Annotated in this window: 59 protein-coding genes and 2 tRNA genes (2 of these 61 running past the window's edge); 25 read left to right on the top strand and 36 right to left on the bottom strand. The window is 65.1% G+C overall.

The window, feature by feature from the left end:
* A protein-coding gene (gene argS / locus ACIBJI_RS19630; RefSeq protein ID WP_364355056.1) for an arginine--tRNA ligase crosses the window boundary here: on the bottom strand, positions 1-1,023 show its 5' portion. It extends 636 nt beyond the left edge of the window; only the first 1,023 of its 1,659 coding nucleotides appear in the window; the start codon lies at positions 1,021-1,023; its stop codon lies off the left edge, out of view.
* Between the two features lie 112 nt (positions 1,024-1,135).
* Between argS and ACIBJI_RS19625 the strand changes: the two genes are divergently transcribed.
* From ACIBJI_RS19625 to ACIBJI_RS19615, 3 genes are all read left to right on the top strand, one after another.
* A complete protein-coding gene (locus ACIBJI_RS19625; RefSeq protein WP_364355059.1) occupies positions 1,136-2,044 on the top strand; it encodes a DUF3105 domain-containing protein in 909 nt (302 codons plus the stop codon).
* Positions 2,044-2,769, top strand: coding sequence for a DUF305 domain-containing protein (locus ACIBJI_RS19620; RefSeq protein WP_364355062.1), 726 nt, complete (start codon positions 2,044-2,046; stop codon positions 2,767-2,769). The genes ACIBJI_RS19625 and ACIBJI_RS19620 overlap by 1 nt, the downstream gene beginning before the upstream one ends.
* Positions 2,770-2,897: 128 nt before the next feature.
* Positions 2,898-2,970, top strand: a tRNA-Arg gene (locus ACIBJI_RS19615).
* Positions 2,971-3,428: 458 nt separating this feature from the next.
* Here the strand turns inward: ACIBJI_RS19615 and ACIBJI_RS19610 are convergent.
* Complete coding sequence (locus ACIBJI_RS19610; protein WP_364355065.1) at positions 3,429-3,956, bottom strand: hypothetical protein; 528 nt, start codon at positions 3,954-3,956, stop codon at positions 3,429-3,431.
* A 254-nt stretch (positions 3,957-4,210) separates the two neighbouring features.
* On the bottom strand, positions 4,211-4,486 hold the full coding sequence (locus tag ACIBJI_RS19605; RefSeq protein ID WP_397085121.1) for a transposase: 276 nt from the start codon (positions 4,484-4,486) through the stop codon (positions 4,211-4,213).
* Between the two features lie 247 nt (positions 4,487-4,733).
* Here ACIBJI_RS19605 and ACIBJI_RS19600 point away from each other — a divergent pair, with 247 nt between their 5' ends.
* The 6 genes from ACIBJI_RS19600 (at position 4,734) to ACIBJI_RS19575 (ending at position 10,878) form a co-directional block, all read left to right on the top strand.
* The gene (locus ACIBJI_RS19600; RefSeq protein WP_397085119.1) at positions 4,734-5,036 is read left to right on the top strand and encodes an SDR family NAD(P)-dependent oxidoreductase; all 303 of its coding nucleotides are present in this window, start codon (positions 4,734-4,736) and stop codon (positions 5,034-5,036) included.
* A complete protein-coding gene (locus ACIBJI_RS19595) occupies positions 5,033-5,728 on the top strand; it encodes a hypothetical protein (RefSeq protein ID WP_364355071.1) in 696 nt (231 codons plus the stop codon). The genes ACIBJI_RS19600 and ACIBJI_RS19595 overlap by 4 nt, the downstream gene beginning before the upstream one ends.
* Before the next feature lie 14 nt (positions 5,729-5,742).
* On the top strand, positions 5,743-7,143 hold the full coding sequence (locus ACIBJI_RS19590; protein WP_397085117.1) for a metallophosphoesterase: 1,401 nt from the start codon (positions 5,743-5,745) through the stop codon (positions 7,141-7,143).
* Positions 7,144-7,256: 113 nt separating this feature from the next.
* Positions 7,257-8,276: an iron ABC transporter substrate-binding protein gene (locus tag ACIBJI_RS19585; RefSeq protein ID WP_397085115.1), complete on the top strand. Its 1,020-nt coding sequence runs from the start codon at positions 7,257-7,259 to the stop codon at positions 8,274-8,276.
* A 2-nt stretch (positions 8,277-8,278) separates the two neighbouring features.
* A complete protein-coding gene (locus ACIBJI_RS19580; protein ID WP_364355080.1) occupies positions 8,279-9,832 on the top strand; it encodes an iron ABC transporter permease in 1,554 nt (517 codons plus the stop codon).
* On the top strand, positions 9,829-10,878 hold the full coding sequence (locus ACIBJI_RS19575) for an ABC transporter ATP-binding protein (protein ID WP_364355083.1): 1,050 nt from the start codon (positions 9,829-9,831) through the stop codon (positions 10,876-10,878). Before ACIBJI_RS19580 ends, ACIBJI_RS19575 begins: the two co-directional genes overlap by 4 nt.
* Before the next feature lie 102 nt (positions 10,879-10,980).
* Here ACIBJI_RS19575 and ACIBJI_RS19570 read toward each other — a convergent pair.
* Positions 10,981-11,055 (bottom strand) — tRNA-Cys (locus ACIBJI_RS19570).
* Between the two features lie 168 nt (positions 11,056-11,223).
* On the opposite strand from ACIBJI_RS19570, the gene ACIBJI_RS19565 reads away from it, so the two are divergent.
* Positions 11,224-11,772 (top strand): MarR family transcriptional regulator, encoded by a 549-nt coding sequence (locus ACIBJI_RS19565; protein WP_364355086.1) that lies wholly within the window; start codon positions 11,224-11,226, stop codon positions 11,770-11,772.
* A gap of 119 nt (positions 11,773-11,891) precedes the next feature.
* Positions 11,892-12,959, top strand: a complete 1,068-nt coding sequence (locus ACIBJI_RS19560) for an Hsp70 family protein (RefSeq protein ID WP_396957581.1) — start codon at positions 11,892-11,894, stop codon at positions 12,957-12,959.
* Between the two features lie 136 nt (positions 12,960-13,095).
* Here the strand turns inward: ACIBJI_RS19560 and ACIBJI_RS19555 are convergent, their stop codons facing one another.
* The 5 genes from ACIBJI_RS19555 to ACIBJI_RS19535 are packed head-to-tail and all read right to left on the bottom strand — an operon-like array spanning position 13,096 to position 18,559.
* Positions 13,096-13,923 carry an enoyl-CoA hydratase gene (locus ACIBJI_RS19555; protein ID WP_364355092.1) on the bottom strand — a complete coding sequence of 276 codons (828 nt, stop codon included), beginning with the start codon at positions 13,921-13,923 and terminating at the stop codon, positions 13,096-13,098.
* 2 nt (positions 13,924-13,925) lie between these two features.
* A complete protein-coding gene (gene mmsB / locus ACIBJI_RS19550; protein ID WP_397085112.1) occupies positions 13,926-14,822 on the bottom strand; it encodes a 3-hydroxyisobutyrate dehydrogenase in 897 nt (298 codons plus the stop codon).
* On the bottom strand, positions 14,819-15,895 hold the full coding sequence (locus tag ACIBJI_RS19545) for an enoyl-CoA hydratase/isomerase family protein (RefSeq protein WP_397085110.1): 1,077 nt from the start codon (positions 15,893-15,895) through the stop codon (positions 14,819-14,821). The genes mmsB and ACIBJI_RS19545 overlap by 4 nt, the downstream gene beginning before the upstream one ends.
* The gene (locus ACIBJI_RS19540; protein ID WP_397085108.1) at positions 15,892-17,031 is read right to left on the bottom strand and encodes an acyl-CoA dehydrogenase family protein; all 1,140 of its coding nucleotides are present in this window, start codon (positions 17,029-17,031) and stop codon (positions 15,892-15,894) included. The genes ACIBJI_RS19545 and ACIBJI_RS19540 overlap by 4 nt, the downstream gene beginning before the upstream one ends.
* Before the next feature lie 28 nt (positions 17,032-17,059).
* Positions 17,060-18,559, bottom strand: coding sequence for a CoA-acylating methylmalonate-semialdehyde dehydrogenase (locus ACIBJI_RS19535; protein WP_364355104.1), 1,500 nt, complete (start codon positions 18,557-18,559; stop codon positions 17,060-17,062).
* A 246-nt stretch (positions 18,560-18,805) separates the two neighbouring features.
* Here ACIBJI_RS19535 and icmF point away from each other — a divergent pair, with 246 nt between their 5' ends.
* A complete protein-coding gene (icmF, locus tag ACIBJI_RS19530; RefSeq protein WP_397085105.1) occupies positions 18,806-22,024 on the top strand; it encodes a fused isobutyryl-CoA mutase/GTPase IcmF in 3,219 nt (1,072 codons plus the stop codon).
* A gap of 14 nt (positions 22,025-22,038) precedes the next feature.
* On the opposite strand, the gene ACIBJI_RS19525 is transcribed toward icmF, so the two are convergent.
* Complete coding sequence (locus ACIBJI_RS19525) at positions 22,039-22,440, bottom strand: Dabb family protein (RefSeq protein ID WP_364355110.1); 402 nt, start codon at positions 22,438-22,440, stop codon at positions 22,039-22,041.
* 101 nt (positions 22,441-22,541) lie between these two features.
* On the opposite strand from ACIBJI_RS19525, the gene ACIBJI_RS19520 reads away from it, so the two are divergent.
* On the top strand, positions 22,542-23,171 hold the full coding sequence (locus ACIBJI_RS19520) for a TetR/AcrR family transcriptional regulator (RefSeq protein WP_397085103.1): 630 nt from the start codon (positions 22,542-22,544) through the stop codon (positions 23,169-23,171).
* Positions 23,172-23,243: 72 nt separating this feature from the next.
* The gene (locus ACIBJI_RS19515; RefSeq protein WP_364355116.1) at positions 23,244-24,317 is read left to right on the top strand and encodes an amidohydrolase family protein; all 1,074 of its coding nucleotides are present in this window, start codon (positions 23,244-23,246) and stop codon (positions 24,315-24,317) included.
* A 122-nt stretch (positions 24,318-24,439) separates the two neighbouring features.
* Here ACIBJI_RS19515 and ACIBJI_RS19510 read toward each other — a convergent pair whose 3' ends face one another.
* Genes ACIBJI_RS19510 through ACIBJI_RS19490 form a run of 5 tightly spaced genes read right to left on the bottom strand, consistent with a single transcriptional unit; the run spans position 24,440 to position 30,531 of the window.
* The gene (locus ACIBJI_RS19510) at positions 24,440-25,201 is read right to left on the bottom strand and encodes a helical backbone metal receptor (protein ID WP_364355119.1); all 762 of its coding nucleotides are present in this window, start codon (positions 25,199-25,201) and stop codon (positions 24,440-24,442) included.
* Between the two features lie 42 nt (positions 25,202-25,243).
* On the bottom strand, positions 25,244-26,011 hold the full coding sequence (locus tag ACIBJI_RS19505; RefSeq protein WP_396957567.1) for an SWIM zinc finger family protein: 768 nt from the start codon (positions 26,009-26,011) through the stop codon (positions 25,244-25,246).
* Positions 26,008-28,815, bottom strand: coding sequence for a DEAD/DEAH box helicase (locus ACIBJI_RS19500; protein WP_364355125.1), 2,808 nt, complete (start codon positions 28,813-28,815; stop codon positions 26,008-26,010). The genes ACIBJI_RS19505 and ACIBJI_RS19500 overlap by 4 nt, the downstream gene beginning before the upstream one ends.
* Positions 28,816-28,871: 56 nt before the next feature.
* Positions 28,872-29,279 carry a DUF3224 domain-containing protein gene (locus tag ACIBJI_RS19495; RefSeq protein WP_364355128.1) on the bottom strand — a complete coding sequence of 136 codons (408 nt, stop codon included), beginning with the start codon at positions 29,277-29,279 and terminating at the stop codon, positions 28,872-28,874.
* A 34-nt stretch (positions 29,280-29,313) separates the two neighbouring features.
* The gene (locus tag ACIBJI_RS19490; protein ID WP_397085100.1) at positions 29,314-30,531 is read right to left on the bottom strand and encodes a benzoate/H(+) symporter BenE family transporter; all 1,218 of its coding nucleotides are present in this window, start codon (positions 30,529-30,531) and stop codon (positions 29,314-29,316) included.
* Between the two features lie 248 nt (positions 30,532-30,779).
* Here ACIBJI_RS19490 and ACIBJI_RS19485 point away from each other — a divergent pair, with 248 nt between their 5' ends.
* Complete coding sequence (locus ACIBJI_RS19485) at positions 30,780-31,598, top strand: sulfurtransferase (RefSeq protein ID WP_397085099.1); 819 nt, start codon at positions 30,780-30,782, stop codon at positions 31,596-31,598.
* 6 nt (positions 31,599-31,604) lie between these two features.
* Here the strand turns inward: ACIBJI_RS19485 and ACIBJI_RS19480 are convergent, their stop codons facing one another.
* Together ACIBJI_RS19480 and ACIBJI_RS19475 are read right to left on the bottom strand one after the other, a co-directional pair.
* Positions 31,605-32,354, bottom strand: a complete 750-nt coding sequence (locus ACIBJI_RS19480) for an HNH endonuclease family protein (protein WP_397085097.1) — start codon at positions 32,352-32,354, stop codon at positions 31,605-31,607.
* A 40-nt stretch (positions 32,355-32,394) separates the two neighbouring features.
* Positions 32,395-32,757: a hypothetical protein gene (locus tag ACIBJI_RS19475; RefSeq protein WP_062982690.1), complete on the bottom strand. Its 363-nt coding sequence runs from the start codon at positions 32,755-32,757 to the stop codon at positions 32,395-32,397.
* A gap of 272 nt (positions 32,758-33,029) precedes the next feature.
* Between ACIBJI_RS19475 and ACIBJI_RS19470 the strand changes: the two genes are divergently transcribed.
* Positions 33,030-33,713 carry a DUF899 family protein gene (locus ACIBJI_RS19470; RefSeq protein WP_364355139.1) on the top strand — a complete coding sequence of 228 codons (684 nt, stop codon included), beginning with the start codon at positions 33,030-33,032 and terminating at the stop codon, positions 33,711-33,713.
* Here the strand turns inward: ACIBJI_RS19470 and ACIBJI_RS19465 are convergent, their stop codons facing one another.
* Genes ACIBJI_RS19465 through pdhA form a run of 3 tightly spaced genes read right to left on the bottom strand, consistent with a single transcriptional unit; the run spans position 33,714 to position 37,151 of the window.
* Positions 33,714-35,051, bottom strand: a complete 1,338-nt coding sequence (locus tag ACIBJI_RS19465) for a dihydrolipoamide acetyltransferase family protein (RefSeq protein WP_364355142.1) — start codon at positions 35,049-35,051, stop codon at positions 33,714-33,716.
* Positions 35,052-35,070: 19 nt separating this feature from the next.
* Positions 35,071-36,042: an alpha-ketoacid dehydrogenase subunit beta gene (locus ACIBJI_RS19460; protein ID WP_364355145.1), complete on the bottom strand. Its 972-nt coding sequence runs from the start codon at positions 36,040-36,042 to the stop codon at positions 35,071-35,073.
* Entirely contained in the window at positions 36,039-37,151 is a 1,113-nt protein-coding gene (gene pdhA, locus ACIBJI_RS19455) for a pyruvate dehydrogenase (acetyl-transferring) E1 component subunit alpha (RefSeq protein WP_364355148.1), read from the bottom strand. Before pdhA ends, ACIBJI_RS19460 begins: the two co-directional genes overlap by 4 nt.
* A 146-nt stretch (positions 37,152-37,297) precedes the next feature.
* On the opposite strand from pdhA, the gene ACIBJI_RS19450 reads away from it, so the two are divergent.
* Positions 37,298-37,810, top strand: coding sequence for an Lrp/AsnC family transcriptional regulator (locus ACIBJI_RS19450; protein ID WP_364355151.1), 513 nt, complete (start codon positions 37,298-37,300; stop codon positions 37,808-37,810).
* Between the two features lie 42 nt (positions 37,811-37,852).
* Here the strand turns inward: ACIBJI_RS19450 and ACIBJI_RS19445 are convergent, their stop codons facing one another.
* The 4 genes from ACIBJI_RS19445 to ACIBJI_RS19430 all read right to left on the bottom strand — a co-directional run bounded on the left by ACIBJI_RS19445 (position 37,853) and on the right by ACIBJI_RS19430 (position 39,186).
* Positions 37,853-38,035: a type II toxin-antitoxin system HicA family toxin gene (locus tag ACIBJI_RS19445; protein WP_364355154.1), complete on the bottom strand. Its 183-nt coding sequence runs from the start codon at positions 38,033-38,035 to the stop codon at positions 37,853-37,855.
* Positions 38,036-38,069: 34 nt separating this feature from the next.
* Complete coding sequence (locus tag ACIBJI_RS19440) at positions 38,070-38,291, bottom strand: type II toxin-antitoxin system HicB family antitoxin (protein ID WP_364355157.1); 222 nt, start codon at positions 38,289-38,291, stop codon at positions 38,070-38,072.
* Between the two features lie 100 nt (positions 38,292-38,391).
* Positions 38,392-38,628, bottom strand: coding sequence for a ribosomal protein L7/L12 (locus ACIBJI_RS19435; RefSeq protein ID WP_364355160.1), 237 nt, complete (start codon positions 38,626-38,628; stop codon positions 38,392-38,394).
* An 18-nt stretch (positions 38,629-38,646) separates the two neighbouring features.
* Positions 38,647-39,186: a TetR/AcrR family transcriptional regulator gene (locus tag ACIBJI_RS19430; RefSeq protein ID WP_364355163.1), complete on the bottom strand. Its 540-nt coding sequence runs from the start codon at positions 39,184-39,186 to the stop codon at positions 38,647-38,649.
* A gap of 86 nt (positions 39,187-39,272) precedes the next feature.
* On the opposite strand from ACIBJI_RS19430, the gene ACIBJI_RS19425 reads away from it, so the two are divergent.
* Positions 39,273-40,208 carry a TIGR03620 family F420-dependent LLM class oxidoreductase gene (locus tag ACIBJI_RS19425; RefSeq protein WP_364355166.1) on the top strand — a complete coding sequence of 312 codons (936 nt, stop codon included), beginning with the start codon at positions 39,273-39,275 and terminating at the stop codon, positions 40,206-40,208.
* Here ACIBJI_RS19425 and ACIBJI_RS19420 read toward each other — a convergent pair.
* Both ACIBJI_RS19420 and ACIBJI_RS19415 read right to left on the bottom strand, forming a co-directional pair.
* A complete protein-coding gene (locus ACIBJI_RS19420; protein WP_364355169.1) occupies positions 40,198-41,481 on the bottom strand; it encodes an MFS transporter in 1,284 nt (427 codons plus the stop codon). The two genes, ACIBJI_RS19425 and ACIBJI_RS19420, sit on opposite strands and share 11 nt — an antisense overlap.
* A gap of 141 nt (positions 41,482-41,622) precedes the next feature.
* Positions 41,623-42,471 (bottom strand): NAD(P)H-binding protein, encoded by an 849-nt coding sequence (locus ACIBJI_RS19415; RefSeq protein WP_364355172.1) that lies wholly within the window; start codon positions 42,469-42,471, stop codon positions 41,623-41,625.
* An 80-nt stretch (positions 42,472-42,551) separates the two neighbouring features.
* Here ACIBJI_RS19415 and ACIBJI_RS19410 point away from each other — a divergent pair, with 80 nt between their 5' ends.
* Together ACIBJI_RS19410 and ACIBJI_RS19405 are read left to right on the top strand one after the other, a co-directional pair.
* A complete protein-coding gene (locus ACIBJI_RS19410) occupies positions 42,552-43,511 on the top strand; it encodes an AraC family transcriptional regulator (RefSeq protein ID WP_364355175.1) in 960 nt (319 codons plus the stop codon).
* A 26-nt stretch (positions 43,512-43,537) separates the two neighbouring features.
* Positions 43,538-43,930, top strand: a complete 393-nt coding sequence (locus ACIBJI_RS19405; RefSeq protein WP_364355345.1) for a thioesterase family protein — start codon at positions 43,538-43,540, stop codon at positions 43,928-43,930.
* Positions 43,931-44,077: 147 nt separating this feature from the next.
* On the opposite strand, the gene ACIBJI_RS19400 is transcribed toward ACIBJI_RS19405, so the two are convergent.
* The 4 genes from ACIBJI_RS19400 to ACIBJI_RS19385 all read right to left on the bottom strand — a co-directional run bounded on the left by ACIBJI_RS19400 (position 44,078) and on the right by ACIBJI_RS19385 (position 47,263).
* A complete protein-coding gene (locus tag ACIBJI_RS19400; protein WP_396957554.1) occupies positions 44,078-44,251 on the bottom strand; it encodes a DUF397 domain-containing protein in 174 nt (57 codons plus the stop codon).
* 92 nt (positions 44,252-44,343) lie between these two features.
* Positions 44,344-45,774, bottom strand: a complete 1,431-nt coding sequence (locus tag ACIBJI_RS19395; protein WP_364355178.1) for an NAD(P)(+) transhydrogenase (Re/Si-specific) subunit beta — start codon at positions 45,772-45,774, stop codon at positions 44,344-44,346.
* Positions 45,774-46,112, bottom strand: a complete 339-nt coding sequence (locus ACIBJI_RS19390; RefSeq protein ID WP_364355181.1) for an NAD(P) transhydrogenase subunit alpha — start codon at positions 46,110-46,112, stop codon at positions 45,774-45,776. The genes ACIBJI_RS19395 and ACIBJI_RS19390 overlap by 1 nt, the downstream gene beginning before the upstream one ends.
* The gene (locus ACIBJI_RS19385) at positions 46,112-47,263 is read right to left on the bottom strand and encodes a Re/Si-specific NAD(P)(+) transhydrogenase subunit alpha (protein WP_364355184.1); all 1,152 of its coding nucleotides are present in this window, start codon (positions 47,261-47,263) and stop codon (positions 46,112-46,114) included. Before ACIBJI_RS19385 ends, ACIBJI_RS19390 begins: the two co-directional genes overlap by 1 nt.
* Positions 47,264-47,579: 316 nt before the next feature.
* Between ACIBJI_RS19385 and ACIBJI_RS19380 the strand changes: the two genes are divergently transcribed.
* The 3 genes from ACIBJI_RS19380 to ACIBJI_RS19370 are packed head-to-tail and all read left to right on the top strand — an operon-like array spanning position 47,580 to position 49,519.
* Entirely contained in the window at positions 47,580-48,038 is a 459-nt protein-coding gene (locus tag ACIBJI_RS19380) for an HIT family protein (RefSeq protein ID WP_396957553.1), read from the top strand.
* Positions 48,035-48,874, top strand: a complete 840-nt coding sequence (locus ACIBJI_RS19375) for a maleylpyruvate isomerase family mycothiol-dependent enzyme (RefSeq protein ID WP_364355190.1) — start codon at positions 48,035-48,037, stop codon at positions 48,872-48,874. The genes ACIBJI_RS19380 and ACIBJI_RS19375 overlap by 4 nt, the downstream gene beginning before the upstream one ends.
* A gap of 6 nt (positions 48,875-48,880) precedes the next feature.
* On the top strand, positions 48,881-49,519 hold the full coding sequence (locus ACIBJI_RS19370; protein WP_364355193.1) for a Type 1 glutamine amidotransferase-like domain-containing protein: 639 nt from the start codon (positions 48,881-48,883) through the stop codon (positions 49,517-49,519).
* On the opposite strand, the gene ACIBJI_RS19365 is transcribed toward ACIBJI_RS19370, so the two are convergent.
* Both ACIBJI_RS19365 and ACIBJI_RS19360 read right to left on the bottom strand, forming a co-directional pair.
* Complete coding sequence (locus tag ACIBJI_RS19365; protein ID WP_364355196.1) at positions 49,418-49,975, bottom strand: GtrA family protein; 558 nt, start codon at positions 49,973-49,975, stop codon at positions 49,418-49,420. The two genes, ACIBJI_RS19370 and ACIBJI_RS19365, sit on opposite strands and share 102 nt — an antisense overlap.
* 74 nt (positions 49,976-50,049) lie before the next feature.
* Positions 50,050-50,361: a hypothetical protein gene (locus ACIBJI_RS19360; protein WP_396957552.1), complete on the bottom strand. Its 312-nt coding sequence runs from the start codon at positions 50,359-50,361 to the stop codon at positions 50,050-50,052.
* Positions 50,362-50,580: 219 nt separating this feature from the next.
* Here ACIBJI_RS19360 and ACIBJI_RS19355 point away from each other — a divergent pair, with 219 nt between their 5' ends.
* Both ACIBJI_RS19355 and ACIBJI_RS19350 read left to right on the top strand, forming a co-directional pair.
* Positions 50,581-51,939: an FAD-linked oxidase C-terminal domain-containing protein gene (locus ACIBJI_RS19355; RefSeq protein WP_364355202.1), complete on the top strand. Its 1,359-nt coding sequence runs from the start codon at positions 50,581-50,583 to the stop codon at positions 51,937-51,939.
* 38 nt (positions 51,940-51,977) lie between these two features.
* Complete coding sequence (locus ACIBJI_RS19350; protein ID WP_364355206.1) at positions 51,978-52,304, top strand: GNAT family N-acetyltransferase; 327 nt, start codon at positions 51,978-51,980, stop codon at positions 52,302-52,304.
* A 148-nt stretch (positions 52,305-52,452) separates the two neighbouring features.
* Here ACIBJI_RS19350 and ACIBJI_RS19345 read toward each other — a convergent pair whose 3' ends face one another.
* The 4 genes from ACIBJI_RS19345 to ACIBJI_RS19330 form a co-directional block, all read right to left on the bottom strand.
* A complete protein-coding gene (locus ACIBJI_RS19345; RefSeq protein WP_364355209.1) occupies positions 52,453-53,613 on the bottom strand; it encodes an acyl-CoA dehydrogenase in 1,161 nt (386 codons plus the stop codon).
* A 160-nt stretch (positions 53,614-53,773) separates the two neighbouring features.
* A complete protein-coding gene (locus ACIBJI_RS19340; protein ID WP_364355212.1) occupies positions 53,774-54,454 on the bottom strand; it encodes a TetR family transcriptional regulator in 681 nt (226 codons plus the stop codon).
* A gap of 87 nt (positions 54,455-54,541) precedes the next feature.
* Positions 54,542-55,051, bottom strand: a complete 510-nt coding sequence (gene purE / locus ACIBJI_RS19335) for a 5-(carboxyamino)imidazole ribonucleotide mutase (RefSeq protein WP_364355351.1) — start codon at positions 55,049-55,051, stop codon at positions 54,542-54,544.
* Positions 55,035-55,385, bottom strand: the 3' portion of a protein-coding gene (locus tag ACIBJI_RS19330) for a 5-(carboxyamino)imidazole ribonucleotide synthase (protein WP_364355353.1). It continues 825 nt past the right edge of the window; 351 of the gene's 1,176 nt are visible here — the last part of the coding sequence; the start codon falls outside the window, past its right edge; its stop codon occupies positions 55,035-55,037. Before ACIBJI_RS19330 ends, purE begins: the two co-directional genes overlap by 17 nt.

The raw sequence follows: 55,385 nt of genomic DNA, 5'->3' as shown, positions 1-55,385 counted from the left end.
CCGGCCGATATAGCCGTGATGGTCCGCGCCGAGCATGTAGATGCACAGATCGAAGCCGCGCGAGCGCTTGTTCTGGAAATAGGCGATATCACCGGCGATATAGGCGGCATTGCCGTCGCTCTTGAGAACGACGCGGTCCTGATCGTCGCCGTATTCGGAGCTGGCAATCCACCAGGCCCCGTCCTTTTCGTAGAGGTCACCGGAATCCTTGAGTTTGGTGACCGCCGCTTCGACCGCACCGGATTCGAAGAGCGAACTCTCGTTGAAATACACATCGAAATCGGTGCCGAATTCGTGCAGCGATTCCCTGATATGGGCGAACATCAATTCGACGCCCGCGGCACGGAAAAGTTCGAGTTGCTCCTTTTCCGGCAGGGTCGGTGCCTCGGGGCGCGCGGCCACGATCTTGGCGGCGATCTCGCCGATGTATTCGCCCGCGTAGCCGTTTTCCGGGGTCGGCGCGCCGGTAGCGGCTGCGGCCAGAGATTTGGCGAAGCGGTCGATCTGCGCGCCGTGGTCGTTGAAGTAGTACTCGCGGGTCACGTCGGCGCCCTGCGCGGCCAGAATGCGGCCGAGCGCATCACCGACGGAGGCCCAGCGGGTACCGCCGAGATGTACCGGACCAGTCGGATTGGCCGACACGAACTCCAGATTGATCCGGGTGCCCTTCAGGGTGTCCGAGGTGCCGTAGGCCGCGCCTGCGGTCAATACCTGTTGCAGGATCGCGCCCTGTGCGGAGGCGGCGAGCCGGATATTGAGGAAACCGGGACCGGCGACCTCGGCGGTGTCGATGGCGTCCGTGGTGGCCAGCGCCTCGGCCAACCAGGTCGCCAACGCGCGCGGATTCGTTCCGGCCTTCTTACCTACCTGCATGGCCACATTCGTGGCATAGTCGCCATGTTCCGGATTACGGGGGCGCTCCACGTTGACCTCGTCGGGCAGGACCGTTGGGTCCAGTCCACGTTCGACAAGCACCTTCGCCGCGGTCGCGCGAAGGAGATCTGCAAGGTCAGCTGGAGTCACGAGTCTCTATCCTATGGTCTGGGCAGGTGTACGCCTCGAGTGGGCACCTCGGCGGAGCCCTCCGCAACCACCCAGCACCGTGGATCAATACGTGGAAAGAGCACAGCGAGCTATGCCGAGCAGCACGAGCGCCAAATCGGCCAAGGCCGTCCGGGCCGCAGGGAAGGTCGCACCGTCGCGGAAAAAAGGCGGCGGCAAGGTTCCGATGGGCAAGGGCCCGTTGAAAAAGCGCCAGATCCCCTGGTTGGTCATCGGAGCCGCCGTGGTGATCATCGCGTTGATCGGTGCGCTCGCGTTCAGCCTGGTGCCGAAGTATCGGGACAAGGCCGAACTCGAGAAATTCACGCCGAGTGCGCAGAAGAAGGATCCGTCGGATCAGATCGCCGGGGTGACCAAGAAGGACTACCCGGCGGGACTGCACGTCGCGGGTACGCAGCGCGTCGCGTACGACCAGACCCCGCCGTTCGGCGGTCCGCACGATCAGGTCTGGGCGAACTGCATGGGCGTGGTCTATAGCAAGCCGGTCCGAGTCGAGAACGCGGTGCACTCGCTCGAGCACGGTGCGGTCTGGATCGCCTACAACCCCGACAAGGTCGACGCGGCGGGCATCGACACGCTGAAGCAGAAGGTCGAAGGCAAGCCGTTCACGTTGATGTCGCCGTTCCCCGGACTGGCCTCGGCGATATCGCTGCAGTCCTGGGGACATCAGCTGAAGCTGGACAGCGCCGACGACAAGCGGGTCAACCAGTTCATCACCGCCTTGCGCGCGAACCAATACGCCTACCCCGAGGTGGGCGCGAGCTGCTCGAACCCCGCGTTCGACGCGAACAACCCGACGCCGTACGACCCGACGCCGCCCGGACCGGATGCGGTGCCGATGGACGGTAAGGGCCTGTCCCAGGACCAGACCGAACTCGGCGGTGCCGCGGGTGGTCTGCCCGGTATGCCGAGCATTCCGGGAGTACCGAATATCCCCGGCGTGCCCAACGGAATTCCGACCCAGCCGACGGAAGGTCAGTAATGCCCGTGGATACCGAAATCGAGCCGGACGTGGCCGACGATTCCACGGGTTTGGGTGCGCAGGCGCGGCGGCAGCGCACTCCGCTACTGGTGCTCGGTGCGATCGGCATCCTGCTGATCGGCTTCGCGGTCGGCGTACTGGCCCGGCTACCGCTGGACAGTAATAGCGAACCCGATCCCGGCGCGGTCGATATCGGATTCAGCCAGGACATGTCGGCACACCACGCGCAGGCCGTCGAAATGGCGGGTATCGCGCTCATCGCTTCTACCGACAACGATGTGCGCAGGCTGGCCTACGACATTCTGACCACCCAGCAGGAACAGATCGGCCGAATGCAGGGCTGGCTGCAGATGTGGGGTAAACCGAACCAGAATGTGGACGGCTATATGGGCTGGATGACCGAACAGTCAGGCCATTCGCATTCCGGCGCTACCGCCGACCACGCAATGTCCGGCCCATCGGCTTCCATGCCGGGCATGGCGACTACCGCGGAGGTAACCGCGCTGCGCCAGGCCACCGGTACCACGCTGGACACGATGTTCCTGCAACTGATGCTGCGCCACCATCAGGGCGGACTCTCGATGACCCAATACGCCGCCCAGCACGCCGAAACCACCGCGGTGCGCACACTCGCGTCCGCCATGGCGACCACCCAGCAGGGCGAAGCACAACTCATCACCACCATGCTGACCGCCCGCAACGCGAAACCACTGCCGCAGAACTGATCCATCGTGTCGGGCCGCGGAACCGAAACTCCCCGGTCCGACATATTTTTTGGCGGACGCCCCGCAATGCGATACGCTTGGCCCCGCCCGAACGGCCGCCTCCACCGGCACTGTTCGAAACCTATCCCGCCCTCGTAGCTCAGGGGATAGAGCGTCTGCCTCCGGAGCAGAAGGCCGCAGGTTCGAATCCTGCCGAGGGCACCGACATTCGACTGCGTTTCCGCAGGCCAGGATGGTTTTAAGCGTCGCAGGTTCGATTCCTCGAGGGCACCATTTCACCGTTCAGCTGCGATTTCGCCCATGCGCGCACGTCAAGCGGATATCCGGTATCCGCGACAACGGGATTCGGGAACACCAGGAACCAAGACCACGAATCGTAGTCACGGGGGTCGAGTTCCAGCGGTGCGGGCCAGCGTCGCCATGATATCGGCGATTCGCTCGCCGCCGCAGGTCGTTCCCGATCCCATGTTCGACACGCCCGCCGAGGGCCCGTAGAACATGGAACGCCGGCAGCGATCCCACGTTCACGGCGTTGCTGTTGTGTGCGAATGATCGCAGCACGGGCGGTGCGCTGCGCGGCGGCCAGAGTCAGCAGCCAGTGGTGTGCGTATTGTGCAGCGAAACGCCAGGCTCCCAACGGTATTCAAATGCGATAGATTTCATGCTGTATCGGTGTCACGGCGCCATTGCGCGACGGCCGCGACGGCTGAAACGACCGAGATTGCCCCGGCGAGAAGCGCCTGTGTTGTGAAGTTCGCTGTGCTGTAGGAAACTGCGCGGAGCCCGGGAACTGGGTACGCGCCGTTACCCGCGGCCGCGCGGATGATCAAGCCGATCTGGGTGCCAGGATCGCGCGGCGGCCCCGCACCGGCCATGGAGCGCAGCGCTGGCCCTTGCCCGTGGAGATAGATCAGGCAGACCAGGACGAATGCTGCGGTCGCGACCGATGCGGCGACCGCGAGATATCCCAGCGCGCGGTTGCGGCGGCGGAAGTTGATTGCGATGGCAGACACGGTCACGACGGCTGCGGCGCTAGCCAGCAGGCCCCACAATCCACTGACCGACACGATGGAAGGGGGCGTCGACGACCAGAGCCCCGCCATCGAGCTAGTTGCCGAAATCCGACCGAAAGCATTGGTGCGGGTCGTACCGTCTGGGCCGTTTGCCACCAGCCACGGATCGAACAAAAGCGCCAGTGTGGCCGTACTGCCTATCGCAGCGCACAAATAGCCCGCGTTGTCGCGGCCCGAAGCTACCGAGACGCGAATACCGCGGCGGATTCGCTTGCCTGCCGCTTCCCCCCGACCGGACACGCGACCAGGCAACCGGTCCGGTATCTTCCGCGCGCTCCACGGGGTCGTCTGCACCATGCCACGGACATTAGAGCGCCTGGACCGATTCACCGCGCGGCGACAGGTTGGTTAACAACACCTCTTCGTCGTCACACCAGGCATATGCCGCGAAGTGTGGGATTTCGATCTGGCCAGAGCAAATGCCCCAGTGAAGAGGTCGACCCCTTCGTCGGACATTGACGCTGTCGAGCAACGTCGAGTTCCTCAACTTCTACCCCTTCAACGACATCGAGACCATCTCCCCATGCCCGATGCTGCGCCTCGATCGCCCGTTGATCGTTGGCGAGTTTGCCCGACCAGCACACCTTGCCGGACTCATCCATCACGCACACGTGATGAGTGGCCTTGCAGACATCGATACCCACCCAAATCCGTTGGCGCAGCGCCACTCCCACACTCCCGTTCCCGCGACCGTAGCCCGTGGACAACCCCGCCATCAGGTCCCTAACCAGCGACGAACCGCATCAGATCTCAATCAGTGGCCGGAGCGTCCAGCACGGTGGGGCGGCCATTCCTTCGGAGCCACAACAGCTGCAAGCAAACATCAGCCACACCCCACCGCCCTGGGCATCCAGGGCACCAACCCCAGACACCTACAAACTTAGGACCACGATGACAACGATCGCGATCGTCGGCGCAGGCTCGGGACTCGGCATGGCCACCGGCCGCCGATTCGGACGCGAAGGATTCTCCGTCGCGTTGATCGCCCGCTCCCAGGACAAGCTCGACCGCCTCGCCGCCGAACTGGCCGACGACCGCATCCCGGCAGTTGGTTACGCGGCAGATGTCCAGAACCGGACCGCTCCCGCCACCTCCGTCGATCGGTGTTGGGCTGTCGCGATCGGTGTCCGGTCGGGTGGGCCGAGTTGCCGTAATCTCACACACAGATGGGGTGAGTGGGAGGACGGGACATGACATATCCGCCGGGTGGGCAACCGCCGTTCGGGGAGCAGCGGGGGCAGCCGCAGCAGCCGTATGGCTATCCGCAGCAGGGTGGGCCGGGGTATCCGCAGCAAGGGGGTTATCCGCCGGGTGGTCAGGGGTATGGACCGCAGCACGGGGGTTATCCGCAGCCGGGTGGTCAAGGGTATGGACCGCAGCAGGGGTATCCGCCGCCTGGTGGTTATCAACAGCCGGGGTATCCGCCGCCGAAGAAGCGCAGGACCGGGCTGATCATCGGCCTGTTGGTGCTGGTACTCGTCATTGCGGGTGCGGTCGCCGCAGGCGTGGTGCTGACCGTGCAGGGTAAGACGCCGCTGGCTTCGGACGATAAGAAGATCCAGGTGGCCATCCACGACTTTTACGACACGCTCGAGTCGCACGGTTTCGCCGCCGCGGCGGACAAGGCATGCGCGGCCGACCGTGCCGAATTCGATACGCTGACCGATGAGCAGAAGAAGGAATTCGATACTGCCAAAATCGAGGTCAACATCGACAAGATCGATGACATCGTCGTCACCGGTGACCGTGCGACGGCCCGGATCACCGGCAAACTCACGCTGACCGTCCCGGGAGAGACCCCGGATACCGATACGGGCACCACCGAGCACCTGCGCAAGGAAGACGGAAAGTGGAAGGTCTGCTCGGCGGAGTCGGGTAAGAACTGACGTAACCTCGTCGGATGAGCTGCTGCGGACCGTCGCGTCGGACCTTCCTCAGCGCCATCGGGTTGGCCGCGCTCGCGAGTCTCGCGGATCCGGGTTCGGTTCGCGCCCAAGCGGATCCGCTCTTCGCGACCGATCTGGAGGTCGTCACGGTCACCGATCGTTCGGTGATTCTCACCTGGACGACGGTGACCCCGGATCCGAGCGGTCGATTGCTGCCGGTCGACACGGACGCCGAAGTGCGGCTCGGTCCGGCCGATTCAGCGCTGGCCATTGTCCATGCCGATGACGAGCGCACCCCGTTCCACTATGCGGAGATCGATGGTCTCGAACCGGGCTGTGCCTACCGATTCGAGGCATGGTCGAACGGTGCCCGAGCCGTGCCCGCACTATCACTGACCACCCGATCCCCCGGAAGTCCGGAATCCACCGGCGAATTCACCACCCTGACACCGCCGCCCGGCCGCCCGTTTCGCACCCTCGCCCTCGCCAATGACGTGCACTACGGCGAAGAGGTCAGCGGCCTCGTCGTCGCCAACATGCCGCCGGGTTTCCGGCAGGAGCCGGGTCTGCCGTCCTATCCGGAGGTGATGCTGGCGGCCCTGCTCGATGATCTGCGCCGCCCCGACCGCGAGGCCGACATCCTGCTCATCGCGGGTGATCTGACCGCCGAGGCGAAGCCGGAGCAGACGCGCTCGGTTCGCAGACGCCTGGACTCCTGGGGCGCGCAGGGCAGCGACTACCTCGCTGTGCGCGGCAACCACGACCGTCCGCATGTCGGCTCGGAATACCAGGGCTGCATTCCGGCACCCGCGGATCATTACGATTGCTGGGCCGAGGAATTCGATCCGCGCCAGCAGTTGATCGAGCACGAGTTGGGCGGCCTGCGGCTGCTCGGCCTGGATACCAGTGAACTCGACGGTTCGGGCGGCAGCATCGAACGCCCGCAATTCGACCGGCTCGGTGAACTGCTTCGCGAAGATCCGGATCGTCCGACGCTGGTCTTCGGACATCACCCGGTGACGGTCGAAGCCGGACTGACCAATACCGCTGGACCAGGTTTCGTCCTCAATCGCCCCGACAGCATCGAACTCCAGACGCTCTACGAGCGCGCACCCGGGGTATTCCTGCAGCACAGCGGCCATACCCACCGCAACCGCCGCACCCGTCCCGACACCGGTGCCGCGGTGGAATTCCTGGAAGTTGCGGCGGTCAAGGAGTATCCGGGCGGCTACAGCCTGCTGCGCCTATACGAGGGCGGGTACATGATCAACTTCTACAAGACCCGCACCGCGGCCGCGCGTCGCTGGAGTGCGACCACCCGAGGCGAATACTTCGGCCTGCTGCCGGATTACACGCTCGGCACCTGCACCGACCGCAATCACGTTGTGCTGCGGGACTTCTCGGGCCTGTCCTGACCGGCCCGCCGTCGCAGCCGTACCGATACCATCGCCGCAGTTCGGACGCGGTATCTTGCTTAGGTAAGCCTCATCATATGAAGTGGAACCTTGCACGTCGGAAGGACTCGAACATGTCGATCAGATGGAAAGCGATTTCCGCAGCGCTGGCCGTCGCTGTCGCGGCGCTCGGCGTGACCGCCTGTTCCAATTCCTCGGACGACAAGAACGAGATCACCGTCTACAACGCCCAGCACGAATCCCTGACCAAGGAATGGGTGGACGCGTTCACCAAAGAGACCGGCGTCAAGGTCACCCTGCGCCAGGGCGGTGACACCGCTCTGGGCAATCAGCTGGTCGCCGAGGGCGCGGCCTCCCCCGCGGATGTCTTCCTCACCGAGAACTCCCCCGCCATGGCGCTTGTCGAGAACGCCGGACTCTTCGCCGATGTCGATAAGGCGACGCTGGACCAGGTACCCGCGCAATTCCGTCCCTCCACCGGCAAGTGGACCGGAATCGCCGCCCGCTCAACGGTTTTCGTCTACAACAAGGACAAGATCGCGGCCGATCAGCTGCCCGCATCACTGCTCGATCTGGCGCAGCCGCAGTGGAAGGGACGCTGGGGCGCGGGCGTTTCCGGGGCGGACTTCCAGGCCATCGTGGCGGCCCTGCTGACGCTCGAGGGCGAGGACGCCACGAAGGCGTGGCTCAAGGGCATGAAGGACAACGCCACCGCATTCCCGAACAATGTCGCCACCATGAAGGCGGTCGACTCCGGTCAGCCCGACGGCGGGGTGATCTACCACTACTACTGGTACCGCGATCAGGCCAATACCAAGGAGAGCAGCAGCCACACCGGGCTGCACTACTTCAAGAAGCAGGATCCGGGCGCTTTCGTCTCGGTGTCCGGTGGCGGTGTGCTGAAGTCGAGCAAGAAGCAGGAGTCGGCGCAGAAGTTCCTGGCGTTCATCACCTCCAAGGCCGGGCAGGAGATCCTGCGCGACGGCACCTCGTTGGAGTACCCGGTCGCCAGTGATGTCGCGGCCAATCCGGCGCTGCCGTCGCTGGCCTCACTGCAGGCGCCGGCCGTCGACCCGAGCAAGCTCGATGCCAAGAAGGTGACGGCGCTGATGACCGAGGCGGGTCTGCTCTAGTCATGGCCCTCCGGACCGCTGTCGCCGCACCCCGGGTTGGAAGACCCGGGCTACTCGTCACGACCGTCGCGCTGCTATTGGTGGCTGCGACGTTCGTGCCGCTCGGCTACATCGTGTCCACGGTCTTCTCCACCGGCCTGCACGAGGCTGCCGAACTGGTGTTCCGGCCGAGAGTCGGTGACCTGCTGCGCAATACGGTCGGCCTGGTGATCGTCACCGTCCCGATCTGCGTGGTGCTCGGGGTCGGACTGGCCTGGGTGGTGGAGCGTACGAATGTGCCGGGCGCGGCGTGGTGGGGGCCGGTATTCGCGGCGCCACTCGCGGTGCCGGCGTTCGTGAACAGCTACGGCTGGGTCAGCGTTTTCCCGACCATGCACGGGCTGTGGGCGGGAGTGGTGATCTCCACAATGTCGTATTTCCCGCTGGTGTATCTGCCGGCGTCGGCCACACTGCGCCGCCTCGATCCGGCAGTGGAGGAATCGGCGCGGGCGCTGGGTTCCGGTCCGGTCGCGGTATTCACCCGAATCGTCTTGCCGCAGTTGCGATTGGCGATTCTCGGCGGCGGACTGCTCATTTCGCTGCATCTGCTCGCCGAATACGGCGCGTTCGTGATGATCCGGTTCGATACGTTCACGACCGCGATCTTCGAGCAGTACCAATCCAGCTTCGCCGGTCCGGCGGGCAGCATGTTGGCCGGTGTGCTGGTGCTGTGCTGTCTGGTGTTGCTCGCGGCCGAGGCGGGGGCGCGCGGTAAGGGGCGTTACGCCAGGATCGGCAGCGGTGCACCTCGGGCCGCTGCCCGGGTTGCGTTGGGGCCCAGCACGGTTCCGGTTCTGCTCGCATTGACCGCGGTGGTCGTGGGCTCGATCGGAGTGCCGCTGTGGACCATCGTGCGCTGGCTGCGCATCGGCGGTGCGCAGGTCTGGGATTTCACCGAAATCGGTACGGCCCTCGGGCAGACCATCGCGCTTGCGGCGATGGCCGCACTGCTCACCACGCTGTGCGCGTTCCCGGTGGCTTGGATCGCGGTGCGCTCGACCTCGGCATTCGCCCGAATGGTGGAGGGCGCCAACTACATTACGAGTTCCCTGCCCGGCATTGTGATCGCGCTGGCCATGGTGACGGTCACGATTCGGTGGGCGCCACCGCTGTATCAGACGGTGACCATGGTCGTGGCCGCATATGTGTTGATGTTTCTGCCGCGGGCGCTGGTCAGCGTGCGGGCCGGGCTGGCGCAGGTGCCGGTCGGACTGGAGGAGGTATCGCGCTCGCTCGGTCAGTCGGGGCCGGTCACCTTTCTGCGCGTCACGCTGCGGTTGACCGCCCCCGCCGCGGCCTCCGCCGGTGCACTGGTATTCGTTGCGGTCGCGACCGAATTGACCGCGACATTGCTGTTGGCGCCCAGCGGAACTCGCACACTGGCAATGCGATTCTGGTCGCTGTCGGGCGAACTGGACTATGCGGCGGCGGCACCCTATGCACTCATCATGATCGTCGCGGCGGTGCCGGTGACGTATCTGCTGTTCACCCAATCCAGGAAGGCGGCCGGGTTATGAGTCGGCTTGTCGTGGCGGATGTTTCGAAGACGTTCGGCTACCACCGGGTACTCGGCGGGATCAATCTCGAAGTGCCGAACGGCAGTTCGACCGCAGTGGTCGGCTCATCCGGATGCGGAAAGACCACACTATTGCGGGTGATCGCCGGCTTCGAGGCTCCGGACACGGGTTCGGTCGCCATCGGCACGGAAACCGTGACCCGCGACCGGTTTTCGGTGCCGCCGCAGCGGCGCAATGTCGGTTACGTCGCACAGGACGGTGCGCTGTTCCCACATTTGACCGTCGGCCAGAACATCGCCTACGGCCTGCGCAGCGGATTCTGCGGGCTACGACGCGGTCGGAATCGGGTGAACGAACTGCTGGAGATGGTCTCGCTCGATCCGTCCTACGCCGACCGCCGCCCCCATCAGCTCTCCGGCGGCCAGCAGCAGCGCGTCGCGCTCGCACGCGCGCTCGCCCGCAAACCCAATGTGATGCTGCTGGACGAGCCGTTCAGCGCACTCGATGCCGGGTTGCGGGCCACCACCAGGCAGGCCGTTGCCGAGACGCTGCGTGCGGCGGGCATGACGAGCATCTTGGTCACCCACGACCAGGAGGAGGCGCTCTGCTTCGCCGAACAGGTCGCGGTCATGCGCGAGGGGGTATTCACCCAGGTCGGCGCGCCGGAAGAGGTCTACGCCGCGCCCACTGATCTGTTCACCGCCAAATTCCTCGGTGATTGTGTGCTACTCGATGCGGTGGTCGACGGCAATGTGGCCAAATGTGCGCTCGGCCGGGTACCGGTGCAGAAGTCCGCGCCGACCGGGTCGGCGACCATTATGTTCCGTCCGGAACAGCTTGTGGCGCAGGTGGTTTCGGGCAACGAACCGAGTAGCGGAATGGTGCGGGATGTCGAGTTCCGCGGGGCCGATGTGATGCTGACGATCGCGCTGGACGGCGATATCGATCCGGTGCGGGTGCGCCGTGCCAGCGTTGCGGCGCCGACCGCGGGCGAGCGTGTCCGCCTTGAAGTGCTCGGAAACGCCGTGGCCTTCGAAGCGGCCTGAACCACGGACACCCGGCCCGGCGGTGGCGTGTCACCGGGCCGGGCACCCATGGCTGGCCATTCGAGCGACCTGCGAGCAGTCGCCGGCGAAGGCACCCTCATTTGGAGCGAGCGGCGGGAATTGAACCCGCGTAAACGGCTTTGCAGACCGTTGCCTCAACCACTCAGCCACGCCCGCCTCGCCATGAATATTGCCGGGGCCGCATCGAAATGCCCACGGTTGCACTCAGTGTGATCCGAACCGATGATGCCCGAATCTCGACCACCCGTCCGGATGCGACCACTGCCGCGCTCACCGGCCGGGAGAAGATCCGCAGCGGCGGCCGAACGTGGAATGATCAAGACCATGTCGCGGCCACGTCCACTTCCGATTGATCCGATCGAGGAGGCCCATCGTCAATGGGTCGGCCACGGCTGGGGCGATTTCGCCGACGGAATGGCGACGGTGACCTCGCTGGTTCGCGCCCAGCAAATCATGATGGCTCGGGTGGACGAGGCTTTGAAACCGACCGGTCTGACGTTCTCTCGATATGAACTTCTCATGCTGCTTGCTTTCAGTAAGACGGGTGCACTGCCCATGGCGAAGGCCAGTGCGCGGCTCCAGGTGCACCCGACCAGCGTGACGAATACCGTCGATCGACTCGAGGCCGCCGAGCTGGTCGAGCGGGTTCCGCACCCCAGCGATCGGCGGGCTACCCTGATCGAAATCACCCCTGCCGGAAGGGAATTGGTTGCTGAGGCAACCGAGGAACTCAACGCGAAAGTCTTCGCGATTCCCGGTCTTCCGCCGGATCGGCTGCATACTCTGCTGCAGTTGCTCGCGGAATTTCGCCATGCCGCAGGCGACTTCGCCACCGGCGAAGAACCGGCCCGATGGTCGGCACACGAGCAGTAACCAAACACCCGAACCGGTCGGTCTTTACACGGCCCGCACCACCGCGCGGTAACGGTCTGGCATCCAACTAGCGAATTCTCCGCCCCGTTGTCTTGGCAGCGGAGGCGAAAGGGTCCACCATGGATTCCATGGTGCTGGTCTTGGGGGTATCGGCGGGCGCTGGTGGCGCCCGCGCGATGCTGACGCATTCCGATCAGCCGCATCTCCCCCCGATTGATCGATGCCAGATACCGCGTCGGGCGGGTGGTGGGGTCGAGGAACCGGTCTTCGAGGCGATCTGCCAGATGCGCGCGGCCGCCGACCGGCGCGACGAGCTGATCACCGGAACCGCCGTGACCTGCCGCTGCCCGCTGCACGCCGACGCCATCCGCACAACCGCGGGCCGCACCCCGCTCGCCATCGTCGACGAACCGCTGGCTCAGCTGCGCTACCTGCGCTTCACCGGCCGTCTGCCCACCACCGGCTCGGTCATCCTCTACGACCTCGGCAGCTCGGGCCTGACCATCACCCACGCCGACTGCCGCACCGACACCATCCTGTCCAGCAAACGCAGCACCGTCCTCGGCGGCGACGGCTACGACGCACTGCTGCGCTGGCAATTGACCCGCGGCGGCGTACTCACCGACAAACTGACCAGCCGCAGGCACCGCGAAGAACTCAGCAGCGCCCGGGTAATCACCGCCATGGACGCCAACTCCGGCGGGCGTGCCGTGGTCACCCGCAGCGACCTCGCCGAACTGTGCGCCGCGGGCATCCACCACTCCGCCTCGTTCGTCCGTCAACTCATCGAGGAAACCGGCGTCCAACCGGAGGCCCTGGTCCTGCTCGGCGGCTGCACCCGCAATCCCGATATCCGCGAAGAATTGTCCGAAATGATCGAACTCCCGGTCATCTACGACGAGGAGCCCGAATACGTTTCGGCCCGCGGAGCGGTATTGCTCGCCGCGGAACGTCCCACCGGCGATGTACGCATGGCGCGATTACGCAGCGGAGCGCTCACCGCTTCATTGGTGCCGACCACCACCGGTCGCCGCAAACTCATTGCCGCCGTTGCGGTTACGCTCGCATTGGGTGCGACCATCGCAGGACTGCTCGCCATAGACCACAGTGCCGCTCAACCACCCGGTGGTGTCAACGCGCCGACCCCCATCGAAGTCGCGGGAATCCCGGCGACGTCCTTCAACTGAACCTGGTTGCGAGCGCGCTGGAGAACCGCCTCTGTCGCAATCGTTCCGGTGACGTGGCTGCCGCTGATCGAATACACCTGTGCCCGCCCGAGGTTCACTCGGCCGGGCACAGTGCTGTAGGTCAGCGCTGGCAGCGCTAGCTGTTGGTGAACTTCGCCGGACGCTTCTCGACGAAGGCGCTCATACCTTCCTTCTGATCGTCGATTGCGAAGAGCGAGTGGAAGACTCGGCGTTCGAAGCGCAGGCCCTCGGCGAGGGTGGTTTCGAAGGAGCGGTCCACGGCTTCCTTGGCGATCATGGTGACCGGCAGCGACATCGAGGCGATGGTCTCGGCGACCTCGAGTGCGGTGTCGAGCAGTTCGGCGGCGGGCACGATGCGGGACACGAGACCGGCGCGCTCGGCCTCCTCGGCATCCATATTGCGGCCGGTGAGCACCAGATCCATGGCCTTGGCCTTGCCGACGGCGCGGGTCAGGCGCTGCGAGCCGCCGATGCCCGGAATGACGCCGAGCTTGATCTCCGGCTGACCGAATTTCGCGTTATCGGCGGCGAGCAGGATGTCGCAGATCATCGCCAGCTCACAACCACCCCCCAGGGCGTAACCGGCGACGGCGGCAATGGTGGGCTTGCGGAACTGCGCCAGCCGGTCCCAGCGGGCGAAGTAGTCGTTCATGAACATGTCCATGTACGACTTGGGCTGCATCTCCTTGATATCGGCGCCGGCCGCGAAGGCCCGCTCCGAACCGGTGATGACAATGGCGCCGATCGCGTCATCGTGCTCGAGTTCGCCGAGCGCGGCAATAACATCGTCGAGGACCTGCGCGTTCAGCGCGTTCAGCGCCTTCGGACGGTTCAGCGTGATCCATCCGACCCGGCCCTTGCGCTCCAGCAGAATCGTCTCGAAGTCGGGCCCTCCCGTAGCCCGACCACCACCCCCCACGGAATCGCTGCGCGATGCATCCATCCTTAGGCACCTTCTCGATCGGAACGGTTACGGATATCGGTGACGATAGCGGAGAAGTCCTTCCCCGCCTGCGACTGGTTGAACCGGGTGTAGATCTCGGCGGCGAGCAGGCCGAGTTTGCCGTCGACGTCGTTATCGCGCAGGGCGTTCGCGGCCAGGCCGAGGTCCTTGGTCATCAATGCCGTGGCGAAACCGGGCTGGTAGTCGTTGTTGGCCGGACTGGTCGGGACCGGACCGGGGACCGGACAGTAGCTGGTCAGCGCCCAACTCTGGCCGGATGCGGTGGACACCACATCGAAGAACGATTGGTGGCTCAAACCCAGTTTCTCGCCGAGCACCAGCGCCTCGGACAGGCCGATCATCGAAATGCCGAGCAGCATGTTGTTGCAGATCTTCGCGGCTTGACCGACGCCGGAGCCGCCGCAGTGCACAACCTTGCCGCCCATTACCTGGAGCACGTCGAGCGCATCGGCGAAGTCGGCCTCGGTGCCGCCGACCATGAAGGTCAGCGTGCCCGCGGCGGCACCCGCGACACCACCGGAGACCGGAGCGTCCAATGCCCGATGGCCCGCGTCGACGGCACGAACCGCGGCCGCCTTGGCGTCGGCGACATCGATGGTGGAGCAGTCGATGAACAGGGTGCCCGGATTCGCGGCGGGAAGCAGGTCGGCGTAGACGTCGAGGACGAGCTTGCCATTGGGCAGCATGGTGATCACGACATCGCGATCCGCTGCGGCCGCAGCAGCCGAATCCACAACGGTGGCACCGTCTTTGCGTGCCTGCTCCTGTGCGGCGGGGACCGGATCGAAGGCGAGCACGTCATATCCGGCCGCGACCAGATTCGCGGCCATCGGCCCGCCCATATGGCCGAGGCCGAGGAAACCGATCTTCTTCGTCACTTGCCTACCTCCAAACCCAGTTCCTTATCGCCCAATTCGACGAAGTACGCCTCGACCTGTTCGGCGGTGACATCGGCGAGCGTCGCCGGTGACCATCGCGGGTTACGGTCCTTATCGATCACCTGCGCACGGATGCCTTCGACCAGATCGCGCGAGGCCAACGCGGCGATGGACACCCGGTACTCCTCGTTCAGCACCGCCTCTAGGCTCTTCGCGGCACTGGCCGCGCGCAGCGAACGCAACGTCACCTTCAGTGCCACAGGTGATTTCGCGAGCAGTTCGGTCGCGGCCTTGGCGGCCTCCGGCGAGCCGTGCGTCCGCAGCCGATCGACGACCTCTTCGACGGTGTCGGCGCTGTAGCAGGCATCGATCCAGTCCTGCTGGGCCGCCAGGTCGGATTCCGGTGCGTCCGTCGCGAATTTGGCGATGGCGATCTCGGCGGTCTCGGTCCGCAGCGTTTCCAGCAGTGCCGGAATATGTTCCGAGGCCACGTAGTAATCGGCGAAACCCGCGGCGATGGCGTCACCGGCGCTCATCCGCGCGGTGGTCAGTGCGACGTGCGTGCCGATTTCACCCGGCGTGCGGGCGAGCAGGTAGGTGCCACCGACATCCGGAATGAAGCCGATGCCGACCTCCGGCATACCGATCTTGGAGCGCTCGGTGACGATCCGGTGGCTGCCGTGGCCGGAAAGACCGACGCCGCCGCCCATCACGATGCCGTCCATGACCACCACATACGGCTTCGGGTAGCGGCCGATCAGGGCGTTGAGGATGTACTCGTCGCGCCAGAAGAGGCCGGTGGCCGAATCCGCGTTGGCGGCACCGGCAGAGTGCTCATCCAATGCGGCTGCGTCACGGTGGATGGCGACAATATCGCCGCCCGCGCAGAGCCCGCGCTCCCCCGCGCCGGTGACGACGACGGTGCGCACCTCGTCGTCGCCAGCCCACACCTGCAGTGCGGCGGAAATGGCGAGGGCCATCGGATGATTCAGGGCATTGATGGCCTTGGGCCGGTTCAGCGTGATCAGACCGAGTCCGTCGCGCTTATCGATGAGAACTTCGGATTCGGTCATGCTGCTCCTACCACCGAGCGGGCGACGACCACCCGCATGATTTCGTTGGTGCCCTCCAGGATCTGGTGCACCCGCAGGTCGCGGACGATCTTTTCCACGCCGTATTCGGCCAGGTATCCATAACCGCCATGCATCTGCAGCGCCGTATTCGCGACCTCGAATCCGGCGTCGGTCGTGAAGCGCTTTGCCATGGCGCACAATTCGACCTTGTCATCGGCATCCGCATCCAGTGCCGCCGCGGCCCGCCACAGCAGGGTCCGCGCCGCCTCCAGTGCGGTACGCATATCCGCGAGCTGAAATTGCAATGCCGGGTTGTCCAGCAGTCGGGTGTTGAATGCCTTGCGCTGGGCCAGGTACGCGACGGATTTTTCGAGCGCCGCCTGGCCGCCGCCCAGTGAGCAGGCGGCGATATTGAGTCGACCGCCGTTGAGTCCGTTCATGGCAATGCGGAAGCCGTTGCCCTCGAAGCCGAGCATATCGGCGGCGGGAACCCTGGCGTTGTCGAGAATCACCTGACGAGTGGGCTGGGCATTCCAACCCATCTTCTTCTCGTTGGCGCCGAAGGAAATTCCCGGGGTATCGGCCGGAACGATGAACGCCGAAATCCCACGAGCACCCGCATCGCCGGTGCGCGCCATGATGACGTACACATCGGTGCTACCCGCACCCGAGATGAATTGCTTCACACCGGTGAGCAAGTAGTCGTCACCGTCGCGAACGGCCTTGGTGCTCAAGGCCGCAGCATCCGATCCGACACCCGGTTCGGTGAGCGCGTAGCTGCCGAGCCATTCCATCGAGGTCAGCCGGGGCAGCCAGCGGTTGCGCTGCTCGGCATTGCCGTAGTTGTCGATCATCCACGAAACCATGTTGTGGATGGAGATATACGCCGCGATGGCCGGGCACCCGGTGGCCAGTTGTTCGAAGATGCGCACGGCATCGAGCCTGCGCAGTCCGGAGCCCCCGACATCCTCGCCTATATAGATGCCACCCATGCCGAGCGAACCCGCCTTGCGCAGCACATCCACTGGAAAGTGCTTCTGCTCATCCCATTCCAGGGCGTTCGGGGCGAGGTATTCGTCGGCGAAGTCGCGCGCCATTTCGGTAATGGCGCGCTCGTCGTCATTCAGTGCGAACACGATCGTCGACCTCCCGTCCGTGGGCTGTTCAGTCCATCGTCGGAATGACGAAGTGGTTGCTGTCCTTCAGCCCGGATGGCCAGCGCTGGGTAACGGTCTTGGTCTTGGTGTAGAAGCGAATCGAATCCGGACCGTGCTGGTTCAGATCGCCGAATCCGGAGCGCTTCCAACCGCCGAAGGTGTGGTAGGCGATCGGCACCGGAATCGGCACATTGATGCCGACCATGCCGACCTGTACGCGGGCGGCGAAATCCCGTGCGGTATCGCCGTCGCGGGTGAAGATCGCGACACCGTTGCCGTACTCGTGCTCGTTGGGCAGGGCCAGCGCTTCGTCGTAATCCTTGGCCCGCACGATCGCAAGCACCGGGCCGAAGATCTCTTCCTTGTAGATCCGCATTTCCGGCGTGACATTGTCGAAAAGCGTTGCACCGGTGAAGTACCCGCCTTCGCCGCCATCGACCGCGAGCCCACGGCCGTCGATAACCAGCTCGGCCCCCTCATCGACGCCGATCTGGACGTAATTCTCGACCCGACCGAGTGCGTCCTTGGTCACCAGCGGGCCGAAATCGGCACCGGCATCGTCGGAGCGTCCGACATTCAGCTTGGCAATCCGCTCGATCAGCTTCTCGCGCAGGCGATCCGCGGTTTCCTGACCGACCGGCACGGCGACCGAGATGGCCATACAGCGTTCACCCGCCGAGCCGTAGCCCGCGCCGATGAGCTGGTCGGCGACATCGTCGAGGTCGGCGTCCGGCATCACGATCGCGTGGTTCTTGGCGCCGCCGAAGCACTGTGCACGTTTGCCATTCGCGGTCGCGGTCTCGTAGATGTACTGCGCGATAGGGGTGGAACCGACGAAACCGACAGCCTTGACGGTCGGCGAATGCAGGATCGCGTCGACCGCTTCCTTATCACCATTGACCACATTGAATACGCCCGCGGGCAGACCCGCCTCCAGGAACAACTCCGCCAGGCGCAGCGGCACCGAAGGATCGCGTTCGGATGGCTTGAGTACGAAGGCATTTCCGCACGCCAGCGCCGGTCCGGCCTTCCACAGCGGGATCATGGCCGGGAAGTTGAAGGGGGTAATGCCTGCGACCACACCGAGCGGCTGACGCATGGAGTAGACGTCGATGCCGGTGCCCGCACTCTCGGTGTACTCGCCCTTGAGCAGATGGGGAATGCCCGCCGCGAATTCGATGACCTCGATACCGCGCTGGATATCACCCTTGGCATCGGGGATCGTCTTGCCGTGTTCGGCAGACAGCAGCGCCGCAAGGGAATCCATCTCGTCCTGCACGAGCGTCAGGAACTTCATCAGCACCCGCGCGCGCTTCTGCGGGTTGAACGCGGCCCACACCTGCTGCGCCTCTGCCGCATTCGCGATAACGGCATCGACCTCGGCCTTACTCGCGAGCGGCACCCGCGCCTGCACCTGGCCGGTATTCGGATCGAAGACATCGGCGAAGTTGCCCGAGGTCCCGGCGACATGCTGTCCGCCGATGTAATGAGTGAGTTCGCGAACCATGCCAGTCCTGTTCTCGTGGGTGGACGCCGCGCATCGCGCGATTTACGGTCATCCTATAGTTGGATGTCCAACTAAATATAGACCTGCAAGCAGACTGTGACCCATCCCACTGGCAACTGCCGAGCAACCCGGACCCGCGCTGGCCACCGAAACCGGTTTCACCTAGCGCTGTGACTGTCGCCACCGTAGGATTAGTTTGACGTCCTAGTATCGGGCGCCAAAATAGGATCTCCCTCGGAGGACCCCGTGGCCGACAGCACCGCGCTCCACACGCCCACCCATCCCGTCCGATTCGTGACTTCGGCCGCGCTATTCGACGGGCACGATGCGGCGATCAACATCATGCGGCGGATCCTGCAGGCGCAGGGCGCCGAGGTCATTCACCTCGGGCACAATCGCGCGGTCAGCGAGGTCGTGGACGCGGTGCTCACCGAGGATGCCCAGGGCGTCGCGGTGAGTTCGTATCAGGGTGGACATGTCGAGTACTTCGAATATCTCGCCGACGCGCTGAAGAAGGCCGGGGCCGACCATGTTCGGATCTTCGGCGGTGGCGGCGGGGTGATCGTCGACGAGGAGATCGCGCGGCTGGCCGAATCCGGGGTGACCATCTTCTCCCCAGAGGACGGTCAGCGGCTCGGCCTGCCCGGCATGATCAATCAGCTGATCCGCGCCTGCGATTTCGATCTCGCCGCCGAGCCGCCGGTGCTGGACGCGGTACTCGCCGGTGAGCGGGCCGCACTCGCCCGCGCGATCACCTGCCTGCAGCAGGACACGCTCCCGGAGTCCGATCGGCAGACCTTGGCGTCGGCCGCCGCCGCGCGCACGGTGCCGGTACTCGGCATCACCGGCACCGGCGGTTCCGGAAAGTCCTCGCTCACCGATGAATTGGTGCGGCGCCTGCGTTCGGATCAGCAGGACAAGTTACGCGTCGCGATTCTCGCGGTGGATCCAACCCGACGACGCGGGGGTGGTGCGCTGCTCGGCGACCGTATCCGGATGAACGCCCTCGACAGCGATCACACCTTCTTCCGCTCCCTTGCCACCCGCGGCGGCCACGAACTGCCGCAGAATATCGACGCCATCGTGGCCGCCTGCAAGGCAGCGGGATACGACCTGGTGATTCTGGAAACCCCGGGCATCGGCCAGGGGGATGCCGCGATCACCGACCACGTCGACGTGTCGATGTATGTGATGACACCGGAATTCGGCGCCGCCTCCCAGCTGGAGAAGATCGATATGCTGGATTTCGCGGATGTGGTGGCCATCAATAAGTTCGAGCGCCGCGGCGCCGAGGATGCGCTGCGTGATGTCTCGCGCCAGTTGATTCGCAATCGCGAGGAGTTCAGCAAGACTCCCGAGGAGATGCCGGTATTCGGAACCAGCGCAGCCACTTTCAACGATGATGGCGTGACCGCGCTCTACCAGCACCTCGCCGCGTTGCTCGCCGAGCGCGGTCTGCAAATGCAGCCCGGCGTACTTCCGAAGGTGAATACCCGGTCCTCCACCAGGTTCGCGCAGATCATTTCGCCCGCCCGGGTGCGCTACCTCGCTGAGATCGCCGATACCGTCCGCGACTACCACGCCGATACCGCCACGCAAATCGTTGCGGCACAACGCCTGCAGCGGCTCGAGCAGGTGGCGGCCGAGCTGCCCGACGACATCGCGGTGGCCGAGCTCGCCGAAAAAGCGCGTGACGCGCTGCATGCCGACAATGCCGAACTGCTCGCGGGTTGGCCCGCACTGGCCGAATCCTATCGAGGCGATGAGCAAGTGGTGCGGGTTCGTGATCGCGAGATCCATACCCCGCTGCGCCGGGAGACGCTGTCCGGCAATTCCATTCCGCGCGTAGCACTGCCGCGCTTCACCGATCACGGTGAGCTGCTTCGGTTCCTGCGCTCGGAGAATCTGCCCGGACGGTTCCCGTTCACCGCGGGCGTCTTTCCGTTCAAGCGCGATAACGAGGATCCGGCGCGAATGTTCGCCGGTGAGGGCGATCCGTTTCGGACCAACCGGCGCTTCAAGGTGCTCAGCGAACATGCCGAGGCGACAAGGCTTTCCACGGCCTTCGATTCGGTGACGCTCTACGGTCACGATCCCGCCGAACGCCCGGATATCTACGGCAAGGTCGGCACCTCCGGCGTCTCGATCGCCTCACTCGACGATATGAAGGCGCTCTACGACGGTTTCGACCTGACCGCGCCGACCACCTCGGTATCGATGACCATCAACGGCCCGGCCCCCACCATCCTGGCCTACTTCCTCAATACCGCCATCGACCAAGCGTTGGAACGTTTCTCGGCCGCCGAGGGCCGCGAACCCACCGCCGAGGAGACCGCGGATATCAAGGCGCGCACCCTGGCGACGGTGCGTGGCACCGTGCAGGCCGACATCCTCAAGGAGGATCAGGGCCAGAACACCTGTATCTTCTCCACCGAGTTCAGCCTGCGCATGATGGCCGATATCCAGGAATGGTTCGTGCGCAACGGTGTTCGCAACTTCTACTCGGTCTCCATTTCCGGCTATCACATTGCCGAGGCCGGTGCGAATCCGATCAGTCAGCTGGCCTTCACCCTCGCCAACGGATTCACCTATGTCGAGGCATATCTCGCACGCGGCATGCAGATCGACGACTTCGCGCCGAATCTGTCGTTCTTCTTCTCCAACGGCATGGATCCGGAATATTCGGTGATCGGCCGGGTGGCACGGCGTATCTGGGCCATCGCGATGCGAGATCGCTACGGCGCCAATGAGCGTTCACAGAAGTTGAAGTACCACGTGCAGACCTCGGGCCGGTCGCTGCACGCACAGGAGATGAGCTTCAACGACATTCGGACCACCCTGCAGGCACTCATCGCGATCTACGACAACTGCAATAGCCTGCACACCAACGCATATGACGAGGCGGTGACCACACCCACCGAGGAATCGGTGCGCCGCGCACTGGCCATTCAGCTCATCATCAACCGCGAGTGGGGAGTCGCGATGAATGAAAACCCGCTCCAGGGCAGCTTTCTCATCGATGAGCTCACCGATCTCGTCGAGGAGGCCGTGCTCGCCGAATTCGATCGCATCAGCGAGCGCGGCGGAGTCCTCGGGGCCATGGAGACCGGCTATCAGCGGGGCAAGATCCAAGACGAATCCATGCGCTACGAGCACCGCAAACACGATGGTTCGCTGCCGATCATCGGTGTCAATACCTTCCGCAATCCACACGGCGAACCGCACCGGGTCATCGAATTGGCTCGCGGCACCGAAGCGGAGAAGCAGTCACAGCTGCAGCGCGTGCGTCAATTCCAGCACGACCACCGCGATGCCGCACATGCCGCCCTCGCCCGCCTGGACGCTGTTGCCCGCACCGACGACAACATCTTCGAGGCCCTGATGGACGCCGCCCGGGTCTGCACCCTGCAACAGATCACCGACACCTTCTTCACCGTCGGCGGACAGTACCGCCGCAACGTGTGAAATAGGTTGGGCCGTCAGAAGATTCGCACCTCCGGAATCGCATCCATCTGACGTGCCCACTCCGGGTACTTCGCCAGCTTGGCGTTGTGCAGCGCCATGATTTTGTCGCGCAGCTCGGGGTCCGGCTCATCCGATACGTCGGGTCCGATGGCGATCCTCTGGAAGTGCGGGATGATCTGCGGATCACCGGCCAGATGGACCGGATCGTGCATATACCGCTCCAGCGCGTCCAGATCCTCTATGCCGACGCAATAGGCGTGCGTCAGACCTTCGCTCGCGTCGCCGAGATTCTGACCGACGGTTGCGAAGGACACCGATTCGACCGATGCGGTGCGCTTCATCAGCGCGAGTACCTCGACTTTCTGTGCCTCGGTGGTCTCTTCGCGGAAGCCGAAGCGCAACAGATGAACGATCATGGGTTACCTCCTCGTTTTGAACCAACGAGTTCAATCTAGACAACTGACTGGTAGAAACACAAGAGTGAACCACTGAGTTCATTTGACGCTAATATGCAGGGGTGACGGGTACTACAACGGCGCGGGGGCGCATCGATAAGCGGCAGGCGATCCTGAACGTCGCATTCACCGTCTTCGCGCGACGCGGCTACGACAAGGCGTGCGTGCAGGAGATCGCGGACGAGGCGGGTGTCGCCAAGCCGACGGTCTACAACCATCTCAATGACAAGCAGAGCCTGTTCCGACACGCCGTGCTGGCCGCCGCCGACGCCGTTGCCACCGAAACCCTCGCGATCGTCGACAGCCTGCGCGAGCCGGGCGAGGATCTGTCGGCCGCTCTCACCGCGACGGCGCGCGCACTGCTCGCCGAATGCTCAGGCGAGCGCGCTCGTTCGCTACGCGCGCTGACCTACGCGCAGCTCGCCGCCTTTCCGGACCTGGCCGACACCGTGCTCGAGCGCACCTCCCGGCGCATTGCCGAGGCGCTGGCCGATCGACTCGCGCGACTCGCTCTTTCGGGTCGGCTGCAGACCAAAGACCCGGCGCAGGCGGCCGAACAACTACTCGCGCTGCTCACCGCGCCACTGGAGGCGCGGTCCCGGCTCGGCACCCGCGAGGTGAGCGAGGCCGAGCAGCGCGATATCGCCGATGCGGCGGTGCGGACGTTCCTGTCCGCTTACGGTTCCCGCTGATCCCGAACGCGCCCGACTACGCGCGTGTGACAATCGCGAGGTCAGGGTCTTCAGCTTATTGGGACGGCGGACATGGATCTCTCGGATATCCGCGTTATCGATAGCCATATTCATCAATGGGACCCGTTCCGCACGCCGCGCGAATTCAGCCGGACGGCGAAGTTGCTCCGGATGCTGCCCATTCCGATCGATTGGGCCAAGCAGGTGGCGCCGCGCCGGGATCGGGAGTTCGTCGGAGATCCGACCGCCTATGCGAATCCGTATCTGCCCGCGAATTACCGCGCGGATGCCGATGGCGTGCCCGTCGAATCGATCGTGCATATCGAGGTCGGGTGGACCGGAAAAGGGATGCTGGCCAGGGCTGATGAGACGAAGTGGGTAGCCGGGCTGCCATTCGGCGGCGACAATCCTGCCCTCGGCGCAATCATCGGTAGCGCCGACCCTGCGGCACCGGATTTCGCGCTGCTGCTCGATGCCCATATGGCCGCATCGACATTGCTGCGCGGCATTCGCGCGCACGTCGCACACCATCCGGATTCGAATGTCCGGCCCTATGCCGAGCACGAGGGCGCGCTCGCCACCAAAGAATTCCTCGACGGCTTCGCGGCACTGGCCGAGCGTGGGCTGTCTTTCGAGGCCTGGGTGTATTCACACGCGCTCCCCGATGTGACGGCGCTTGCCGAACGCTATCCTGAAGTCCCGATAGTGCTCGACCATCTCGCCACACCCGCAGGGATTTTCGGTCCGGTCGGCAAACGCACCGGAACGAATCCGAGTCTGCGCCGGGAACTATTCATCCGATGGCGCGACGATCTCACCGCTCTCGCCGAAAAGCCCAATGTGGTTGCGAAGGTCAGCGGCTTGATGATGCCAATCCTCGGCCACCGGGTACCACCGCGTGGAATGCCGACACCCGTTCCGGTGCTGTTGGACCGGATCAGCCCGCTCATCACCCACGCCTACGATGTCTTCGGCGCGGACCGGCTGCTGTGGGGCTCCAATTTCCCAGTGGATAAACCGATTACGACTATCGCCGACAGCGCCGCGGTAATCGCCGCCGCGATCACCCACCACGGCGGCGGCCACGACGAGCTCGAAAAGATCTTCCGAACCAACGCCCAGCGGACCTACCGAATCGAATCCTGATGCGATGCGGATCGAGCGGACGGCAAACGATCGAATAGATATCAAAGCACGCAGAGGTGCTCGACGGCGTCGAGGCCGGGCATTTCGACCTCCCTGACTACCGGATTCGCTGCATAGCGAGATCAGGCGATGAATGAATCCGCGATTTGGCGGGTCAGGACAGCGCGGGCGGTGGCCAGCGATGGACCGTACCAGGTGAGGCTGCGGCCTTCGACCAAGGCGACAGCCAGGCCCGGAAAGGCTTCGGGTCCATCGGATCTGGTGAATACGTATGGCTCGTCGGGAAGCAGGACCAGTTCGACATCGCGGGTCAGCTCGTCCTCGGAGACGTGCGGATAGCGCTCCGCGCGCTCGGCGTGCACGAGTCGCAGGCCGAGGTGCGCTGCCAGGTCGCCGGTGAAGGTGTTGTGGCCGACCACCATCCAGGGATTGCGCCAGATGGGGATGACCGTGTTGCGCGGCGGCCCGGGCTGGGGCGCGGCCCAGGAAGTTTCGGCCTCGATGAGCCAGTCCGGCACCGACCCGTCCAGTGCTTCGGTGAAAAGTCGACGCAGCGAGGCGAAACTCGCGTCCAGCGTTTCGATTCTGGTGACCCACACCGGGATGCCCGCATCCCGCAGTCGCTCCACATCGATGCGGCGATTCTCTTCCTGATTGCAGAGCACCAGATCCGGTGCGAGCTCGATGATTCGGCGCACATTCGGATTCTTGGTGCCCCGAACCCGCTCGACGTCCAGGTCAGCGGGATGCGTACACCAATCCGTCGCCGCGACAAGGACTTCGGGGCGACTGACCGCGATGGCCTCGGTCAGCGACGGAACCAGCGACACCACTCGGCGCACCGGGCGGTCAATGCGTACGACCGCACCCAGATCGTCGATCATGACAGCACCCGACGGCACAGGACACGCGGCTGTTCGGACATGTCAGCGGTCCAAGGCTTCGTAGAGTGCGCGGAGATCGCGCAGACCGGCCGCGGCCGTCGGTTCGTCCTCGGCGATCATGCGCAGTGCCCGACGTAGCAGGGTCGGATCCAGATCATCGATGGCGGGGCGGAATTCGAGCTTCGGCAGGTCGGGCAGTTGGGCACGGTCGCCGTATACGTCATCGGAAACCGTTGGCGTCGTGTCACGTTCGATGCCGACGATGAGGGTGTCCAGGTCGAGGCCACGCAGGGTGAGGATTTCGCGAGGACGCTCATCCAGACGTTCGGCGAGCAGATAGCAGACCGCGGCCACATGTTTGCACGGCCAGCCGGGATCCGGGCAGGTGCAGGAGAAGTCGAGGTCAGCGGCCGTTGTCGGAAGCAGATGCTCGCCGAGGCTCGTCGGCAGCGCGCCGGAGGCGATTTCGGCCAGTACACCCGGCGTGGTCCGGATGGTCTCGATGAGCAGTTCCAGTTCCTCGTCGCGCAGCTGCCGGATGGCGAAAACCGAGGTGAACGGGCGCGGCTGACTGCCTTGTACTTCCGCGGTGACCGCACCGGGTTCGATCCGATAGCTCACGACCTGTCCGGCCCTGGCGTAGGTGCGGCCGCGGGCGAGCCGACCGGGTTCGGCCATCTGCTCGACCGCCTCGATCAGCGCCTTGCCCCACCAGGTGCGTCCGAATCCGCCACGGCGGCTGCGTGCTTCGACGCCGCCACGCACCGGTCGGCGCTTGCCGTACTTGCTGTAGTCCTCGAAGGGACTCAATCGCCCACCGCCTCCGCGCCGAGGGCGAAAAGCCGATGCAGTTCGTCCGTGCTCAATTCGGTGATCCAGTTCTCGCCCGCACCGATGGCCAGATCGGCGAGTTGACGCTTACCGCTGATCATTTCGTCGATCTTCTCCTCGATGGTGTCGACGCAGATCAGTTTGCGTACCTGCACATTGCGCTGCTGACCGATTCGGAAGGCGCGGTCGGTGGCCTGGTTCTCGACCGCCGGATTCCACCAACGATCCAGGTGCACAACATGGTTGGCCGCCGTGAGGTTCAAGCCGGTGCCACCGGCCTTGAGCGACAACAACATCAGCGGCGGTCCAGCCGGTTCCTGGAAACGCTCGACCATGGTGTCGCGCTGCTTCTTCGGCACGCCACCATGCAGGAACGGGATCGCCGTACCGAAGCGCTCGGTCAGATAGGGCGCGATGAGATCGCCGAATTCGCGGAACTGGGTGAACAGCAAGGCCTTCTCGTCATCTGCCAGCACCGCATCGAGAACGTCTTCCACCAGGGCGAGCTTGCCGGAGCGGTGGCTGCCGCGGTGCAGCACGCCGGAGGCGTCGCCGAGGAAATGCGCGGGGTGGTTGCAGACCTGTTTGAGCCGGGTCAGCGCACCGAGTACCGCGCCCTTGCGCGCCATACCCTTCGCATCCTTCAGCTTGGCCATCATGTCGTCGACGACCGCCTGATACAGCGCCGCCTGCTCGACGGTCAGGTTGGCGCGCACCGTCATCTCGAGTTTCTCCGGCAGATCGCTGATGACGGCGGGATCGGTTTTCACCCGGCGCAGCACGAACGGCTGGGTGACGGTGCGCAGTCGACTGATGGCATTCTCGTCTCGATCGCGTTCGATCGGCACGGCGAACCGGGCACGGAAGGTTTGTGCGCTGCCGAGCACTTTCGGCATCGTGAAGTCCAGAATCGAGCGTAATTCTTCAAGACGATTCTCCACGGGAGTTCCGGTGAGTGCCAACCGATGTCGGGCAGGCAGCGCCCGCGCCGCCTTCGCCTGCCTGGTTCCCGCGTTCTTGATGTGCTGCGCCTCGTCGAGCACCACCCGATGCCACTGCTGCCGCGCCAATTCGGCTGCATCCCTGGCCAAGAGCGAATAGGTGGTGATCACCAGATCCGCGTCCGCGATGGCCTCGTCCAGTTCCGTGCCCGACTTGCGGCCGACACCGTGATGCACCAAAATCCGCAGATCAGGGGCGAATCGCTGCGCCTCACGCTGCCAGTTGCCGACGACCGACATCGGGCTCACAAGCAGCGTCGGTCCAGTGCCGTCGGTGCCCTCTCGCTCGTGCACGAGCAGGGCCAAGACCTGCACGGTCTTACCCAGACCCATGTCATCGGCCAGTATTCCGCCGATACCGTAGCGGCTCATGGTCGCCAGCCAGGCCAAGCCACGCTCCTGATAGGGCCGCAACTGCGCCTTCAAACCGACCGGCGCGGTGACCGGTACCGGTTCGCGGGTCTGGTCCAAAAGGTCTGCGGCCCAACCGGTTGCGCTGACCTCGGTGATCGGAACCTTCTCGACATGGCCGGTGACGAGTTCACCGACCAGATCGGCGAAGGTGATTTCGGTGTCGTCGAGATGGGCTGCGACATAGCGCGCGGCGGCGGCCAACATCTTGTGGTCGGCCTGCACCCATTCGCCGCGCAGCTGCACCAGATCCGATTTCGAGCGGACCAGCCGTTCCATCTCGGCCTTGGTCAGCACGGCATCGCCGAGCGCGAGTTCCCAACGGTAGGAGACGAGTCCGCGCATGCCCACAGTGCTCTCGGCGGCGGGGACGGCGCTTTCCACGCGTAGCCGCATGGTCGGGGCGCTGATATTCCATGCACGCGGCAGCAACAACCGCACACCTGTCGCCTGCAGCGCATGCGCGCCGTGTTCGACCAGATCCGCGACCACCTCGGTCGGCAACAGCAGGTCCATCGACTGCGGATCGCTCGGCAGGTCGCGCAGCCGCGGATAGGCCCGCGCCGCCTCTCCCAGCTTCTCGATCGTCGTGCGGACCAGCACCGGATCACCCAGCAGCGGAACCGGATTCGGCGCTTCACCATCGGTGCGCAGACAGACCTGCAGTCGCCACAGCGCCACCACATCATCGGCATCGGTATCGGCCTCGCCGAGCGCGATATCGCCCTCGGGCTCCAGCAGCCGCAGCACCAACTCGGGCTCATCCCCGGTCAGACTCGCCCGCCACCGTTCCAGCACCTCGGCCAGCTGATGGCTGCCGCCATCCAGGGCGACGTCATCGATGAGTGCGGCCACCAGCGGATGCGCCGACGGCGGCGGATCCAGCAGTTCCCGGACGATCGGATCGGCGAGTTCGGCGACCATATCCTCGAGCAGCATCGCCGGCTTCCCCGCGACGCGCAATGCGGGCGGCATCGCCACCGCCAACTCCGCCAGCCAGGCGCGCTGGCGCTCGCCGCCGACCAACCGCCAGCGCACCCACCACTGTCCGTCGTCGCGGCGCAGCTCGGCGGCCACCCGCCCGGCCCGCACCCATCGCTCGACACCGTGCGCCACATGCGCGAGAAACCGCAGATCCCCCGAAACCGCATCGGCCGGTAGCCGCTGTCGCAGCGCGACCGCGGCCGCCGCGGGCACCATGGCATGCGCCTTGACCTGCTCGGTCGCTCCCTGCGACCCGCTGATCAGCACCTGCGCCCGGTGCCGGAACTTCGACGCCGCCAGCACCGCACCCAACGGTTCGGGTAGCGCGACCGCGGCCTCCTGCCAGAGCAGCAAGCCCGATCCCGGCGACCACAGACCGTGCAGCATCACCCCATCCAATCAGGCGGGTCCGACAGGCCCTGCGGCCATCCTCGTCCCGCTGCTCAGTCGAGTTCGTAATCGAACCAGATGTGGTGCACACCGTCGGTGTCGACGGTGAGACCACCGGTGCCGGTGATACCTGCCAGCGCACCGGTGCCGCTGGTCGGCACAATGGCGAAGAACTCGGCCGTGCGGTCGGTGCCGAGTGTGGTCGCCGAATGCGCGAAGTTGAAGCTACCCGCGCGACCGTTCAGCGCACCATCGAAGGACTCCATCGCCACGTACGTGCCCGCACCCGTCGCCTGGTCGAAGGCGGCGGTGAACAGGGTCGCGGACCGACCGGTGATCTCGCCCGCGAACTCCTTCTCGATCCGTGCGAGGCCGACCGGCAACGCGGTGGTGATGGCCGGATCCGGCACGACATCGGTCGGGGTGAAGGAGGCGACGGAGAACGTGCCGATTGCTTTCATGCGGCGCAGCGTAACGACAGGTACCGACAACTTCTCACGCGTCTTGGCGGTGTGCGAGGACCTTGCGCACGACAAGACCCACGACCAGTGCCCAGAAGGCCGCACCGATGCCGAGGAACCCGACACCGGATGCGGCGATCAGGAAGGTGACAATGCCCGCCTCGCGGTGCTGTTCGGATTTCAGGGCACCGGCGAGGGCGGCCGCGAGAGTCGCCAGCAGGGCAAGGCCCGCAACGGTTTCCAGCGTGCCCTTGGGCGCGGTCGCGATCAGCGTGACCAGCGCCGCCGAGCCCAAAGCCAGAACCAGATAGGAGGCGCCCGTGGTGAAGGCCGCGATCCAGCGGCGCTTCGGATCCGGATGCGCGGCGGGGGCGGCCGAGAGCGCGGCACTGATCGCGGCCAGATTGATGGCATGCCCACCTGCCGGTGCACCCAGCAGGGTGCCGATACCGGTGACGGCCATCGAAGCGCGCCAAGGGATTTGGTAATCGAAGGACTTCATCACGGCCGTGCCGGGAATGTTCTGCGATGCCATGGTGACGATGTAGAGCGGAATGGCGATTCCGATCATGGCCTGCCAACTCCAATGCGGCACTGTCAGTTCGAGCGAGGGTCGCATCGCCGCGAAGTCGAGTTGCTTGTGCTGCACCGCGATACTGATCCCCGCCCCGACCGCCGCGGTCACGAAGGCCGCGATCACCGCCCAGCGTTTGGCGAATCGCTGCAGCACCAGCCACACCACGATCACCGGCACGACCACCGCCGGACTGGCCTGCACGGCCTTCACCGGCGCCAGACACAGCGGCAGCAGCACACCGGCGAGCATGGCCTGCGCGATCTCCACCGGAATCGTGGCAACGAGATTGCCGAGCCGCCGCCACAGTCCGGTAATCACGATCAGCACACCGGTAATCGCGAACGCCCCGACTGCCGCCGCCCAGCCACCGACGACCGCACCGGTGCTGGCGAGCAGTGCCGCACCGGGTGTCGACCAGGCCAGTGTGATCGGCAAGCGATACCGATAACTCAGCAGCATCATCCCGATGGCCTGGGTGAGGCACAGCGCGAGCAGTCCCGACGCCGCCTGTGCCGATGTGGCCCCGACTGCCGTCAAACCGCTTAGCACCACCGCGAATGAGCTGGTGAAGCCGACCAGCGCGGTGACAACCCCGGCCCCGACCGGCTGCGCGAGCCGCGCCTCAGGGGGAACCGGTGTCGGGGTATCGGCGAGCGACGGGGAAAGCCTGGACATTTCTGGAATCTTCCCCGGTCATCAGTCCAGTTGTCACAGCCAGTTGCTGGAAACTGGACTGAATTGCGCGGAATCCGGCTAGGGTGAAACGCCGAACCCGCGTCCACTTCGAACGCGGACGCGCCATAGGTACACGGGTAACCGGGTACGCCCAAAATTGATGTGGCACATGACGTAGGACCTATACCCAGGCATAGTGGCTCTTACCAGTGCAGCCTGGATATTCGGAGAGGCGGAACAGAGCTTTGTTGAGCGCGGTACTGATCTCGGCGGAGGAACTTCGGGAAGTATTGGCGGACAAGCCAGTTCGTCTACTGGATGTGCGGTGGGCACTCGGTGATCCGGACGGCCCGCAGCACTACCTGGACGGACATATTCCGGGCGCGGTCTTCGTGGATCTGGAAACCGAACTGGCCGCACCACCATCCCCCGCGCGCGGGCGGCACCCACTGCCCGATCCCGCACAGCTCGAAAAATGCGCGCGCAGCTGGGGTCTGCGGACCGGCGAACCGGTGGTCGTCTATGACGCGACGGGCGGGATGGCGGCGGCACGGGCCTGGTGGCTGCTGCGCTGGGCCGGGATCGCGGACGTGCGGATTCTCGACGGCGGCTTGCCCGCATGGACCAGTTCGGGCGGTGCGATCGCCTGCGGGGCGGAGGCCGATCCCGAATTCGGCGATGTCGAACTGAATCCCGGTCAGCTGCCGGTGATCGATGCCGATGCAGTGGCGAAATGGTCCGGCGTCCTGCTCGACGCACGCGCGGGTGAGCGCTACCGCGGCGAGGTGGAGCCGGTCGATCCGCTGGCGGGCCACATTCCGGGCGCGATCAGCGCACCGACCGCGGAGAACCTCGACGCCGACGGCCGGTTCCGCAGTGTGGACGCTTTGCGAGACCGCTTCGCCGCATTCGCGTCCGGGCCGGTCGCGGTTTATTGCGGATCGGGTGTGACCGCGGCTCACCAGGTCGCCGCACTCGCCGCCGCGGGCATCGAAGCGGCCCTGTATCCCGGCTCGTGGTCGCAATGGTCGAACGACCCGAAACGCCCGGTCGCCACCGGGGCATAGGCGACGCTACGGGCAGGAACGGGCGATGTCGTTCAGCACGGCATTGTCAGCGGCGGTCACCGGTAGGTCGTACCGGACCGCGACCGTCAGGTATTTGCCCGCATAGGAGCAATGGTTCGTGCGCGCGGGCGGCAGCCATTCGGACGGTGTGCTGTCGCCTTTGGCCTGGTTGGCGCTCGTTTCGGTGGCCAGCAGATTCACATCGATATCGTTGGCGAACCGCACCCGCCGCTCGATCGGCCAAGACGCCGCACCCATATCCCATGCTGCGGCCAACGGATAGACATGGTCGATCTGGATATCGCCCGCATCGGCCTTGCTGAAGGTGATCCGTCCGCCGGTGTACGGGTCGTCGAGCGTACCCGCGGTGACCACGCAGTTGTGGGTGCCCGGCCGGAAGCTCACCTCGGTCAGCTGTGCGCTCAGCACGTTGTTGCGGGTATCGCAGCCGTCGTGCCCGCCGGGGCCGTCGTAGTTGTCGGACCACAATGGTCCGAATACGCACCGCTGCCCCTCCTTACAACCGCGCTCATAGCCGCCGGGATGACCCCGCGCCGCAACGACCCGCACCGAGGCGAGCAAACGTTCGAGCTGAACCCGAGTAGGGCTGAGCTCCCCCACCCCGCCGGGTGCGACCGGTTCACCGCCCACCTCGGCGCACCCGGGCAGCGCGAACAGCGCCGCCGCGATCAGAGCAGGCAGCCATAGTCGGATGTCGGCACGCACGGTGCCAGATGTACCCGTATGCACCGACATTCGTAGAACCCAGCCGGAGCGCCTCAGAGCCGATCAGGACTCAGAGCCAGGCGCGAGCCAGCAGATCATCATTGGCGACTTCACTGGCCCGGGGTGGGAACCTGGTGGCCACGATGGACTCGGTGTGCGCGCCGTCGTGTCCGATCAGCCACGACCCACCGCGCTCCTCGCACTCGGCGATTTTCGCGAAGGTGGTGAGCAGGAACGTGACGGCGTCACGTGGGTCCAGGGTTCGGGCCAGGCGCTGTGATTCACCTGGACGCGACAGGTCCAGCCAGACGCCGGACTGCCCGTCCAGTCGCATGCCGACGATCTTGTCGGCATTGACAAACGTGAATTTGCGCCGTTCCCACGGCGTGGTCGGCGTGAAGCTCTGCTCGAGTACCTGGAGCAGAATCGTCATGCTTTGCCCTCCGCTTCCGTTGACGCCCAACTACGGTGCTCATGCGATGACCAGCGGATATACCAGTATGTTCCGAAAATGGCGCCAGGGGGTAGTAACGGCTCCATCTCGGCGAGTTCAGGGATTTTTCTGGCGACCCGATGAGTTCGGTGACCGGGCCGCGTCTATATCTGCAAACCCGAAACGATCAGGGAGGACCACATGAGCGAGCGCAGAATCAATACAGCGCCTCGGGCGATCATGACTGAACCGAACAACAGCGAGGCGCAGTCATGAACGCCCTCCCGCCCGTCGTCGATGCCGACACCTGGCAGCACCAACTCGATGAGCTGCGCGTCCGGGAGAAGGCAGCGACCCGAGAACTCGATGCCATCGCCGCCCAGCGGCGCCGCCTACCGATGGTCGAAATGCCTGAATACACCCTAGTGGGCGAGCAGGGACCGGTCCGGCTGGCGGAGATCTTCGACGGTAAGCCACAGCTGATCGTCTACAACCACATGTGGTTCCCGGGCGAGAAGTGGCAGTGCGGTGGTTGCACCGGGTTCACCTCACAGTTCACTCGGTTGGAGTTCCTGGACAATTACGATGCCCGGTTCGTCATCGTCACCCAGGGCCCGATCGACGAGGCGCTCGAATACAAGCGGCGGGTCGGGAACAAAATGGCCTGGTATTCCACGGCGAATAGCTCGTTCGGCAGCGACGTCGGCGCACCGCCCGGCGGCGGATTCGCGGTCAATGTATTCCTGCGCGACGGCGACAAGGTCTATCGCACCTGGCACACCAATGGCCGTGGCACCGAGCAGCTCAGTCACAGCTTCGCGCTGATCGACGTGTTGCCCTACGGACGGCAGGAGCAGTGGCAGGACTCGCCCCAGGGGTGGCCACAGTCGCCGACCTACAGCCGATGGAGCAGCTCCGAAGACATCGCCGCCCACTACGGCGACCCGGGGGCGTGATTACATCCGGCTCAATAGCGTGAGCGGATCCTCGAGCAATCCGGCGACAGTCGCCAGGAAGCGCGATGCCAATTCACCGTCGATCATCCGGTGATCGAAGCTGATGCCGATGGTGGTGACCCAGCGGATGGCGAGTTCGTCGCGAAATACCCATGGGCGCTTGCGAATCGAGCCCAGGCACAGGATCGCGGCCTCGCCCGGATTGACCAGCGGAACACCGGCATCGACACCGAAGACGCCGACATTGGTGATGGTGAAGGTGCCACCGCGCAGGTCGGTCGGGGTGGCACCGCCCGAACGCGCCGTTTCGGCGAGCCAGCTGATTTCCCGGCACAGGTCGCGCAGGCTCAATGCCTGAGCTTCCTTGAGATTGGGCACCAGCAGGCCGCGCTCGGTAGCGACCGCGATGCCGAGATTCACATAGTGCTTCGTGACGATCTCCTGATTCGCCTCGTCCCACAATGCGTTGATGCCGGGATACTCCGCTAGCGCGGCTAGTGCGGATTTGGCGACCAGGGCCAGCGGTGTCAGCGTCAGCCCCTCGAAGGATTTGGTGGTGCGCAGGTGATCGAGCAGTTCCATCGATGCGGTGAAGTCGATGGTGACGAAGGTGCTGGCCTGCGGGATGGTGCGCGCGCTCGCGACCATAGCGGCCGCGGTGCGTTTGCGGATACCACTGATCGGCGTGCGTTCCTCGCGGGATGCGGGGCGGGGGACGCCCGCATTCGGATCGGTGACCGATGGCGTCAGTGATGTGGTCGGGCCATCGGTGTGGGTCGGCACGGAGCGCGGTTGCGATACCGGGACCGCACCGCGCACATCCTCGACCGTCACCGCACCGTCGGGGCCCGAACCCGCGACGTACCAGAGGTCGATGCCGAGTTCCTTGGCCAGTTTGCGCGCCCCAGGGGTCGCCGCGGCCCGACTCATTCCCGACTCGACAGTCATCGAACTCTGCGGAGTCGGTTCCGTTGGCCTGCTACGCCGCCGGGAAACCGTCTCGCCTTCGGGCCCGTATCCGACCAGCACCGCAGTCCGACCGTTCGCACCCTCCGGTGCGACCGCCAGATCATTGCGCACCCGGATCAGCGGCGCCCCCACCGCGACCGTCTCGCCGGGCTGAGCGAGCAATTCGATCACCGTGCCCGAGAACGGCGACGGCAGCGATACCACTGCCTTGGCCGTCTCCACATCGGCGATCGTCTGATTCAGCTGCACGGTGTCGCCAACACCCACCGACCACGACACCAACTCCGCATCGGCCAGTCCCTCGCCGAGATCGGGTAGCCGGAATTCCAGGATATTGCCCTGATCTTCCTCGGGGGCACGATCTTCCACTAGGGCACCTCTCAGTGAGTCAGGCGGCGAGTGAGCGATCGACCGCCGCGAGGATGCGGTCCGGATCGGGCAGGTGGTGCTTTTCGAGCTTAGCCGGGGGGTATGGGATATCGAAGCCACCGACGCGCAGCACCGGCGCCTCCAGGTAGTAGAAACAGCGTTCGGTGATCCGCGCGGCGATCTCGGCGCCGAGGCCGCCGAAAACCGGCGCTTCGTGCGTCACGATCAGCCTGCCGGTCTTGGCCACCGAGGCCTCGATGGTGTCGAAATCGATCGGCGACAAACTGCGCAGATCGATCACCTCGAGCGAATGCCCTTCCTCGGCGGAAATTTTCGCGGCGGTGATGGCCGACGCCACGGTGCCGCCGTAGGCGACAACGGTGGCATCGGTACCGCTGACGCAGACGCGGGCACGGTCCAGGGGCATCGCCTCGGCGTCGAAATCGACCTCGGCCTTATCCCAGTAGCGCCGCTTGGGTTCGAAGAAGATCACCGGATCATCGAGCGCGATCGCCTGACGGATCATGAAATACGCGTCAGCGGGATTGCTCGGCGTCACGACGCGCAGTCCCGCGGTATGGGCGAAATACGCCTCCGGTGATTCCGAGTGGTGCTCCACCGAACCGATTCCGCCGCCGAACGGAATGCGAATCGTAATGGGCGCGATCACCTTTCCCTGCGTCCGGTAGTGGATCTTGGCGACATGCGAGACGATCTGGTCGAAGGCCGGATAGACGAAGCCGTCGAATTGAATCTCGCAGACCGGCCGATAACCGCGCAGCGCCATGCCGAATGCCGTTCCGACAATGCCGGATTCGGCCAACGGAGTATCGATGACGCGGTTGTTTCCGAAATCCTTTTGCAGGGTATCGGTTACCCGGAATACGCCGCCCAGGCGACCGATATCCTCGCCCATCAGTACGACTTTCGGATCGTCGTCCATGGCCCGCCGCAGCCCGGCATTGAGCGCTGCGGCGAAGGTCGTGATCATCTGGGGACTCCTTCCCGTCGCGCGGTGGTCTCGCCGGGGTCGCCGGCCAGATACTCCGCGTATTCGCTCCGCTCCTGGGTGATCAGCGGATGCGGGGTGGCATAGACGTGATCGAACAGTTGTGTCGGTGCCGGATCCGGCATGTCGATGGTCGCGCTGCGCACCTGTTGCGCGACTTCGGCGGCGCGCGCATCGACGTGACGCTCGAATGCGGTGTCCCACAGTGACTCTCGTTCCAGCAGTTTGCGTAGCCGTGCGATCGGATCGCGGCGCGCCCACTCCTCGGTCTCGGCGGCGGAGCGGTAGCGCGTCGGATCGTCGGCGGTGGTATGTGGGCCCATCCGATAGGTGAGCGCCTCGATGAACGACGGTCCGCCGCCGGTGCGGGCGCGGGCGGTGGCCTGCCTGGTGACCGCGAGGACGGCGAGCACATCGTTGCCGTCGACCTGAAGTCCGGGAATTCCGTATCCGTAGCCGCGCCGCGCGATCGGGGTCGCACTCTGGATCCGGACGGGGGAACTGATCGCCCAGTGGTTGTTCTGGCAGAAGAATACGACCGGCGCGCCCCAGGTCGCGGCAAAGCCCAATGCCTCGGCGAGATCGCCCTGACTCGAGGCGCCGTCACCGAAGTAGGCGATGGTCGCGATCTCCGCGCCGTCGAGGTGGGCGGCGTAGGCGTAACCGGTCGCGTGCAGACCTTGCGAGCCGACGATGATATTCGGGTTGGTCATATTGACCGCGTCGGGATCCCAGCAGGAGTGCGCGACACCGCGCCACATCCGAGTGAGTTCGGTGGGATGGACGCCTCGGCAGTAGGCGACGGCGTGCTCGCGGTAGCTGCAGAAGACGTAGTCGTCGGGGCGCAGTGCGTAGGCCGAGCCGACTTGGGCGGCCTCCTGCCCGATCATCGGCGCCCACAGTCCGAGCTGGCCCTGGCGTTGCAGAGCGGTTGCCTCGGTGTCGATCCGGCGGGTCACGACCAGGTCGGTGTACATCGCGCGCAGCTGCGTGGGCCCGATGTCGGCGACCAGAGCGGCGTGTTCTCGGTCGAATACACGGCGGCCGTCGGGTTGCACCAACTGAACCGGATATTCGGTTCTATTCGTCATTCGGGATCGCCTCCTGACCACGAGCGCAGGGCTTGTGTGCCCTATATCACATAGCATCCACTAGTATGCGAAGTGCGCAAGTGATCGACACGCGAGTAAGCAGAATGCCCAAATATGACCGGCGAACTGATGTCATACTGCGTTGCATGACCAGCAGAGAACCCGCCGACGCGACCCTGGACGCCACCGACGCGCGGCTATTGCTCGAGCTGGTCGCCAACCCACGCGCGACCGGCGTCGAGCTGGCGACCCGGCTCGGGTTGTCCCGCAACACTGTGCAGGCGCGGTTGTCGCGCTGGGAGGCAAGCGGTGTGCTCGCCGGCTTCGAACGTCGGGTGCAACCGCAGGCGCTGGGCTACCCGCTGGCGGCTTTTGTCGCCGTCGTCGTCGATCAGCATCGATTGGATTCGGTGGTCGCCGAACTCGCCCGGGTGCCGGAGGTGACCGAAGTGTGCGGCATGACCGGGCTGACCGATCTCACCGTGCGGGTGGTGGCGCAAGACGCGGACGATCTGTACCGGATCGCCGGGCAGATATTGAAGATTCCCGGTGTGGAACGCACCAATATGGCATTGGTGATGCAGCAATTCGTCGGGCCGCGCACGGCTCCGCTGCTGGATCGACTGGCCAGGTCCGCCGACCGCTCGTCACGGCCGTGAACTGGCGGAGTGGTCGGCGAGTTCCCCACCACGGCGAAGGACTTACAGCAGGTTGAGGAATTCGGTGGCTGTCATTCCGGCCTGCCGGAGGATCGCGGCGAGCGTGCCGCGCTTGACCGTGCCATGCAGCGGCACGACCGCGGTCCTGCCATCTTCGCGCCGATAGACAGCATGACTACCTGCCGTACGGACGTGTTCGAACCCGACCGATTCCGAGACGCGCAATCCTTCCGCACCGGAAGGTCCGACAGCGCCGGGCTCACGCCGCCGTGCCGGAAATCCGGAACGAAGTCACTAATGGAGTCGCAGTTAGTTGGGGCTCGGGCGCCTCGGCCAGATAGAGGGCGACCGCTTCGCGGAGATTGGTCAGAGCCTCCTCGATCGTCTGTCCCTGACTGGCTACATCGACCTCGAGGCACTGCGCGACGTACCAGTCTTCTTCCTGGTGCACCGCAGCCGTCAATACTCGCTGATCAGCCATGGAGACAGGGTCCCACAATGTCTTCGGCCCGCGGCCGGTTCGATCGGCGACCAGCGTGGGGCCGTTCGGAGCCGTTGCCGACGAGACTAATATGCTTTCGTCAGCGCAAGTGTCGCTCGCGTTCCTCGATCGCGTCTTTGGCCTCCCGCAGGCCGCGGCCCGTCAGCGTGCGATAGAGCTTGATGGCGTGGATTTTCTTGCCCTGCCGTATGAGTTCGTCGATTTCGTCATAGGGCATCGCCGGGTCCTGGCTGGGGAGACCGAGGTGCTTGATGATCATGTCGAGCTTTCGTTCGAGCTGATCGATCCGGCGCTCGAGCCTGTTGTTGTCGAACATCTTTCGAACTTACCGACGCTATCCGGTTGGACTACGCAGGGCATCCGTGACAAGCCGCAGCAGGCGGTCCGGTTGCTCCGGATCGGTGCCGTGCCGTGCCGCAAGGGCTATGCCCGCGACCAGTTGGATCACATCGTCGATGCCCACCTCCGCGCGGATGCCGCCATCCTGTTGCGCCCTGGTGAGCAGAGTGGCACCCGCCTGGCGAATGGCCAGCTGACAATCGAAACCCAGGTCGATCGGTCCAGCCAGGACGGCGCCGCCCAAGCCGTGGTCGGTACGGGCGTGCACGAGTAGGGCGCACAGCCACTCGATGAGTGCCGTGCTCGGCTCCCCCGCCCGCAGCTCTTCGGCTCGAGCGCAGAGCGTTTCGATCCGCTCGCTCAGCACGGCGGCCTGCAGTGCTTGTCGGTTGGGGAAGTGCCGGTAGAGGGTGCCCGCGCCGACGCCCGCGCGGCGGGCGATCTCATTGAGTGAGGCCTCCGGCCCCTCCTCGGCGAAGGCAGCTGTCGCCGCCTCGAGTACGCGTTCATAGTTCCGCTGAGCATCGACCCGCATGCACATCCCTTGTTAACCGGAGAAGTTCTCCGCTATCGTACCGCCAAGGAATCGGAGAACCTCTCCGGTTCAGTGTTGGGAGCGCGATGATGGTGAAGCACGAACTCGGCGGCGTCGGCATCTGGACCTTCGCATTCGACGGACAACCGGTCGAGCGGGTGCGCGAGGCCGCCGCCGACCTCGAGGAATTGGGTTACGGCGCATTATGGTTCGGCGAAGGATTCGGTCGCGACACGGTCGGGCAGGCGTGGCTACTGCTCGAGGCGACCGAGCGGCTGGTGGTCGCCGCGGGCATTGCCAATGCGGCACTGCGTGATCCGATGGCGATGGCCACCGCCGAGCGCGCGCTCGGCGAGGCGTTCCCGGGTCGCTATCTGCTCGGACTCGGCGGTCATCGGGTCGGGGGTCGGCCCGTCGAGGCCGGGGGCTACACGATTCCGTCCGGCGGCAAGCCGCTGGCGCTGATGCGCGGCTATCTCGATGCGATGGATGCTGTTCCGCAGTACGGGCCGCAGCCGGACCCGGCGCCACGTCGGGTACTCGCCGCACTCGGACCCAAAATGTTGGCATTGGCCGCCGAGCGGACCTGGGGTGCGCATCCCTATCACACGCCGGTCGAGCACACCGCCGAGGCACGGCGGATCATGGGGCCGGAGGCATTTCTCGGTGTCGAGCAGGTCGTCGTCCTCGATGCCGATCGGGCGCGCGCCCGCGAGGTGGCCATGGCGCATATCGGGGGCTATCTCGAATCCGCACCGCATCAGGTGGCCAATGTGCGTCGCTTCGGTTTCAATGACGAAGATATCGCGGGTGGTCCGAGTTCACGGCTGGTGGATTCGGTGGTGGCATACGGGGATATCGAGATGATCGGCGAGCGCGTTCGGCAGCATTTGGATGCCGGGGCCGATCACGTGTGTCTTCAGGTACTCACCGCTGATCCGACTGCGCTGCCGCTGCCGCAATGGCGTGAGCTTGCCGCGCTCGCCCGGGATTCGTCATTCGCGCCTGCCGCTATCCGGTGACCTTTTGTGGGGCAACCGCACCCGCGTATCGACAGCAGAGCAGGACGGCGATGAGGGGGACGAACAGTGCGGTGGTGAGTGGGACCAGCGCGGTCAGCCAGCCGATGATCGAGGGACCGGCGAGCAGGCCGAGGTAACCGAGGCTGAACACCCGCGACATATCGGTAGCCGCCGTGGCCGAGCCGAGATTGCCTGCGGCGGTGAAGATTTGCGGTATGCCGCCGGAGAGGCCGAGACCGCACATCGCCCAGCCGAGCAGCGTCAGTGGCACCCAACCCGAAGCCATGATCAGGACCAATCCGAATGCGGCGATCAAGGTGCCGTAGCGGACGACGGCGACGCGGCCGAAGGCGCCCGCAACACGGTCGGCCGCGAGTCGGCCCGCGGTCATGGTGCAGGAGAATGCGCCGAATGCCAGTGCGGCGGTGGCATCGTCGACATCGAGATGGTCGCGAATCTGCAGGGCACTCCAGTCCGCGGCGACACCCTCGGTGAGCAGCAGTGCGAAGGCGATTGCGGCCAGCGCCAAGACTTTTCGGGAGCGATTCGGTGTGGTCGCCGACCGCGCTGTCGCGGCATCGTACGATGCGATTGCGTCAACGCGCGGGTTCTGTGGAAGGTTGTCCGCGCTTTCCGGAATGCGGTCGTGCGGTCCGTTCTCGCGGGATATGTCCGAATTCGCTTCTCGCGCCGAAGCTCCGGTGTCCGGTAGCAGACGAGGCACCAGAACGGCGGTAATCGCCAACCCTGCCACAGCGGCAAGCGACAAGCTGAGGCGCACATCCCATCCAGCGCCCTGAGCGGCCGCACCCAGTAGCGAGCCGAGGAATCCGCCACCGGAGAACAATGCGTGGAACGCCGACATGATCGGTCGCTCATAAGCCCGCTCGACATGCACCGCTTGGGTATTCATCGAAACATCGAGCGCGCCATTGCCGAAACCGAAGCAGGCCAATGCGATCGCCAAGCTGACCGGGCCGGTCGCGAGTCCGGGGCCGAGCACAGATATCGATGTGATCGCCGCGGCTGCCGCGACCACGGTCCGGCTGCCGAGTCGGTCGGCGAGCGGGCCCGCGATGCGCATGCCGACAATGCCAGCACCGGCCAGCACGAGGATGAACATGCCGAGCGTGGAATGCGCGATACCGGTGCGGTCGGTAATGGCCGGGATGTGCACCACCCACATGGCCAGCAGGAAACCGTTCAACGCGAACACCACGAATACCGCGGCGCGTGCTATCCGGGTCTGCGGATCGGTCGTCGTGGTCGCCACCAATTCGACGGTACCGCGTCGAGGACGACCGCGTGGCCGCGCGGGGAGCCGGTCCTGGACATCATCGGCCGATGGTCCGGCTCCGCGGATCTCGCCGTTGAGATCGGCGTCCGCGCGGTGGTCCTACGTCTTAACAACGACCTACTCGGTCGAGATGTTCCAAATTCCGGTGGCGGCCGTCTCGTCGGCGTAATCGCGGAAATCTTTCGGTTCCCGGCCCAGAGCACGCTGGACCCCGTCCGCGGTCTTGGCGTTCCTCCCGTCCAGAACGGTGCCGAACAAGTAGTCGAGCAGGCTGACGACGTCCGCGGGAACCTGGTACTCGGTCAGTGCCGCAACGAAATCCGTGCGGGAGATCGGAATGAACGCGACGTCGCGTCCGGTCGCCGAGGCGATTTCCGCGACGGCCTCGGCGAAGGTCAACGGCCTCGGCCCGGTCAGTTCGTAGAGTTCGCCACTGTGCCCGTCCTCGGTCAACGCGGCGACCGCGACATCGGCGATATCGTCGGCGTGCACGAACGGTTCCGGCACATCGCCGTTGGGCAGCGCCACCTCGCCCGCGAGCACATACTCCAGGAATGCGCCTTCGCTGAAGTTCTGGGCGAAGAAGCTGCAGCGCACGATGGTCCAATCCAGACCCGAGCCCTGCACGATCTGCTCACACGCCACGGCCTCCGGTTCGCCGCGACCGGACAGCAGCACAAGTTTGCGCACACCGTTGGCCTTGGCCGCATTGGTAAACGCTCGGATGGTCTCGGGGGCACCCGGCACCGCCAGATCCGGCTGGAAAGCGATGTACACCGCGTCAACGCCGAACAGCGCCGGCGTCCAGGTGCTGCGGTCGGCCCAATCGAAGGGAATCTCGGCCGCGCGGGAACCGATCCGGACCGGATGACCGGCCTGCCGGAGCCGAGTCGCGACACGGCTGCCGGTCTTGCCCGTACCGCCGGTGACGAGGACGAGGCGCTGGTGCGAGGTGCTATTTGTCATGCTTCCAGTACATCGGCGCGGCCCACGACGAAACATAGTTCAGCGACTCGCGATCATGCGTCAGCGTCTACTGTTGTGAGGTGGATGCGCTCGCCAGTCTGCTCGAAGGTCCACGCGCCCGAGGTGCGTTCGTCATGTGCTCACTGCTCGATCCGCCGTGGTCGCTGCGCATTCAGGACCGGGCGCCGTTGACGGTGGTATCGATGATCCGCGGCGCGGCCTGGATCATGACCGATGCGGCGGGCAGTAAGCCGCGGCAAGTGAACGCGGGCGATATCGCGATCTTCCGCGGACCCGATCCGTATACGATCGCCGACGATCCGGCCACCGCACCGCAGATCTTCATCGATCCGGGCAATGTCACCAAGACTGCCGACGGTGAAATCCTTTGCGAGACATTGAGTCTCGGCGTGCGTCAGTGGGGAACCGATGCGAACGGCGCCACTCTGATGGTGACCGGTACCTACGAGTCAGCGGGCGCGGCGAGTCAGCGGCTGTTGCGTGCCCTGCCGCCGGTGATCGTGTTGCAGCGCGGCGATTTCGACACCCGACTGCTCGACATCCTGGTCGACGAGGCTACCAAGGACGAGCCCGCCCAGGGTGTGGTCCTGGACCGGCTGCTCGATATGGTGCTGATCGCTGCCCTGCGCGCCTGGTTCGCCCGCAATGACGCGCCCGCCTGGTACCACGCCTACAGCGATCCGCTGGTCGGCAAGGCGCTGCGGCTGTTGCAGCACAATCCGGCGCACGGCTGGACGGTCGCCAGTCTGGCGGAGGCGGTCGGGGTTTCGCGGGCCGCGCTGGCCCGCCGGTTCACCGATCTGGTCGGTGAGCCGCCGATGGCGTTCCTCACCGAATGGCGTCTCGCGCTGGCCGCCGATCTGCTGCAGGAATCCGATGCCACCATCGAATCCATTGCCCGCCAGGTCGGCTATGGCAGCGCGTTCGCACTGAGCACGGCGTTCAAACGCCACTTCGGTGTGAGTCCGCGCGACCACCGGCAGGGCAGCGCCCCGGCTGAGCTATCGTCGGCCGGGTGACGCAGCAGTATCCAGTCCTCTGGCCGATGCCGACCCGGTGGGCCGATAACGACCACTACGGCCACGTGAACAACGTGACGTACTACTCGTACTTCGACACCGCGGTCAATGCCTGGCTCATGCACGCCACCGGCACGGATATCCGCGACCTGCCCGCCCTCGGCGTGGTCGCCCAAACCTCCTGCCAGTACCACGGCTCCCTGAGCTTCCCCGACCAACTCCAGGTAGGCCTGCGCATCTCCCGCCTCGGCCGCTCCAGCATCACCTACGACCTGGCCATCTTCCGCGAATCCGGCGACGCCCTGGAACTGGCCGCCACCGGCACCTTCGTCCACGTGTACGTGGACAATGAAACCCGCAAACCGGTAGAGATCCCGGAAGTAATCCGCACCGCTGCCAGTGCTTTGGTCACTGACTGAACGCGACGGATGTTCTCAACGCAGAAGATATTGTGGGACAACTGTTTCCACTGCAAATCAGCTCGAATAGGGAAGCCCGCCTACGCTTCGCAGCTAGACGGGCTTTCCTGGTGGGGCGTAGCAGCTCGAGCACACCCCCTAACTGGTCTACGAGCGATCGAACTCGCCATCGTTCACACCAGCGGTAAAGGCTGCCCACTCGCCTGGCGTAAACACCAGCGCCAGCCCCTGGGCGTCCTTGGAGTCACGAACACCGACGATAGCTGCCCGCGCAAGAATCCACTCGGAACGGGAACCGTCGAACATCAAGGGCGCGAGCACGAACGCTCAGAATGCGAACTACAAGGCCGACACTCGAGCCAGGAGACACAAAAAGCCCTCGGCAGGTGCCGAGGGCTTTCGTGCTTACGTACTTACAGTGCCTTGAGTTCTTCGGTGACCGCACCGACCGACTTCTTGGCATCGCCGAAGAGCATGCTGGTGTGGTCGGCGTAGAACAGCGGGTTATCGATTCCGGCGAAACCACTGTTCATGGATCGCTTGAGCACGATCACGCTCTTGGCCTGGTCCACGTTCAAGACGGGCATGCCGTAGATCGGGGACGAGGAGTCCTCGCGGGCGGCGGGGTTGGTGACGTCGTTGGCGCCGATCACCAAAGCCACATCGGTGCGGGAGAATTCACCGTTGATGTCGTCCATTTCCTTGAGTGCGTCATAGGAGACTTCGGCTTCGGCCAACAGCACGTTCATGTGGCCGGGCATGCGACCGGCGACGGGGTGGATGGCGTATTTGACCTCGACACCCTTGGCTTCCAGCAAGGAGGCCATTTCCTTGACCGCGTGCTGGGCCTGGGCCACGGCCATACCGTAGCCGGGGACCACGATGACCTGGTTGGCGTACGCCATCTGGATCGCGGCATCCGCGGCCGAGGTGGCCTTGGCCTGCTTCTGCTCACCACCCGAGGCACCGGGAGCGGTTCCGCCGCCACCGAAGCCACCGGCGACGATGGCGGGGATGGAGCGGTTCATGGCCTTGGCCATCAGGTTGGTCAGGATGGTTCCGGACGCGCCGACGATCATGCCCGCCACGATCATCGCGGTGTTGTTCAGCGCCAAACCCGCCGCGGCGGCCGAGAGACCGGTGAGCGCGTTCAACAACGAGATGACGACCGGCATATCCGCGCCGCCGATGGGCAGCACCACCGCCAGCCCGAGGACACCGGCGAGCACGAGCACCGCGATCATCCAGTACTGCGGCACACCATCATTCGTTGCGCCGATACCGATCACCACGGCGGCGGCGATCGCACCCAACAGCAGCAACAGATTCAACGGCTGCTGCAACTTCCCCAGACCGATCGGACGTCCGGGCAGGATTTCCTGCAGTTTGCCGAACGCGATCAGCGATCCCCAGAACGACACCGAACCGATGATCGCCGCGAACAGCGAGCCGATCACGATGTGCACGGTGGGTTCTTCGTCGAAATGCGAAAAACCCTGGGAATTGATGAATTCCGACCACGCGATCAACGCCACCGTGCCACCACCGACACCATTGAACGCGGCCACCAACTGCGGCATCGCGGTCATCTTCGTGAACTTGGCAGGCGGCACACCCAGCGCCACACCGACCACGAGCCCGGCGACGATCAGGATCCAGTTCGAGGTGTGGCGAATCGAAATCATTGTCGCCACAACGGCGATCACCATGCCCGCCGCGGCGATCAGGTTGCCGCGCACCGCGGTCTTCGGGCCGGTCAACCCCATCAGACCGTAGATGAACATGCCGAAGGCGATGATGTAGAGCCCGTTGACCAGATAGGTCACATTGTCGAAGGTATGCATCACGCTGCTCCCTCTGAACGCTCCGCTGCGGCAGCCTTCACCGCTGCGGGCTTCTTACCCTTGAACATCCCCAGCATCCGGTCGGTGACCACGAAACCACCGATCACGTTCAAGGTTCCGAACACGACCGCGACGAAAAGAATGATCTGGGTCAGGATCGAGGGATCCTGAACGTTGCCGAGGGTTACCAGCGCACCCAGCACGACGATGCCGTGAATGGCGTTGGTACCCGACATGAGTGGCGTGTGCAGGGTATTGGGGACCTTGGAGATGACGGCGAACCCGACGAACCCCGACAGCACCAGGATGGCGATATTGGCTAGTAGTTCGGTGTACATCAGGCATCCACGCTTCCGCTTGTCGGTTCGCTCGGCAAGCCTCGCTCACGAGTAACACAGGAATCGGCGAGCACCTGATCACCGAAATCGGGCGACAGTTTTCCGTCGACCAACATCAGCTCCAACAGTGCCGCAATGTTCTTCGAGTACAACTCCGAGGCATGCTCGGGCATCGTCGCGGGCAGGTTCAACGGCGAGCAGATGGTCACCTCGTGCTTGACCACCGTCTCACCGGGTTCGGTCAGCTCGCAGTTACCGCCGGTCTCGCCGGCCAGATCCACGATCACACTGCCGGGCTTCATACCCTCCACCGCCGCGGCGGTCACCAACCGCGGCGCGGGACGACCCGGCACCAACGCGGTGGTGATCACCACGTCGAAGCCCTTGATCGCATCCTCCAACGCCTGCTGCTGCTTGGCCTTCTCCTCATCGGTGAGTTCGCGGGCGTAACCACCCTCACCAGCGGCATCAATACCGAGATCGAGCCACTGCGCACCCACCGAACGCACCTGGTCGGCGACCTCGGGACGCACGTCGTAGCCGGTGGTCCGTCCACCCAGACGCTTCGCCGTCGCCAAAGCCTGCAGACCCGCGACACCCACACCGAGCACCAGCACGGTCGCGGGCTTCACCGTGCCCGCGGCGGTGGTCAGCATCGGGAAGAACCGCGTCGACTCCGACGCGGCCAGCAGTACGGCCTTGTACCCCGAAACATTGGCCTGCGACGACAAGGCGTCCATCACCTGAGCTCGCGAAATACGCGGAATCGCCTCCACGGCGAAGGCCTGTACCCCGGCCGCCTTCAGCGCCGGAATCTGGTTCTCGGCATTGCGCGGGGCGAGAAAGCCGATCAGGGTCTGCCCGCTGGCCAGCTTGGCCACCTCGGCGTCACTGGGCGGCGCGACCTTCACGACCACATCGGCCGACCACGGATCACCGATGGTCGCGCCCGCGTCCACATATGCCGCGTCCGGAATGAGCGCGCCGAGCCCGGCGCCCGCTTCTACCACCACCTCGACGCCCTGCTTCAGCAGGCTCGGGATGATCTTGGGCACGAGTGCGACGCGTCGCTCGCCCGCGTTCGATTCGCGAACGACTCCGACACGCGCTCCGCGCGGCGACTGGTCGCCTACGCTCTGCGTTGTCTCCACTTGTCAGACTTCCTTCTCTGGCTCAGCTTCAAGCAACCGGTCACGGCAGGACGATGTTACTTGGGAGTAAGTTCGTCCAAATTCTCGCAACTGTACCCGGCTCGCTGATCTTTTCGAGCGACCTGGCAAGCAATCGCTAGCGGCGAGCGTAGCTGAGATGGCAGTCACAAGTTGCGGCCGGATTCCGCCGTTATGTCGGATTCGCGACCAACACCAAGGTTCGAATCCTGGTCGGTGCGGCGCAATACCTTCCCATAGTGACGTGCGTCATGCCCGACTATGTTCCCGGTGAGTGGTAAGCCGTAGGGTCGGCGGTGTGAACGACTGTGTCTTCTGCCGCATCGCGGCGGGACAGGCCCCGGCGACCAAGGTCTACGAGGACGACACGCTGTGCGCGTTCCTGGACATTCGCCCGATCGCGCGCGGCCACACCTTGGTCATCCCGAAGCGACACGCATCCGAGTTGACGGATCTGGACGCCGACATGGGCGCGCACCTCTTCCGCGCCGGACACCGGCTGGCGCTGGCGATCAGGCGCAGCGAATTGGCCGCGGACGGTGCGAATCTCGTCCTCAATGACGGCACCGCGGCCTTCCAGACCGTCCCACACGTCCACCTGCACGTGGTACCGCGTCGGCACGGCGACAAACTGAGTTTCGCCGCCGGACTGCTGCTGCGGCGCCCGCACGATCCCGAGTCCACCGCGGCCGCCATCCGCGCCGGAATATCGGCATTGGCACACGACGACAAGACCAGCGCCGAGGAGCAAGAATGACCGACCCGACCCAGGACCGGACGCAGCTGACCGGCCTGCTGTCCGAGCAATGGGAGACGATCGCGACCCTGGTCGCCGATCTCGACGAAGAGCGTTGGCGCACACCGTCTCCGCTGCCGGGCTGGTCGCTGTTCGATGTGGTGGCGCACCTCGTCGGGACCGAATCCTGGCTGCTCGGCGAACGCCCGCCCGCGCACGATCCGATCCGACCCAAAACCGATGTGACCACACTGCCGCATGTGCGCAACGAATCCGGTGTGCTCAACGAGATCTGGGTCGACCGGCTGCGGCCACTGTCGGGTAAGCGACTGCTCGAGCTGTACCGCGACGTCACCGACCGCAGGCGCGAGGCGCTCGCGTCTTTCGGTGATACGGAATGGCAGGCCGAAACCGTTTCGCCGATCGGCAAGGTCAGCTACGGACGGTTCATGCGGGTGCGGCTGTTCGACTGCTGGATGCACGAACTCGATATCGCCGATGGGCTCGGCATTTCCGTCGACGAGGGCGGGCCGCGCGCCGAGCGGGCCTTCGGCGAACTCACCGCCACCATCGGGCGGGCGGTGGCGAAGGGTGCGCAGGCGCCGGACGGATCACGCATCACCTTCGAGCTGACCGGCCCGTTGCCACAGACGCTGCACGTCGCGGTGGACGGCCGCGCCAATATCGTCGAGGAACTGGACGCGCCCGCCACCGTGGTGGTTCGAATGGGTTCCGGCCTGTTCGCCCGGCTGCGCGGCGGCCGCACCACCGCGGATGCGCATGAAGGCGAATTCACCATCTCCGGCGATGCGGAACTCGGCAACCGACTGGTGCACAGCCTGGCCTTCACCATCTGAGCAGCGGTGCGACTTTTCCTGTCCAGCTACCGATTCGGCGCACACTACGACCGGCTCGCCGCGCTCGTCGGCGAGCCGGGCCGAGTCGCGGTGATTCCCAATGCATGTGACGCCTGGCCCGCGGCCTGGGCTGGTGCGGTCACCAGTGACGTGACCCCGCTGCGCAAGCTCGGCTACTCCCCCGACGTGCTAGATCTGCGCGAATTCGTCGGTCGCGCAACCGAATTGGAAGCCACCCTGGCCGAATATCCGCTGGTGTGGGTGCGCGGCGGCAATACCTTCGTCCTGCGCGCCCAATTCGCCCGCAGCGGAGCCGATTTCGTACTGCCGAAGTTACTGGCCGCCGACGCCCTGGTGTACGCCGGGTACAGCGCGGGGGCCTGTCTGCTGACTCCGGATCTGCGCGGTCTGGAATCCACCGATGACCCAGCCGAGGTCGAACCGGCATGCGGCATCGAACCGCTTTGGGACGGACTGGGTTTGGTCGACCACCGCATCGTGCCGCATCTGGATTCCGCGACCGATCCGGATGGTGAGTCCGCGCTACTCGCCGCTCGGTACCGGGCCGAGGGCCTCGCGCACTGGGCGCTCACCGACGACGATGTCGTCGTGGTCGACGGCGACGATATCGAGATCCTGCGCTAGGCCGCGGAACACGATCCAGCGCATCGCGCTGTACATGTAGACCGCTTCGCATGCCCCCGCCAGCAGCCGCGACAGGTGGTATTCCGAACCCAGTGCGGTCAGTCCGCTACCGACGCCGAGTATGAAGGCGAGGTAGTTGATCACGACAACCACCACATACAGCACGGCCTGCCTGCCGACCGGTGCATGCGAGTGGAAGTTGAAGGTGCGATTCAGCACGAAGCTGAGCCCGAACGCGCAGATATAGGCGACGGTGACCGACAGCCAAACGGGCAGCCCCAGCCCGCCGTGCAGCACCGTGAGCAGTGCCAAATCGACACCGAAGGTGCAGCCGTTGATCAGCGCGAAGCCGAGAAACGTCGGGGCGACAAGGCGATTCAGCCCCAACGGCAACCTCGCGACGACGGCCTCGCACCAGCGGGAGAAGCCCGCCACCAGGGACTCGGTGCTCGTCACGCCGCCAGCATGCCAGCGGCAGGTGTCCACCAGGTGATCGTTCCGGAAACAAGATCGGCTGGAACCCGACTCGATCAGCCGATCCGGGTGAGCGTTGAACGGCGGTCCAGGACCGACCAGGCGACGAGGCAGCGGTGGCGGGTGACGTCGTCGACATCGTCGAGGAGAGCGTCGAGCAGGAGGCGGGGGTTACGGTGCCACTGATCGGACACGGTGGTGATGGCTGTTTTGCCGAACATGCCCGAACGATCCAGCGCCGTGATCCATTCGGCGATATCCCCCGCGTGGATGCGGCGCAAAGAATCCGGATCGATGCCCCCGTCGACGACTTCGTAGGAGAACACGGCAGCGACCAAATCACGGTAATCCGGCGACTCGACCTGCATGAAACCTCCTCGGCACGCCTGCGCACCTACTGGAATCGGACAGCGCCCCGAATGGGCGCCTCGCCCGGAATTCTTATCGGCCGACGGGCCCGGCACCACTGGACCGGCCCACATCCCGCCGGGCTCGGTGTTGTAGCAAACCTCCAGGGAGAACCGGACGCGCGGCTGTTACAGTCGGGCACGCACCGTGGGCCGCACCCGCCGTATAGCGTGAGCTGTGTGGACCTGCATGACCTGATCTCCCGCCTGCCCGATGGTGCGGTACTCACCGATTCCGACCTGTTGGCGGGTTATCGGCAGGACTGGGCGCGCGATCCGAACGCCGGCACACCTCTGGCCGTCGTCCGCGCTACCGGCACCGATGATGTCGCGGCGACGTTGCGGTGGGCGCACGAACACAAGGTCGCGGTGGTGCCGCGCGGGGCCGGATCCGGACTGTCCGGCGGGTCGACTGCCGTCGACGGCGGCATCGTGCTCAGCACCGAACGCATGCGCGCGATCACCGTCGACCCGGTCACCCGCACCGCAGTGGTTCAGCCCGGCTTGCTCAATGCGGAGGTCAAACGCGCGGTCGCCGAGCACGGCCTGTGGTACCCGCCGGACCCGTCCTCCTTCGAAATATGCTCGATCGGCGGCAACGCGGCCACCAACGCAGGCGGGCTGTGCTGCGTGAAATATGGCGTGACCACCGATTATGTACTCGGCATGGAGGTCGTACTCGCCGACGGTACGGTAGTGCGGCTCGGCGGGCCACGGTTGAAGGACTCGGCGGGCCTGTCGCTGACCAAGATGTTCGTCGGCAGCGAGGGCACGCTCGGGGTGATCACCGAACTCACCCTGCGGCTGCTGCCCGCCCAACCGCCGCAATCCACCGTGGTCGCGACCTTCGCGACGCTGACCGCCACCACCGAGGCCATCCTCGGCATCACCGGCACCCTGCGGCCCGCCATGCTCGAGTTCATGGATGCCGTCGCGATCAATGCGGTAGAGGACGAGATGCGGATGGGTCTGGATCGCGAGGCCGCCGCGCTGCTGGTCGCCCGTTCGGACGCGCCTGGCGAATTCGCCAGGCACGAAGCCGAAGTCATGGTCGGCATCTGCGAAAAAGCCGGTGCCATCGAGGTTTTCCACACCGAGGATCCCGAGGAAGGCGAAGCCTTTACTGCCGCACGGCGTTTCGCCATTCCGGCGGTGGAGAAGATCGGACCGCTGCTGCTCGAGGATGTCGGTGTTCCGCTGCCGCGGCTCGCGGATCTGGTCAACGGTATCGCCGCCATCGGGGCGCGCAATGACGTGCTGGTCTCGGTGATCGCGCACGCCGGGGACGGCAATACCCACCCGCTCATCGTGCACGATCCGACCGATGCGGCGATGACCGAACGCGCGCACCGCGCCTTCGGCGAGATCATGGACCTGGCCATCGAGCTCGGCGGCACCATTACCGGCGAACACGGGGTGGGCCGGTTGAAGAAGGCGTGGCTGCCCGATCAACTCGGCCCGGATGTGATGACGCTCACTCGCCGGATCAAGGATGCGCTCGACCCGCATGGCATTCTCAACCCAGGCGCGATTCTGTAGACGGAACATTCCCAGCCGCTGAGGAGTTTGACCCGATCATGACCACCAGGCTCGAGCACAATGTCGCCGATACCCGATTCGAGATCTATCTCGACGACACCCTCGCCGGGTACGCCGACTACGCCGAACGCGAAGATGCTGATCTCACTCGCCCCGTCGGCTCCGCCGACAACCATCCCCCTAAAGTTCGCGACTTCCACCACACCATGACTTTCCCGGAGTTCCGCGGCCGCGGCGTGGCCGCCCAGGTGGTCGAGTACGCGCTGCAGGATTCGCGCGCCCAGGGCTTCGCCGTCATCCCGACCTGCTGGTACGTCGAGCAGTACATCGCGGAGCACCGCGAATACGCCGATCTGGTCGCTTAACGCAGGTAGTCCGCGAGGATCGGGACCGGTCACCGCCAGGCGTCCGGGCTGGTGAGTTTGTTGTGTGTAGGGTTATCCGGGGGCACAGAAAGACCGGGTGTTCCCACCGCTCGGCGCAGCGGCCTGAACACCCGGTCGGTATGCGTTGTCAGCCCCGCAGCAGTGCGCGCGACATGACGACGCGCTGGATCTGGTTGGTGCCCTCGTAGATCTGAGTGATCTTGGCGTCACGCATCATTCGCTCCACCGGGAAGTCGGTGGTGTAGCCCGCGCCGCCGAAGAGCTGCACGGCGTTGGTGGTGACCTCCATGGCCACATCGGAGGCGAAGCACTTGGCGGCAGCGGAGATGAAGCCGAGATTCTTCTCGCCGCGCTCGGCGCGGGCGGCGGAGGTGTAGACCATGAGGCGGGCGGCCTCGATCTTCATCGCCATATCGGCGAGCATGAACTGGGTGTTCTGGAAGTCGGCGATCGCGGTGCGGAACTGCTTGCGGTCCTTGGTGTAAGCGATCGCAGCGTCCAGGGCGCCCTGCGCGATGCCGACGGCCTGCGCGCCGATGGTCGGGCGGGTGTGGTCGAGGGTCTGCAGCGCGGTCTTGAAGCCGCTGCCCGGCTCGCCGACGATGCGGTCACCCGGCACCCGGCAGTTCTCGAAATACAGTTCGGCGGTCGGCGACCCCTTGATGCCGAGCTTGTGCTCGAGCGGGCCGACCACGAAGCCCTCGTCATCCTTGTGCACCAGGAATGCGGAGATGCCGTTGGCGCCCTTCTCCGCATCGGTCACCGCCATGACGGTGTACCAGGAAGACTTGCCGCCGTTGGTGATCCAGCACTTGGAGCCGTTGATGACCCAGTCGTCGCCGTCCTGTTTGGCGCGGGTGCGCATGCTGGCGGCGTCGGAGCCCGCCTCACGCTCGGACAGCGCGTAGGAGGCCATCTCGCCGTTGACGATATCCGACAGCACCTTCTGCTTGAGCTCCTCGGAGCCGTTGAGGATCAGGCCCATGGTGCCGAGCTTGTTGACCGCGGGAATCAGCGAGGACGAACCGCACACGCGAGCGACCTCTTCGATCACGATGCAGGTGGCGACCGAATCCGCGCCCTGGCCGCCGTAGGCCTCGGGCACGTGCACCGCGTTGAAGCCCGCGGCGTTCAGCGCGGTGAGCGCCTCTTCCGGGAAGCGGGCGTTGCCGTCGACGTCCTTGGCATACGGAGCGATTTCCTTCTCCGCCAGTCCGCGGATGGCCGCACGCAGTTCGTCGTGGAAGTCCTCGAGCTGGAACAGATTGAAATCGGGGTTCCCTGCCATGGGACACACTCCTGGGTTTGTCGGTCGTGATTTTGCTGGATGGGAGCTCCAGCGATCGGCACTCAGTGCCACACTCCGTTTGAGTATACGCCCGAGGATGTACGCCAAGTGCGGTTAAAGTGTGGCACTGAGTGTCAGATACTGCATACAATGACTTCCGTCACAGACTACCGAGCTGCCGGGTCACCAAATCGGCGACCTGCCTCGGCGGCATATCCCTCGGGAACACCGCGACCACCATTTCCGCCGCACCCGACCCGCGCCCGCGCGGAATCGCCGCCAACTCCTCGCGCAGATCCGCCGCGCCCGCATCCGATTCGCCGCGCACCATGCGGCGCAACAGGTAGTTGTGGGTGGCCGTCACCGCGGCGGTGAACTGCACCCGCGCCAGATCCGGCACCTCCGGCAGCCGCTCACGCAGATAGTCGGTGAACAACCGCTCATACCGGAATACGGTCACGATCTCGCGCTCCCGCAGTGCGGGCACCTTCCGAACCACCCGATACCGCCGCTCGGCGATCTCGCGCCACTGGGTGAACCGCTCGAACACCTGCACCACCGCGGCGCACACCGCCTCCCACGGATCCCCCTGCGCCGCCGCCAAGGACTGCGCCGCCCGCGCCAACTGCGACTCGTGATCGGCGAAGATCACATCCTCCTTCGACCGGAACTGCCGAAAGAACGTGCGCCGCGAAATCCCCGCCGCCTCCGCGATCTCATCCACGGTCGTCGCCTCATACCCCTGCTCGGTGAACAACCGCAGCGCCTGATCCACGACGGTCAGCCGAAATCTGGCCGCATCATCCCCACTACGCCCCCGAACGGTTTCCTCAATCGCCACCGCATCACCGTACTGAGCCGCGCCGATACGGGATCCGCATGGCGGCAATTTGATCCTCGCCGCGCGCGGCGTGGCCGAGTCGGTTGGTCAGCCGAGGAGTTTGCTGCGCAGCGCGTCGTCCTTCTCCAGCACCATGGCTTCCAGACCAGCCTGGAACTGCTCCATCCTGGCGCGCAGGACCGGATCGGCGGTGGCGAGGATGCGGGCGGCGAGCAGGCCGGCATTGCGGGCGCCGCCGATGGAGACGGTGGCCACCGGGACGCCGGCGGGCATCTGCACGATGGACAGCAGCGAGTCCATGCCGTCGAGATATTTGAGCGGAACGGGGACGCCGATGACCGGGAGCGAGGTAGCGGAGGCGACCATGCCGGGCAGGTGGGCGGCACCGCCCGCCCCCGCGATGATGATCTTCAGACCGCGCCCCGCGGCCTCGCGGGCGTAGTCGAGCATGCGCTGGGGCGTGCGGTGCGCCGAGACGACGCCGACCTCGAAGCGAATATCGAACTCCGCCAAGGCGATTGCGGCGGCCTCCATAGTCGGCCAGTCGGAGTCGCTACCCATGATCAGGCCAACTTGCGCATTACTCACCGTGGGGATCCCATCCGTCGGTCCAAATCGCGTGCGACATCCAGTACGCCGCGCGCTCGGCCTGCTCGCGCACCACAGCGACATCGTCGCCGAGCACATTGATATGCCCGATCTTGCGATCCGGGCGTTCACCCTTGCCGTACAGGTGTACCTTCGCCTGCGGCAATCTGGCGAAGAGGTGGTGCAGCCGCTCGTCCATCGACATGGTCGGCGCCTCGGCCGCGCCGAGAATATTCGCCATCACCGTAACCGGCGCCAGCGGACTGGTGTCACCGAGCGGATAGTCGAGCACCGCGCGCAAATGCTGTTCGAACTGACCGGTGCACGCGCCGTCCATGCCCCA

It is taken from the genome of Nocardia sp. NPDC050408, from assembly GCF_044458905.1.
In the GTDB taxonomy this organism is placed as follows: Bacteria; Actinomycetota; Actinomycetes; order Mycobacteriales; family Mycobacteriaceae; genus Nocardia.
This window is presented reverse-complemented; position numbering and strand designations above follow the sequence as displayed.

What these genes read in the sequence shown, in the direction of transcription:
- ACIBJI_RS19625 (WP_364355059.1), top strand. Translation starts at nt 1,136, where the DNA reads ATGCCGAGCAGCACGAGCGCCAAATCGGCCAAGGCCGTCCGGGCCGCA.
- ACIBJI_RS19620 (WP_364355062.1), top strand. Translation starts at nt 2,044, where the DNA reads ATGCCCGTGGATACCGAAATCGAGCCGGACGTGGCCGACGATTCCACG.
- ACIBJI_RS19600 (WP_397085119.1), top strand. Translation starts at nt 4,734, where the DNA reads ATGACAACGATCGCGATCGTCGGCGCAGGCTCGGGACTCGGCATGGCC.
- ACIBJI_RS19595 (WP_364355071.1), top strand. Translation starts at nt 5,033, where the DNA reads ATGACATATCCGCCGGGTGGGCAACCGCCGTTCGGGGAGCAGCGGGGG.
- ACIBJI_RS19590 (WP_397085117.1), top strand. Translation starts at nt 5,743, where the DNA reads ATGAGCTGCTGCGGACCGTCGCGTCGGACCTTCCTCAGCGCCATCGGG.
- ACIBJI_RS19585 (WP_397085115.1), top strand. Translation starts at nt 7,257, where the DNA reads ATGTCGATCAGATGGAAAGCGATTTCCGCAGCGCTGGCCGTCGCTGTC.
- ACIBJI_RS19580 (WP_364355080.1), top strand. Translation starts at nt 8,279, where the DNA reads ATGGCCCTCCGGACCGCTGTCGCCGCACCCCGGGTTGGAAGACCCGGG.
- ACIBJI_RS19575 (WP_364355083.1), top strand. Translation starts at nt 9,829, where the DNA reads ATGAGTCGGCTTGTCGTGGCGGATGTTTCGAAGACGTTCGGCTACCAC.
- ACIBJI_RS19565 (WP_364355086.1), top strand. Translation starts at nt 11,224, where the DNA reads ATGTCGCGGCCACGTCCACTTCCGATTGATCCGATCGAGGAGGCCCAT.
- ACIBJI_RS19560 (WP_396957581.1), top strand. Translation starts at nt 11,892, where the DNA reads ATGGATTCCATGGTGCTGGTCTTGGGGGTATCGGCGGGCGCTGGTGGC.
- ACIBJI_RS19555 (WP_364355092.1), bottom strand. Translation starts at nt 13,923, where the DNA reads ATGGATGCATCGCGCAGCGATTCCGTGGGGGGTGGTGGTCGGGCTACG.
- ACIBJI_RS19545 (WP_397085110.1), bottom strand. Translation starts at nt 15,895, where the DNA reads ATGACCGAATCCGAAGTTCTCATCGATAAGCGCGACGGACTCGGTCTG.
- ACIBJI_RS19535 (WP_364355104.1), bottom strand. Translation starts at nt 18,559, where the DNA reads ATGGTTCGCGAACTCACTCATTACATCGGCGGACAGCATGTCGCCGGG.
- ACIBJI_RS19525 (WP_364355110.1), bottom strand. Translation starts at nt 22,440, where the DNA reads ATGATCGTTCATCTGTTGCGCTTCGGCTTCCGCGAAGAGACCACCGAG.
- ACIBJI_RS19515 (WP_364355116.1), top strand. Translation starts at nt 23,244, where the DNA reads ATGGATCTCTCGGATATCCGCGTTATCGATAGCCATATTCATCAATGG.
- ACIBJI_RS19510 (WP_364355119.1), bottom strand. Translation starts at nt 25,201, where the DNA reads ATGATCGACGATCTGGGTGCGGTCGTACGCATTGACCGCCCGGTGCGC.
- ACIBJI_RS19500 (WP_364355125.1), bottom strand. Translation starts at nt 28,815, where the DNA reads ATGCTGCACGGTCTGTGGTCGCCGGGATCGGGCTTGCTGCTCTGGCAG.
- ACIBJI_RS19495 (WP_364355128.1), bottom strand. Translation starts at nt 29,279, where the DNA reads ATGAAAGCAATCGGCACGTTCTCCGTCGCCTCCTTCACCCCGACCGAT.
- ACIBJI_RS19490 (WP_397085100.1), bottom strand. Translation starts at nt 30,531, where the DNA reads ATGTCCAGGCTTTCCCCGTCGCTCGCCGATACCCCGACACCGGTTCCC.
- ACIBJI_RS19480 (WP_397085097.1), bottom strand. Translation starts at nt 32,354, where the DNA reads ATGTCGGTGCATACGGGTACATCTGGCACCGTGCGTGCCGACATCCGA.
- ACIBJI_RS19475 (WP_062982690.1), bottom strand. Translation starts at nt 32,757, where the DNA reads ATGACGATTCTGCTCCAGGTACTCGAGCAGAGCTTCACGCCGACCACG.
- ACIBJI_RS19470 (WP_364355139.1), top strand. Translation starts at nt 33,030, where the DNA reads ATGAACGCCCTCCCGCCCGTCGTCGATGCCGACACCTGGCAGCACCAA.
- ACIBJI_RS19460 (WP_364355145.1), bottom strand. Translation starts at nt 36,042, where the DNA reads ATGATCACGACCTTCGCCGCAGCGCTCAATGCCGGGCTGCGGCGGGCC.
- pdhA (WP_364355148.1), bottom strand. Translation starts at nt 37,151, where the DNA reads ATGACGAATAGAACCGAATATCCGGTTCAGTTGGTGCAACCCGACGGC.
- ACIBJI_RS19450 (WP_364355151.1), top strand. Translation starts at nt 37,298, where the DNA reads ATGACCAGCAGAGAACCCGCCGACGCGACCCTGGACGCCACCGACGCG.
- ACIBJI_RS19440 (WP_364355157.1), bottom strand. Translation starts at nt 38,291, where the DNA reads ATGGCTGATCAGCGAGTATTGACGGCTGCGGTGCACCAGGAAGAAGAC.
- ACIBJI_RS19435 (WP_364355160.1), bottom strand. Translation starts at nt 38,628, where the DNA reads ATGTTCGACAACAACAGGCTCGAGCGCCGGATCGATCAGCTCGAACGA.
- ACIBJI_RS19430 (WP_364355163.1), bottom strand. Translation starts at nt 39,186, where the DNA reads ATGCGGGTCGATGCTCAGCGGAACTATGAACGCGTACTCGAGGCGGCG.
- ACIBJI_RS19425 (WP_364355166.1), top strand. Translation starts at nt 39,273, where the DNA reads ATGATGGTGAAGCACGAACTCGGCGGCGTCGGCATCTGGACCTTCGCA.
- ACIBJI_RS19415 (WP_364355172.1), bottom strand. Translation starts at nt 42,471, where the DNA reads ATGACAAATAGCACCTCGCACCAGCGCCTCGTCCTCGTCACCGGCGGT.
- ACIBJI_RS19405 (WP_364355345.1), top strand. Translation starts at nt 43,538, where the DNA reads ATGCCGACCCGGTGGGCCGATAACGACCACTACGGCCACGTGAACAAC.
- ACIBJI_RS19395 (WP_364355178.1), bottom strand. Translation starts at nt 45,774, where the DNA reads ATGCATACCTTCGACAATGTGACCTATCTGGTCAACGGGCTCTACATC.
- ACIBJI_RS19390 (WP_364355181.1), bottom strand. Translation starts at nt 46,112, where the DNA reads ATGTACACCGAACTACTAGCCAATATCGCCATCCTGGTGCTGTCGGGG.
- ACIBJI_RS19375 (WP_364355190.1), top strand. Translation starts at nt 48,035, where the DNA reads ATGACCGACCCGACCCAGGACCGGACGCAGCTGACCGGCCTGCTGTCC.
- ACIBJI_RS19360 (WP_396957552.1), bottom strand. Translation starts at nt 50,361, where the DNA reads ATGCAGGTCGAGTCGCCGGATTACCGTGATTTGGTCGCTGCCGTGTTC.
- ACIBJI_RS19350 (WP_364355206.1), top strand. Translation starts at nt 51,978, where the DNA reads ATGACCACCAGGCTCGAGCACAATGTCGCCGATACCCGATTCGAGATC.
- ACIBJI_RS19345 (WP_364355209.1), bottom strand. Translation starts at nt 53,613, where the DNA reads ATGGCAGGGAACCCCGATTTCAATCTGTTCCAGCTCGAGGACTTCCAC.